General features: G+C 38.2%; 53 protein-coding genes, 1 tRNA gene and 2 pseudogenes (1 of these 56 running past the window's edge). 26 read left to right on the top strand and 30 right to left on the bottom strand.

Annotated elements, in window-relative coordinates:
* Positions 1 to 135 precede the first annotated feature (135 nt).
* The 5 genes from sdhC (at position 136) to H3T44_RS07170 (ending at position 4,404) form a co-directional block, all read left to right on the top strand.
* Positions 136 to 588 (top strand): succinate dehydrogenase, cytochrome b556 subunit, encoded by a 453-nt coding sequence (gene sdhC, locus H3T44_RS07190; protein ID WP_230873473.1) that lies wholly within the window; start codon positions 136 to 138, stop codon positions 586 to 588.
* A gap of 64 nt (positions 589 to 652) precedes the next feature.
* A complete protein-coding gene (gene sdhD, locus H3T44_RS07185) occupies positions 653 to 1,066 on the top strand; it encodes a succinate dehydrogenase, hydrophobic membrane anchor protein (RefSeq protein ID WP_230873110.1) in 414 nt (137 codons plus the stop codon).
* A gap of 27 nt (positions 1,067 to 1,093) precedes the next feature.
* Positions 1,094 to 2,905 (top strand): succinate dehydrogenase flavoprotein subunit, encoded by a 1,812-nt coding sequence (sdhA, locus tag H3T44_RS07180; protein ID WP_122124100.1) that lies wholly within the window; start codon positions 1,094 to 1,096, stop codon positions 2,903 to 2,905.
* A gap of 19 nt (positions 2,906 to 2,924) precedes the next feature.
* On the top strand, positions 2,925 to 3,707 hold the full coding sequence (locus tag H3T44_RS07175) for a succinate dehydrogenase iron-sulfur subunit (protein ID WP_110439083.1): 783 nt from the start codon (positions 2,925 to 2,927) through the stop codon (positions 3,705 to 3,707).
* A 34-nt stretch (positions 3,708 to 3,741) separates the two neighbouring features.
* Complete coding sequence (locus H3T44_RS07170) at positions 3,742 to 4,404, top strand: tyrosine-protein phosphatase (RefSeq protein ID WP_370552694.1); 663 nt, start codon at positions 3,742 to 3,744, stop codon at positions 4,402 to 4,404.
* 13 nt (positions 4,405 to 4,417) lie between these two features.
* Here H3T44_RS07170 and H3T44_RS07165 read toward each other — a convergent pair whose 3' ends face one another.
* Complete coding sequence (locus tag H3T44_RS07165; RefSeq protein WP_122124102.1) at positions 4,418 to 4,921, bottom strand: helix-turn-helix domain-containing protein; 504 nt, start codon at positions 4,919 to 4,921, stop codon at positions 4,418 to 4,420.
* Positions 4,922 to 5,402: 481 nt separating this feature from the next.
* Between H3T44_RS07165 and H3T44_RS07160 the strand changes: the two genes are divergently transcribed.
* Positions 5,403 to 6,185 carry an NAD kinase gene (locus H3T44_RS07160; RefSeq protein WP_110439086.1) on the top strand — a complete coding sequence of 261 codons (783 nt, stop codon included), beginning with the start codon at positions 5,403 to 5,405 and terminating at the stop codon, positions 6,183 to 6,185.
* Between the two features lie 26 nt (positions 6,186 to 6,211).
* Here H3T44_RS07160 and H3T44_RS07155 read toward each other — a convergent pair whose 3' ends face one another.
* The 3 genes from H3T44_RS07155 to H3T44_RS07145 form a co-directional block, all read right to left on the bottom strand.
* Positions 6,212 to 6,901: a response regulator transcription factor gene (locus H3T44_RS07155; RefSeq protein ID WP_198193533.1), complete on the bottom strand. Its 690-nt coding sequence runs from the start codon at positions 6,899 to 6,901 to the stop codon at positions 6,212 to 6,214.
* 181 nt (positions 6,902 to 7,082) lie between these two features.
* Positions 7,083 to 7,520: a hypothetical protein gene (locus H3T44_RS07150; protein WP_110439088.1), complete on the bottom strand. Its 438-nt coding sequence runs from the start codon at positions 7,518 to 7,520 to the stop codon at positions 7,083 to 7,085.
* A gap of 30 nt (positions 7,521 to 7,550) precedes the next feature.
* Positions 7,551 to 7,808 carry a hypothetical protein gene (locus tag H3T44_RS07145; RefSeq protein WP_198196740.1) on the bottom strand — a complete coding sequence of 86 codons (258 nt, stop codon included), beginning with the start codon at positions 7,806 to 7,808 and terminating at the stop codon, positions 7,551 to 7,553.
* Between the two features lie 669 nt (positions 7,809 to 8,477).
* Between H3T44_RS07145 and H3T44_RS07140 the strand changes: the two genes are divergently transcribed.
* The 4 genes from H3T44_RS07140 (at position 8,478) to H3T44_RS07125 (ending at position 12,975) form a co-directional block, all read left to right on the top strand.
* On the top strand, positions 8,478 to 8,672 hold the full coding sequence (locus H3T44_RS07140) for a DUF1656 domain-containing protein (protein WP_110439090.1): 195 nt from the start codon (positions 8,478 to 8,480) through the stop codon (positions 8,670 to 8,672).
* A 30-nt stretch (positions 8,673 to 8,702) separates the two neighbouring features.
* Complete coding sequence (locus tag H3T44_RS07135; protein WP_110439091.1) at positions 8,703 to 9,614, top strand: HlyD family secretion protein; 912 nt, start codon at positions 8,703 to 8,705, stop codon at positions 9,612 to 9,614.
* Positions 9,615 to 9,625: 11 nt separating this feature from the next.
* Positions 9,626 to 11,140 (top strand): efflux transporter outer membrane subunit, encoded by a 1,515-nt coding sequence (locus tag H3T44_RS07130; protein ID WP_370552741.1) that lies wholly within the window; start codon positions 9,626 to 9,628, stop codon positions 11,138 to 11,140.
* A gap of 146 nt (positions 11,141 to 11,286) precedes the next feature.
* Complete coding sequence (locus H3T44_RS07125) at positions 11,287 to 12,975, top strand: DUF4435 domain-containing protein (protein WP_198196738.1); 1,689 nt, start codon at positions 11,287 to 11,289, stop codon at positions 12,973 to 12,975.
* A gap of 31 nt (positions 12,976 to 13,006) precedes the next feature.
* Here H3T44_RS07125 and H3T44_RS07120 read toward each other — a convergent pair.
* The 3 genes from H3T44_RS07120 to xseA form a co-directional block, all read right to left on the bottom strand.
* Positions 13,007 to 13,093, bottom strand: a tRNA-Leu gene (locus H3T44_RS07120).
* A 163-nt stretch (positions 13,094 to 13,256) separates the two neighbouring features.
* Positions 13,257 to 13,694, bottom strand: coding sequence for a YcgN family cysteine cluster protein (locus H3T44_RS07115; protein WP_155566031.1), 438 nt, complete (start codon positions 13,692 to 13,694; stop codon positions 13,257 to 13,259).
* A gap of 157 nt (positions 13,695 to 13,851) precedes the next feature.
* Entirely contained in the window at positions 13,852 to 15,303 is a 1,452-nt protein-coding gene (xseA, locus tag H3T44_RS07110) for an exodeoxyribonuclease VII large subunit (RefSeq protein ID WP_198196737.1), read from the bottom strand.
* A gap of 53 nt (positions 15,304 to 15,356) precedes the next feature.
* On the opposite strand from xseA, the gene purD reads away from it, so the two are divergent.
* Positions 15,357 to 16,631, top strand: coding sequence for a phosphoribosylamine--glycine ligase (gene purD / locus H3T44_RS07105; protein WP_198196736.1), 1,275 nt, complete (start codon positions 15,357 to 15,359; stop codon positions 16,629 to 16,631).
* A 164-nt stretch (positions 16,632 to 16,795) separates the two neighbouring features.
* Here purD and H3T44_RS07100 read toward each other — a convergent pair whose 3' ends face one another.
* Complete coding sequence (locus H3T44_RS07100) at positions 16,796 to 17,830, bottom strand: nitronate monooxygenase family protein (protein ID WP_198196735.1); 1,035 nt, start codon at positions 17,828 to 17,830, stop codon at positions 16,796 to 16,798.
* 183 nt (positions 17,831 to 18,013) lie between these two features.
* Here H3T44_RS07100 and H3T44_RS07095 point away from each other — a divergent pair, with 183 nt between their 5' ends.
* Positions 18,014 to 19,804, top strand: coding sequence for an FAD/NAD(P)-binding protein (locus tag H3T44_RS07095; RefSeq protein ID WP_198196734.1), 1,791 nt, complete (start codon positions 18,014 to 18,016; stop codon positions 19,802 to 19,804).
* A gap of 110 nt (positions 19,805 to 19,914) precedes the next feature.
* Here the strand turns inward: H3T44_RS07095 and H3T44_RS07090 are convergent, their stop codons facing one another.
* The 4 genes from H3T44_RS07090 to truB all read right to left on the bottom strand — a co-directional run bounded on the left by H3T44_RS07090 (position 19,915) and on the right by truB (position 25,088).
* On the bottom strand, positions 19,915 to 21,333 hold the full coding sequence (locus H3T44_RS07090) for a nitronate monooxygenase family protein (protein WP_198196733.1): 1,419 nt from the start codon (positions 21,331 to 21,333) through the stop codon (positions 19,915 to 19,917).
* Between the two features lie 132 nt (positions 21,334 to 21,465).
* Positions 21,466 to 23,634: a polyribonucleotide nucleotidyltransferase gene (pnp, locus tag H3T44_RS07085; protein WP_198185035.1), complete on the bottom strand. Its 2,169-nt coding sequence runs from the start codon at positions 23,632 to 23,634 to the stop codon at positions 21,466 to 21,468.
* A 238-nt stretch (positions 23,635 to 23,872) separates the two neighbouring features.
* Entirely contained in the window at positions 23,873 to 24,142 is a 270-nt protein-coding gene (gene rpsO, locus H3T44_RS07080) for a 30S ribosomal protein S15 (RefSeq protein ID WP_110439101.1), read from the bottom strand.
* 19 nt (positions 24,143 to 24,161) lie between these two features.
* Complete coding sequence (gene truB / locus H3T44_RS07075) at positions 24,162 to 25,088, bottom strand: tRNA pseudouridine(55) synthase TruB (RefSeq protein WP_198196732.1); 927 nt, start codon at positions 25,086 to 25,088, stop codon at positions 24,162 to 24,164.
* 219 nt (positions 25,089 to 25,307) lie between these two features.
* Here truB and H3T44_RS07070 point away from each other — a divergent pair, with 219 nt between their 5' ends.
* The 4 genes from H3T44_RS07070 to H3T44_RS07055 are packed head-to-tail and all read left to right on the top strand — an operon-like array spanning position 25,308 to position 28,779.
* Positions 25,308 to 26,447: an ABC transporter permease gene (locus H3T44_RS07070; protein ID WP_110439103.1), complete on the top strand. Its 1,140-nt coding sequence runs from the start codon at positions 25,308 to 25,310 to the stop codon at positions 26,445 to 26,447.
* A gap of 3 nt (positions 26,448 to 26,450) precedes the next feature.
* Complete coding sequence (locus H3T44_RS07065; protein WP_122124115.1) at positions 26,451 to 27,242, top strand: ABC transporter ATP-binding protein; 792 nt, start codon at positions 26,451 to 26,453, stop codon at positions 27,240 to 27,242.
* A complete protein-coding gene (locus H3T44_RS07060) occupies positions 27,239 to 28,189 on the top strand; it encodes an MlaD family protein (protein ID WP_198196731.1) in 951 nt (316 codons plus the stop codon). The genes H3T44_RS07065 and H3T44_RS07060 overlap by 4 nt, the downstream gene beginning before the upstream one ends.
* Positions 28,186 to 28,779, top strand: coding sequence for a membrane integrity-associated transporter subunit PqiC (locus H3T44_RS07055; protein ID WP_198196730.1), 594 nt, complete (start codon positions 28,186 to 28,188; stop codon positions 28,777 to 28,779). Before H3T44_RS07060 ends, H3T44_RS07055 begins: the two co-directional genes overlap by 4 nt.
* Positions 28,780 to 28,784: 5 nt before the next feature.
* On the opposite strand, the gene rbfA is transcribed toward H3T44_RS07055, so the two are convergent.
* From rbfA to acnA, 7 genes and pseudogenes are all read right to left on the bottom strand, one after another.
* Positions 28,785 to 29,210, bottom strand: a complete 426-nt coding sequence (gene rbfA / locus H3T44_RS07050) for a 30S ribosome-binding factor RbfA (RefSeq protein ID WP_155568581.1) — start codon at positions 29,208 to 29,210, stop codon at positions 28,785 to 28,787.
* Positions 29,210 to 31,186, bottom strand: a pseudogene (gene infB, locus H3T44_RS07045) (translation initiation factor IF-2); the annotation flags it as partial. The pseudogene infB and the gene rbfA, both read right to left, overlap by 1 nt.
* Before the next feature lie 185 nt (positions 31,187 to 31,371).
* Positions 31,372 to 32,029 (bottom strand): annotated as a pseudogene (locus tag H3T44_RS09235) (translation initiation factor IF-2 associated domain-containing protein); the annotation flags it as partial.
* Between the two features lie 59 nt (positions 32,030 to 32,088).
* The gene (locus H3T44_RS07040; RefSeq protein ID WP_155568583.1) at positions 32,089 to 32,673 is read right to left on the bottom strand and encodes an RNA-binding protein; all 585 of its coding nucleotides are present in this window, start codon (positions 32,671 to 32,673) and stop codon (positions 32,089 to 32,091) included.
* Positions 32,674 to 32,765: 92 nt separating this feature from the next.
* On the bottom strand, positions 32,766 to 34,295 hold the full coding sequence (gene nusA / locus H3T44_RS07035; protein ID WP_155572340.1) for a transcription termination factor NusA: 1,530 nt from the start codon (positions 34,293 to 34,295) through the stop codon (positions 32,766 to 32,768).
* A gap of 61 nt (positions 34,296 to 34,356) precedes the next feature.
* Positions 34,357 to 34,821, bottom strand: a complete 465-nt coding sequence (rimP, locus tag H3T44_RS07030; protein WP_370552740.1) for a ribosome maturation factor RimP — start codon at positions 34,819 to 34,821, stop codon at positions 34,357 to 34,359.
* Between the two features lie 291 nt (positions 34,822 to 35,112).
* Positions 35,113 to 37,797 (bottom strand): aconitate hydratase AcnA, encoded by a 2,685-nt coding sequence (gene acnA, locus H3T44_RS07025; RefSeq protein WP_198196729.1) that lies wholly within the window; start codon positions 37,795 to 37,797, stop codon positions 35,113 to 35,115.
* Between the two features lie 183 nt (positions 37,798 to 37,980).
* Here acnA and ccmA point away from each other — a divergent pair, with 183 nt between their 5' ends.
* Both ccmA and ccmB read left to right on the top strand, forming a co-directional pair.
* Positions 37,981 to 38,601, top strand: coding sequence for a heme ABC exporter ATP-binding protein CcmA (ccmA, locus tag H3T44_RS07020; protein WP_155566047.1), 621 nt, complete (start codon positions 37,981 to 37,983; stop codon positions 38,599 to 38,601).
* A 12-nt stretch (positions 38,602 to 38,613) separates the two neighbouring features.
* Complete coding sequence (gene ccmB, locus H3T44_RS07015; RefSeq protein ID WP_232347558.1) at positions 38,614 to 39,276, top strand: heme exporter protein CcmB; 663 nt, start codon at positions 38,614 to 38,616, stop codon at positions 39,274 to 39,276.
* Between the two features lie 6 nt (positions 39,277 to 39,282).
* Here the strand turns inward: ccmB and H3T44_RS07010 are convergent, their stop codons facing one another.
* On the bottom strand, positions 39,283 to 39,648 hold the full coding sequence (locus tag H3T44_RS07010; protein WP_198196728.1) for a copper resistance protein CopC: 366 nt from the start codon (positions 39,646 to 39,648) through the stop codon (positions 39,283 to 39,285).
* Between the two features lie 130 nt (positions 39,649 to 39,778).
* On the opposite strand from H3T44_RS07010, the gene H3T44_RS07005 reads away from it, so the two are divergent.
* Positions 39,779 to 40,141 carry a hypothetical protein gene (locus H3T44_RS07005; RefSeq protein ID WP_198196727.1) on the top strand — a complete coding sequence of 121 codons (363 nt, stop codon included), beginning with the start codon at positions 39,779 to 39,781 and terminating at the stop codon, positions 40,139 to 40,141.
* Between the two features lie 115 nt (positions 40,142 to 40,256).
* Here the strand turns inward: H3T44_RS07005 and H3T44_RS07000 are convergent, their stop codons facing one another.
* On the bottom strand, positions 40,257 to 43,607 hold the full coding sequence (locus H3T44_RS07000) for a S41 family peptidase (protein WP_198196726.1): 3,351 nt from the start codon (positions 43,605 to 43,607) through the stop codon (positions 40,257 to 40,259).
* A 148-nt stretch (positions 43,608 to 43,755) separates the two neighbouring features.
* Here H3T44_RS07000 and H3T44_RS06995 point away from each other — a divergent pair, with 148 nt between their 5' ends.
* A complete protein-coding gene (locus H3T44_RS06995; RefSeq protein WP_122124127.1) occupies positions 43,756 to 43,998 on the top strand; it encodes a DUF3297 family protein in 243 nt (80 codons plus the stop codon).
* 64 nt (positions 43,999 to 44,062) lie between these two features.
* Here the strand turns inward: H3T44_RS06995 and H3T44_RS06990 are convergent, their stop codons facing one another.
* The 4 genes from H3T44_RS06990 to H3T44_RS06975 all read right to left on the bottom strand — a co-directional run bounded on the left by H3T44_RS06990 (position 44,063) and on the right by H3T44_RS06975 (position 47,153).
* Entirely contained in the window at positions 44,063 to 44,800 is a 738-nt protein-coding gene (locus tag H3T44_RS06990; protein ID WP_198196724.1) for a dienelactone hydrolase family protein, read from the bottom strand.
* Positions 44,801 to 44,821: 21 nt separating this feature from the next.
* The gene (locus H3T44_RS06985) at positions 44,822 to 45,268 is read right to left on the bottom strand and encodes an META domain-containing protein (RefSeq protein ID WP_122124129.1); all 447 of its coding nucleotides are present in this window, start codon (positions 45,266 to 45,268) and stop codon (positions 44,822 to 44,824) included.
* A gap of 91 nt (positions 45,269 to 45,359) precedes the next feature.
* The gene (gene crcB / locus H3T44_RS06980; RefSeq protein WP_198196722.1) at positions 45,360 to 45,746 is read right to left on the bottom strand and encodes a fluoride efflux transporter CrcB; all 387 of its coding nucleotides are present in this window, start codon (positions 45,744 to 45,746) and stop codon (positions 45,360 to 45,362) included.
* A 111-nt stretch (positions 45,747 to 45,857) separates the two neighbouring features.
* Positions 45,858 to 47,153, bottom strand: a complete 1,296-nt coding sequence (locus H3T44_RS06975; protein ID WP_198196720.1) for a radical SAM protein — start codon at positions 47,151 to 47,153, stop codon at positions 45,858 to 45,860.
* A gap of 331 nt (positions 47,154 to 47,484) precedes the next feature.
* Between H3T44_RS06975 and H3T44_RS06970 the strand changes: the two genes are divergently transcribed.
* Complete coding sequence (locus H3T44_RS06970) at positions 47,485 to 47,793, top strand: TRL-like family protein (RefSeq protein ID WP_110439123.1); 309 nt, start codon at positions 47,485 to 47,487, stop codon at positions 47,791 to 47,793.
* A 142-nt stretch (positions 47,794 to 47,935) separates the two neighbouring features.
* Here the strand turns inward: H3T44_RS06970 and H3T44_RS06965 are convergent, their stop codons facing one another.
* Entirely contained in the window at positions 47,936 to 49,489 is a 1,554-nt protein-coding gene (locus H3T44_RS06965; RefSeq protein WP_122124132.1) for a trypsin-like peptidase domain-containing protein, read from the bottom strand.
* Positions 49,490 to 49,578: 89 nt separating this feature from the next.
* Entirely contained in the window at positions 49,579 to 50,010 is a 432-nt protein-coding gene (locus tag H3T44_RS06960) for a nucleoside deaminase (RefSeq protein ID WP_198196718.1), read from the bottom strand.
* 233 nt (positions 50,011 to 50,243) lie between these two features.
* Between H3T44_RS06960 and H3T44_RS06955 the strand changes: the two genes are divergently transcribed.
* From H3T44_RS06955 to H3T44_RS06935, 5 genes are all read left to right on the top strand, one after another.
* Positions 50,244 to 50,945 carry a gamma-glutamyl-gamma-aminobutyrate hydrolase family protein gene (locus H3T44_RS06955; RefSeq protein ID WP_155566057.1) on the top strand — a complete coding sequence of 234 codons (702 nt, stop codon included), beginning with the start codon at positions 50,244 to 50,246 and terminating at the stop codon, positions 50,943 to 50,945.
* Positions 50,926 to 51,702, top strand: coding sequence for a pseudouridine synthase (locus H3T44_RS06950; protein ID WP_198196716.1), 777 nt, complete (start codon positions 50,926 to 50,928; stop codon positions 51,700 to 51,702). The genes H3T44_RS06955 and H3T44_RS06950 overlap by 20 nt, the downstream gene beginning before the upstream one ends.
* A 4-nt stretch (positions 51,703 to 51,706) precedes the next feature.
* Complete coding sequence (gene rsmD / locus H3T44_RS06945) at positions 51,707 to 52,264, top strand: 16S rRNA (guanine(966)-N(2))-methyltransferase RsmD (protein ID WP_198196714.1); 558 nt, start codon at positions 51,707 to 51,709, stop codon at positions 52,262 to 52,264.
* A gap of 70 nt (positions 52,265 to 52,334) precedes the next feature.
* On the top strand, positions 52,335 to 55,019 hold the full coding sequence (locus H3T44_RS06940) for a DNA translocase FtsK (RefSeq protein ID WP_198196712.1): 2,685 nt from the start codon (positions 52,335 to 52,337) through the stop codon (positions 55,017 to 55,019).
* 17 nt (positions 55,020 to 55,036) lie between these two features.
* The gene (locus tag H3T44_RS06935; RefSeq protein WP_230873474.1) at positions 55,037 to 55,702 is read left to right on the top strand and encodes an RluA family pseudouridine synthase; all 666 of its coding nucleotides are present in this window, start codon (positions 55,037 to 55,039) and stop codon (positions 55,700 to 55,702) included.
* A 31-nt stretch (positions 55,703 to 55,733) separates the two neighbouring features.
* Here the strand turns inward: H3T44_RS06935 and rfbD are convergent, their stop codons facing one another.
* The 3 genes in view from rfbD to rfbA are tightly spaced (at most 29 nt apart) and all read right to left on the bottom strand, a layout consistent with a single transcriptional unit that may run on beyond the window.
* Positions 55,734 to 56,612: a dTDP-4-dehydrorhamnose reductase gene (gene rfbD, locus H3T44_RS06930; RefSeq protein ID WP_198196710.1), complete on the bottom strand. Its 879-nt coding sequence runs from the start codon at positions 56,610 to 56,612 to the stop codon at positions 55,734 to 55,736.
* Positions 56,613 to 56,624: 12 nt separating this feature from the next.
* Positions 56,625 to 57,185: a dTDP-4-dehydrorhamnose 3,5-epimerase gene (gene rfbC / locus H3T44_RS06925; RefSeq protein ID WP_122124137.1), complete on the bottom strand. Its 561-nt coding sequence runs from the start codon at positions 57,183 to 57,185 to the stop codon at positions 56,625 to 56,627.
* A 29-nt stretch (positions 57,186 to 57,214) separates the two neighbouring features.
* Positions 57,215 to 57,671, bottom strand: partial view of a glucose-1-phosphate thymidylyltransferase RfbA gene (gene rfbA / locus H3T44_RS06920; protein ID WP_110439131.1) — the 3' portion only. 449 nt of this gene lie beyond the right edge of the window; 457 of the gene's 906 nt are visible here — the last part of the coding sequence; its start codon lies beyond the right edge, outside the window; it ends in the stop codon at positions 57,215 to 57,217.

Here is a 57,671-nt window from a genome sequence, read left to right as displayed (position 1 = left end):
AAAGACCCCGAATACTTCATACACAATCAATTGAATGTCCAAAAATTGACTGGATCAATCTTTTAGTGGGGTATAAAGTGCAATTAACTTAAATCGGTATCAGCCGTGTTATAAGGATTAATTAGGAAATCAAGAATGTCGGATATACGCAAAACTTTTTATGTAGGTTACAAAAGTGACGGATCATATCGAAACCGACCAATGTCGCCCCATTTACAAGTTTACAAACCCATTTTATCAATGGTCTTGTCAATCAGTAACCGCATTACAGGCGGTGCACTTTCCGCAGGAAGTGCATTAATGGTTGCTTGGCTAGTTTCAGCCGCAAAAGGACCAAAATCTTTTCAAAAAACTCAAAAATTTACAGGAAGTTTTCTAGGACAAATTATTTTATTTGGTTTTTCATCAGCATTCTTTCTCCATTTTATTGGCGGTATTCGTCATTTTATTTGGGATTTAAGTGGCAAACGTCTTGAAAAACCTGAAATTAATCAAGACAGTAAATCAGAGGTTATCAGTGTCGCTGCTTTAACTTTAGCTTTATGGACTATTATTCTTGGTAAAAAAATCAAAAAAAGAAAAAAATAGACAACCTTCGTATTGATTAAAAAATATCAAAATAATTTTCTATAAACAATTAGGAGAAACTCCAATGAATACCTCTGTAGAACGCCCCACCATTCTACGCTCTTATCTTGGACGTATGCGTGGATTGGGGACAGGACACAATATTTTCGAACATTGGTGGACCGAACGCATAACCGCGGCAGGCAGTGCCCCTTTATCAATCTGGTTTATTATCCAAATGCTAAGATTGGGTGATGCAGATCATAAGGATGTTGTAAAATGGGCTGGAAAACCTACGAATACAATTTTATTACTCACACTTGTCTTGCTAACATTCCGTCATATGCAACTCGGCTTGGAAGTCATTACATCAGATTACGCACGTGAAAGAAAAAGATTGGCTCTTAATTACTGTATTAAAGGTGGGGCCTTATTTTTAGGAATTCTATCCGTAATTTCTATATTAAAATTATTTTTTACTGCATCCGCCAGTAAATAATTCAGCATTTAAAGGATATATATCGTAATGACTGATACTACTTTATCATTAAAAGATACGTATCGTATCGTGGATCATGCCTATGATGTCATTGTCATAGGGGCTGGCGGTTCTGGCTTGCGGGCAACATTGGGAATGGGTGCGGCCGGTTTTCATACAGCCTGTATCACAAAAGTATTTCCAACCCGCAGTCATACAACAGCAGCCCAGGGGGGAATTGCGGCTTCACTTGGAAATATGGGAGAGGATCACTGGCAATGGCACATGTACGATACCGTAAAGGGCTCTGACTGGCTTGGTGATCAGGACGCAATTGAATATTTATGCCGTGAAGCGGTTCCTGCCGTTTATGAACTGGAACATATGGGAGTTCCCTTTACCAGGAATAAAGATGGTAAAATCTATCAACGTCCATTTGGTGGACACATGCGCGACTTCGGAAAGGAACCCGTTCAACGCGCTTGTGCTGCGGCAGACAGAACTGGTCACGCTATATTGCATACACTTTATCAACAATGCTTGAAACATAATGTTGAATTCTTTGTTGAATATTTTGCTATTGATCTTATCATGGATGAAAATGGCACATGTCGCGGTGTTACGGCATGGTGTCTGGAGGATGGCAGTATACACCGTTTCCGTGCAAATCTGGTTGTTCTGGCGACAGGAGGATATGGACGTGCTTTTCAATCCTGTACTTCTGCCCATACTTGTACAGGTGATGGAAATGCCATGGTCATGCGAGCCGGAATCCCAACACAGGATATGGAATTCGTTCAATTCCATCCAACCGGTATTTTCCCAGCCGGCTGTTTGTTAACAGAAGGATGTCGCGGAGAAGGCGGCTATCTGACAAACAGTGAAGGTGAACGTTTCATGGAACGTTATGCGCCACATGCAAAGGACCTTGCTTCTCGTGACGTTGTCTCTCGTGCCATGATTGTGGAAATCAATGAAGGACGCGGATGTGGTCCCAATAAAGATCACATCATGTTACATCTTGAACATCTGGGGGCAGACCTTTTACACGAACGTTTACCTAGTATTGTTGAAACATCGCGCATTTTCTCCGGAATTGATGTAACCAAGGAACCCGTTCCTGTATTACCAACTGTCCATTATAATATGGGTGGTATCCCAACAAATCTTCAGGCCGAAGTTATTCGACCTACCAAAGACAATCCAGATGCAACCGTTCCGGGATTAATGGCAATCGGTGAATGTGCCTGTGTTTCCGTTCATGGTGCAAACCGCCTTGGCACGAATTCATTACTTGACTTGATTGTATTTGGTCGTGCAGCTGCCTTACGTGCAAAAGATATTCTTAAACCTGGCGCTCCTGTTGCTCCATTCCCTAAAAATGCCGGGGAAAATGCACTTGGCCGTTTAGATAAACTAAGATTTGCCAAAGGTGGAACCCGTGTGGCTCAAATGCGTGACACCCTGCAAAGAACCATGCAACGTCATGCAGCCGTTTTCCGGAATACTAAAAACATGGAAGCGGGCGTTGAAAAGATTAAGGATATCTGGTCTGGTCTGGGGGACATCTCTGTTTCCGATCAATCCCTGATTTGGAATACAGATTTAATGGAAGCCTTGGAATTCGAGAATCTATTGGCAAATGGTACCGTAACCATGGTAAGTGCAACCGCACGTCATGAAAGTCGTGGCGCACATGCCCATGATGATTATCCTGAACGTGACGATAAAAACTGGTTGAAACATACTGTTTCATATCTTAATGACAAGGGAGAGGTTTCACTTGATTATCGCCCAGTCCATATGAGAACTTTAACCGATGAAGTTCAGGTTTTCCCTCCTAAAAAACGGGTATATTAATCAGAGAAGGTGATGACTAATGGTTGAATTAAGACTACCCAAAAACAGTAAAATTGGAATTGGAAAAGTATTTTATGCCTCTTCACAGGCAAAAAATATTAAGAAATTTAGAATCTATCGTTGGAGCCCTGATGATAACAAAAATCCAGTTATCGACACTTACGAGGTGGATCTGGACAAAATCGGCCCAATGGTTTTAGACGCGTTAATTCATATTAAGAATGAAATTGATCCGACTTTATCATTCCGTCGTTCTTGCCGTGAAGGGGTTTGCGGATCTTGTGCCATGAACATTAACGGATTAAATACCTTAGCCTGTTCAAAACACATTAATGAATATGAGGGGGATATTGCAATTTATCCTCTCCCCCATATGCCCGTCATTAAGGATTTGATACCTGATCTTAATGGTCCATATGCACAATTAAGGGAAATTGATCCATGGCTTAAAGCTGATACCCCTCCCCCCCCCGATAAAGAACGGTTACAATCCATTGAGGAGCGTAAAAAACTGGATGGTTTATATGAATGTATCCTGTGTTTTTGCTGTTCAACCTCTTGCCCTTCATATTGGTGGAACGGGGACCAATATTTAGGCCCATCCGTCTTATTGGCTGCCATGCGTTGGGTTGCTGATAGCCGTGATGAGTATAAAGGCGAACGCCTTGATGAATTAGAGGATTCAATGCGTTTGTATGCATGCCGTACTATCATGAACTGTACACAGACATGTCCAAAAGGTCTTAATCCAGCTCATGCAATTGCTGAATTGAAAAGATTACAAATTGAACGTAAACTTTAAATAAGCTAAAAGATGAGTCATGAAAAAGAAATATATTTTTGACTCATCTTTTCCAAATCGTCGGGACTATCATATCGCATGGCTCAACAGCCTATTTGTTGACCATGCGATTTTTCGTTTATTATGGTCAAATTTTCAGACGGTTATTCCCGGTAAAGTGTATCGCAGCAACCATCCCACTCCAACCAGATTATTGAATTTAACAAAAAAATATCATCTTAAAACAATTATCAATTTACGGGGGAAAAGAAATTGTGGTTCTGATGCGCTATCCCGCCATATCAGTCATAAATTAAATTTAAAACATTACGACCTCCCTTTTGAAAGCCGTGGAGCACCACATATTGATCGAATTCTAAATCTTGCAAATATTTACAAAACTATTGAATTCCCTCTTTTAATCCACTGTAAATCTGGAGCTGATCGTGCAGGTTTAGTTTCCGCATTAATTCTTCTATTTGAAAACTACGATATTCATTCTGCAATGCGACAGCTTTCATGGAAATACGGTCATTTTAAATATTCCAGAACAGGAATTCTTGATGCTTTTTTTACCCAATATCTTCAGCAAACGCATGGAAAAGTGAAATTTTTATATTGGCTTCAATCCCAATATAATGAAAAGCAATTAAAAGACTCTTTCAAATCGAAAAAAATCTCCTCTTTTATTACAGATAACGTTTTACATAGAGAATGAAATATTTTTTAAATCATTCTGCCATAACCTTAATAAGATGTAGCAACTTTTTCCTGATTTCCTTATCTTTAATATGATAATACGCCTTTAACAAATCAACCGTTTCCTTATTATTCATAACATTCAAATCTGTAATTTTAATTTCCTCCTTAATGGCATTTTCCTTATCCTTGGTAATTAATATTTTTTTAACATCTAATGCCGTTGAAAATGATGGAGGAACCTGACTTTTATTTTCTTCGTTTCCGGTCAAAAACTCATCAAAGAAAAAATTAATCGGAACTTGCAAAAACTGTGCTATATAATAAAGTCTCGAAGCACCAACACGATTAAATCCCTTTTCATATTTTTGAATCTGTTGAAATGATAAACCTAAAGCTATAGCAAGTTTTTCTTGGGAAAAGCCTAATAACTTTCTTCTTAACCGGATACGGCTTCCTACTCGTTTATCTATAGGATTGGGAGGAATTTTTTTTTCTTTTGAAATACAGTTTGATAGCAATTCATTTGCTTTCATCAAATAATAAACTTTCACAATAAAATACTTGTAAAATCATATCCACAATAAATATTTATATTAAATAACTCTTTCAAAACATTATATATTACTAGACAAATATGATTGTTTACATTATTCTAAACTAATAAATATATATATATTTACATTCAGCCATAAAATATAATTTTAATTCAACACCATTATCTCTAATTGCATAATTTTTACCTAATTTATAAATATTAATAAATAATTAAATTGTTTACCTAAAATTAGCAAATAAATTTTAAATTTTGGTATATCAATCCTTTTTTAAGTATTATTCAGCTTACAAATCTATCTATTCAATCCAGTAGTTCTAGTAAAATTTTAATAATAAATTATATTTGATTTAATAATTTTGATTGATTAAAAAAGAAATTAATTAAACTAAAACAATATTGTTTATATGTTGCGTAATGTTTATAATTAATGAAATCTGTATAATTGCCGAGAACTATTTATGAGGTTTTTTGATAATCCACCCACAAAGTTTCATTTTTTATCCATGGATAAACCCGAGGCAATTCAATATAAAAATGACCTGGTAAAACAATATGGAAACGCAAGTATCGACCAAGCCGAAGTCATTATCTGTATTGGTGGTGATGGTTTTGTTCTAGAAACACTTCATACTTATATTAATTATCAGATTCCAATTTATTGTATCAATTTCGGTTCTGTTGGTTTCCTTACAAATCCCAAGATCAAGAAGGATCTTCCATCACTACTTCAAAAAACCCAACCAACTTGTCTTCATCCTTTGGCCATGTCAGCTAAAACAGTTGATGGTAAAACACACACAGCCCTAGCTTTTAATGATATATTTTTATACCGGCAAACCAGACAGGCAGCCAAAATAAAGGTGATAATTAATCATAAGATCAGGTTATCCGAACTGATTTGCGACGGTATCATTCTTTCAACACCCGCAGGATCGACAGCCTATAATTTATCAGCACATGGACCAATCGTTCCCTTAAATTCTGATTTGTTACCCTTAACTCCTATTTGTCCTTTTCGGCCACGCCGATGGAGAGGCGCATTACTTCCTTCAACAACTCTTTTTCAATTCTTGACCCTGGAAGAAAATAAACGCCCTATAGCAGCTGTAGCCGATTTCACAGAAATACGTGACGTTGTCGAGATTACTGTCAAAGAAAACAAATCTATAAAATCTTGTTTACTATTCAATCCAAATCAAAGTTTGTCAGAACGGATTATTTCAGAACAATTTTCCGAATAAAAATTGGTGAAACGTAATATCTATTTTCATTCACTATCCATTGTTGATTTACGGAAGATATAACCTTGTCCCCATATTGTTGAAATAAAATCTTCCGCACCAGCATCTTGTAATTTTTTTCTTAATTTACATACAAAGACATCAATAATTTTAATATCGGGTTCTACATTGCATTTGTATAAATGGTTTAAAAGTGCCGTCTTTGTAATTAAAGTGCCCCGTTGTAAAATAAGCAATTCCAAAATAAGATATTCCTTGCCTGTCAAATGAACCAATGCTTTATTAACGAATACTTCATGTGTTTCCAAATTGATACTTAATGCATCAATATGAATAATTTTTTTGGAAAATACTTTTTGGACACGTCTCAAAACCGCCTTGCATCTTGCAATCAGCTCATCCTCATAAAATGGAATTAACACATAATCATCCACACCTGCCTGAAAAGCTTTTATCTTACTTTCCAGATTATTTTGTCTGGAAACAACAATAATAGAAATCTTTTCATTTAATGCGCGCAATTCTCTAATGGTCGAAAAAAACAATTTATCCAAATTATTTCCTTCAACTATAATAAGATCATATTCATACAGATGAGCCGTTGATAATACCTCAATATCAAACGATACCCTATCGATAGAAAAGTCTGTTACTTTAAGTTTTTGGTAGAATTCATGCTCTAAAAAAAAGATTTCTCCCATAAGAAGAACGTGCATACTTCTACTCCAGGTTATAAAATGAATTTAAAATACTACTATAAAGTGCATAAGTTTATAAAAAAAATCAACAAAAACTTAATAATGATAATGATAAATTTGGAAAAACAATTTTTTTTCAACAACTTCGTAAATAATGTTGAAGTATTTATTATAAAAACCTCAACATTATAAATAAAATCTATTCAGATTTTTTTCTAAATTTCTTTTTAATAAACTGCCATATAAAACTTCGTAAATATCCACCCAACGGCCCTGTAAGGGCAGTAATTAAAGTTGTCAGGGCAATTGAATCACGCAATTGCTTTAAATTATGGTTCCGAATCACCTTGGCTTCTATCTCTTCTTCACCAATTTTTGCCTGCAAGGCCAGATAGAAAAAGATACCAGCACACAAAATATCAAAAATTAGGATAATTAATGATGATCCCAAAAAACCAATATGAAACAACCAGCAACACAGCGCCGCCAAAACAGCATGCAAGGAAATTAAAACAAATAATCCAAATACTGCCCCTATACAGCATAACAGGATTTGCTTGCTTACTCTAATTGACTTTTTTTTCAAAAGCAGGAGCTCTGCATCCGCTGCTGCTTTGCCAAATTCAACAATCTTCATGTATATAGACCATTTCTACAACAAATATTACTAGCGCGTCATCCGACCCAGTACAAAACCTATAATCGTGGAGATCAAAACCGCTTTGACCGGTTTGGATTGAACTTTTTTAGAAAGCTGCTCTACTTGTTCTTCTGCAACATCCTTCATATCATCCTTAATCTTATCTGTTTTATCTGCCATTTCAGCCTGAGCAGGATTAAGCTGTTCTTTTGAAGCCATGACATTATTTTGAACCTGATTTTTATTTTGCTTTAAATTTGTTTTTTTTTTCTTGCAAAAAAACATTTTAATTCCTTCTACATATCCGATAAAACCTGTTTCCAAGTTTAATATATATTTAAATTAATAATAATAAAAAAAGACAAGAAATATTATTTATTTTACTTTGAATAATGTAATAAGACTTAATGACAAGATCTAAACATACAATTAGATTTATTACTAATAAATGATATAACTCATAAAATGCTTTTTTTATCTAAAATTGCATATTAAAATTACTTGATTTTAATATGCAATTTAATTTTTTCTATTCAAATTTTCCAATTATGGACCAAATATTTCCTTTCTATTTTAACCTAAATTTTATTTACTGCAAAACGCATTGTAAAATAAAATTAATGTACATATACAATGAAAATATCTTGACTTGAAAATAATTTAGGCATAATCCGCACGGAGAGCATTTAATAATTCTTGATTTATTCCCTTACTTAAATATGTTTTAAATGCTACCCATATCATTATCCGTTTCTATCATAAATGGATTATATTATAAACAATATTAGAGTTAATTTTTTAAGATCAAATTGATTGATTCATGTTTTGTGCTTTAAAGAAAATTTTGTCCATAAAAAAAACAAATTTATATTACTCTTTTTTATTTTTCTGGGAATTTACAAACTATCCATTAAAAATTAGTAAAAATGTTTCCTTTTTTCTGAGTGCAACAAGATGATCGCTGAATTTGATTTTTTTGGTGTCTATATCGCCCCTTTTGTTGTTTATGCTTTATTTGCATTCGCCTTAACTGTTATTATCCGTTCTTTCCTGTGGAAAACAGGTTTAATAAAATTATTTTGGCATCTTGCTTTATTTGAAGTAGCTTTATATTTCAGTATCCTATGTTTGCTTATCTTATATGTATAACTTCTGACTTTAAGAATTTGTTTTTCAATCATGGCACCCATTAGTAATATCATCCGCATCATCTTGACCCTAATCATTGTAGCCATGGCTATAATTCTAGGGGTAGCCTTGTGGGACACCTACATGATTGCCCCATGGACCCGTGATGGTCGTGTCAGAGTATACGTCGTTAAAATCGCCCCGGAAATTTCGGGCACCATTGTACAGGTTCCTGTCAGGGACAACCAGTTTGTTCGCAAGGGTGATCCCCTTTTCGTAATTGACCCTTTACGTTTTAAAATCGCCATTCAACAGGCAGAGGCAAATTTGGAAAATGCGGAGGCCAATCTTGCCTTACAACGTCGTAATGCAATGCGTCGCAAAGGATTGGAAGGCATTGTTTCAACAGAAGAAAAAGAAGATTTCAATACAAAGGTTAGAACCGCACAGGCAAGTGTAGATACAGCAAAAGCAGCCCTGACAGAAGCCAAGTTAAATTTGCAGCGTTCCATACTTTATTCACCTGTCAATGGCTATATTACAAATCTTAATTTACGGGTTGGTGATTACGTCAATACAGGCAATTCATATTTATCCGTTATTGATGCCGATTCTTTCTGGGTCTATGGCTATTTTGAAGAAACCAAAATGTGGGGCATTCATGTCGGCGATGTCGCCCGGATCAAGTTAATGGGATATAAACAGATACTGCCCGGACATGTTGTCAGTATTGCCCGTGGTATCAATGACTCTAATGCCAACGCTGATAATTTTGGTTTGCAAAATGTTAATCCCATTTTTACCTGGGTTCGTTTGGCTCAACGTATTCCCGTAAGAATTCATATTGATCATATTCCAGACACGATCCATCTTTCCGCCGGCATGACCGCCACAATCAGTGTCGGCCCACAAACAAGTGGCAGAAAAGGAAAACTGGCCACCTGGTTACAAGATCATCTATGAGTATTTCAAACATGTTCCGTCTAAAATCTATCTGGCAGAAAGCAATTACATTTTCCTTGATTGGATTGAATGCCTGCACGGTTGGCCCCAATTTTCATCGGGATCACATGAAAATTCCGGAACAATGGACTGAAAAAGTATGGAAAAGACCAGCCACAGCCCAAGAGATTGTCCAGGCAGCGAACAACATGCGTCGTTGGTGGGAACAGTTTCATGATCCATTGTTAAATCAACTTGTTGAAAAGGCCATCCAGAACAATTATGACCTTCAGATGGCGGGACAACGGATTTTGGCCGCTCAATCCTTGCGTGATCAGCAGGCGTCTAAATGGTATCCCCAACTGGATGGTTCTGGCGGATTTGGATATCAGACATCTTCCAATACCTTATCCAGCAATATCTCGATATCAAAAGGAAATCCAAATAATGCCGTTATACGTCGTTATGGCGCGACATTCAGCTGGCAACTGGATGCATTCGGTTTGATCAGACGCATGGTTCAATCCCAAGAAGAGGCTGTAAAGGCCTCGATCGAGGATAGAAGAGCCGTCCTTTTAGCCATGCTTTCTCAACTGGCCAATAACTATGTAACCCTCCGCACCATGCAGCTACGGTTACGCATAGCGGATGAAAATGTTGCGATCGCCCAGTATATCTATAATCTGGCACAAAAACAGTATATTGAGGGTACAGGCACGACTCTAAGCACTGCCCAGGCAGAAGCCGAGCTTGAAACCCAGCGAGCAAGTCGAGAGCCCTTGAAAACCAGCATTACCCAGATTACCCATACAATTGATGTTTTGCTGGGACAAACGCCGGGAACCACGGAAACACTTCTTAAGATAGAACAGCCTTTACCAGACTTACCCCCATTTCCACCCTCCATTCCTTCCATTGCCCTGGCCAATCGTCCAGACATACGTATGGCCGAAAGGCAATACGCCATGGCAACGGCAAATATCGGTGTTGCGGTTGCAGAACTCTATCCACAATTCACCATTGACATGAGTGCGATGCCAACGACTTCTTTTACCAGTCAAATGGCCAATATTGCCAGTCTGGTATCCAGCAGCTTTATCAATCTTTCCATTCCAGGTCTGCATGGTGGCCGCCTTAGTGCCGCGGTTAAGCAAGCGCAGGCTCAGGCAGAAGAGGCACGGTTAAATTACCGTCAAACAATCCTGACATCCCTGAAAGAAATCGAGGATGTTATCGCGGCCTGGGGTGATGATTCAGAACATGTTGATCTGTTGCACAAATCCAAAGTAAGCAGCCAGACCGCCCTTATCCGTGCCCAAAAACTCTATAAGGCAGGACTTACAGGATATCTGGATGTCCTGACCGCGCAACGTACAGCCACAAATGCCGCCAATGAAGAGGCTGTGGCCATTTTGGAACGTTTCCAGGATTCCATCAATTTGTTCACGGCCCTTGGGGCCGGCTGGCAGGGTGTGGATATAACAAAAACGGAACTTCCCATGACCATCGAACAACAAAATCTGTTAGCGAAACTGGTCAAACAATAGATCTTCCTTTTTTCTCCATTATCCAGCAACTGTCTGAATCTATAAAAGAAAAATAAGATCAAACAATTTTCATTTTTATTATTCAACAATATGTTTAATATACCAAAGATATTTTAACCATCTTTGATATAAATCCATGTTCAATTATGACAAGTGAAAATTTATTTGAAATCCCTGTACCTCTTATTATTGACGAGACCAACAAGAATGATTCCACTAAAATCACTTTAGATAAAGGGGAGGCAATTTATATTGTTGGAGCGAATGGTTCCGGTAAAACCCATCTGGCACGATATATTGAACAATATATTATCCAAAACTACGGTGAATATAAAACATATCGTATCAATGCACACCGTGCAATATTTTTAAAGATTCCCCAAATTCAAATGAAAGAAGCACAAGCAAAACAAGCTTTGTTACCTAATCCAAGAAGCTCATTAATAAAAAATCAAGCTAGTAGATTAACTAGTCAATTTGGTCAATTAGAATTTTACAATGATAGTGACGAGTTATTACAATACCTATTTTCACAATCACAGAGTATTGCCACGAATTTTTATAATGATTACAACCCTAATCGTCCTCCTGTACAAAAACCGACAAGCAAACTTGAGCAACTACAATCCATATTTGAAAAGATCCTCCCTAATAAACAATTAAAATACACCGTAGATACAATTCGAATTAAGGACACCGATAAAGAAGATTATTACCCCATTATAGAAGCAAGTGAGGGAGAACGTTCTGTTTTTTATTTAATCGGTCAAATCCTTTTTCCGGATCCTGGTACCCTGATTATTTTTGATGAACCTGAACAACATTTACATCCTTCCATCTTAACACCACTATGGAATGAACTGAAAAAAATACGTCCAGATTGTGCTTTTATAACCATTTCACACGATTTAAATTTTATCGCCAATCAGGCAGGAAAAAAATATATTCTCAAAAAATACCAAAGAAATTTTCCTGAATCTGATAAATGGGATATAAAACCGCTTCCAGATAATATGCCGTTATCAGAGGAAATTGTTACTTTGATTTTGGGTAGTCGTCGTCCCATCCTATTTGTTGAGGGACAAGAAAACAGTTTAGATCAAGCTGTTTACCGCGCATGTTATCCAGAATGGACAATTATTCCAAGCAATTCATGTACAGAAGTTATTCATGCGGTTAATTCGCTTAACAACCATCCATCTTTAACTCGTATTAATTGTGCGGGTATCGTGGATGCTGATTATCGTGGTACAGATGAAATACAAAAACTGAATAATCAAAATATTTATGTACTCACCGTCCTTGAAATTGAAAATCTTTTTCTATTAGATGATGTTCTCGAGATTATTGCTGAACTAGAGCAATATAACGATAAAACGGAAAAAGAAAATCTGATTCAAGAGATAACCTCTCAACTTCTCGATACTATCAATAAAAATAGAAATTCGTATATCGTGGAATATGGAAAATTACAATTAAGCAGATCATTTTCTAGACTTTCACCTTCTGATGATAAAATCAAGAAGCAGGAATCTTTAATTGAATTTTTTAACAAAAGCCTTGATGAATTAAAAAATTCTTTTCAAGAAGATCTACAAAAAACTGAATACAATATTAACAAAGCAATTGAGGAAAAAAATATAAAAGAGCTATTAAAATGGTATAATGGCAAAGGTGAAGGATTATCAATTATCAGCAAAATCTTGAAGAAACAAAAAAAGGAAGATTTTCTTAAATGGATAAAACGCTTACTAGAAAATAGTAATGAAAATTTGATTGATGTATTAAAAAAACATTTACCAGAAATAAAAAATAATGCCAGAAATAAAAAATAATGTCTGACAGATCATTCAAATATGATTCAGGTGGTGCGAACTGTGGGACTTGAACCCACACGTCCAAAACGGACACAAGATTTTAAGTCTTGAGCGTCTACCATTCCGCCAAGCTCGCCCATATTTTGTAAAAGGATTAATAGCATGAAGAACGAAAAGGTCAAAGAGTAAATTTAAAAAAAATTAATTATTTGATAAAAGATTTCAAATCCATGTAAAATTCTCCAATGCAAGTAAATATACAGCCTACAATGAAGAAAGAAAACCGCTCATTATGTTTTTCAATCAATCCATTCCACTATATAATCCTCCAATTCCCCTGCATCATGTTCACTCACAACCTTTCCCCGCACGGAAATACCGGCTTTATGCATGGCTTCAAAATTGCCGGCAATCAAATAATGCCAAGGATAAAGTGTCTTGCCTTCCGCTATTAAACGATATGCACAGGTGGAGGGCAGCCAGTCAATCCTTGATAAATTCTTTCGAGTCAATTGGATACAGTCCGGAATCCTGATTTTACGATGACAGTAATCCGAACATTGCCCTGTTTTTATATCCAGCAACCAACAGGCAACATTTGTATAATAAATTTCATTCGTATCATCATCCCGCAATTTATGCAGGCAACACCGACCGCAACGGTCACATAAAGCCTCCCATTGCTCCTTGTTCATTTCTTGAAGTGACAAGTTTTCCCAATAACGATCCGTAACCATAACAACCAATATAATATTCTGATCAAAAAAATGATTTACGATATTTCAAAATTCAATTTTTCAATAAATCAACTTTCATCTCAATTTATATAATTCAGGTTGCGATTTAATTAAATTGAATAATTCAACAGGATTGATTATAAACCGTTTAATCAATTTACAGATCAAAACTTTCCTGACAGTTTTCCTGCCGCTTCAAAACACGTACGTCTTTCTGCCCATCATAAAAAGTTAAGATCAAATCAGATCCAGCCCTCAATCCTCTTGCTTCAGTTACAGCCTGACCTTTCTTATTCTGTACCAAGACATATCCCCGCGCCAATACAGCCTTGGGGGAAAGAGCTTCCAATCTTGCCGTGACACTTTCCAATTTCAGCTGCCTTTCTCTCAATAAATTACGTACATTCGATATGGAGAACAGGGGTAAATTATTTTCCAGCTGACGCATGTAATGCAGCCAAGAAATTGCATATTGTTTTTCATTAAAGGCCAGTTGTCTCTTGAAACGATCAATCAGTCCCAAAAGATATTGATCAACAGCCTGAATGGAAGAAAGCTGATGTCTCCTTTTCAGAACCAATGCTGGAAGCGCCAAATCCAGACGATAGGAACGGTCATCCAGGCGCATACGGTTTTGCGCCAATAGAGTGGGAACGTCCGGCAGTCTGGTAATGGCCTTGTTCAAACGCAGTTGATAAGATTGAATAATCTGTATTAATGCTTTATTCAAACGCGTAACCAGCTGCATTATTCCAGCAGCAAGATCAACCTGCGAAGGAACTGCCATTTCCGCAGCTGCAGTTGGAGTCGGGGCCCGACGGTCAGATGCGAAATCAATCAAGGTTGTATCTGTTTCATGTCCAACTGCTGAGATCAGGGGAATTTTCGACTCTGCTGCGGCCCTTACAACAGCCTCATCATTAAAGGCCATCAAGTCTTCCAGTGATCCACCCCCTCGTGCAACAATCAAGATATCAGGACGTGGAATTTTACCATTAACAGAAAGGGTGTTAAATCCAATAATAGCCCTGACAATCTGTTCACTTGCCCCCTCTCCCTGAACCGCCACTGGCCAGACCAGGATATCCCTGGGAAAACGTCGTTGAATTGTTGTGCGAATATCGTGCAAAACCGCGCCTTTAGAGGATGTAATCACACCTATTACTTTTGGCAATAGAGGAAAAGGACGCTTTTTTTCCTGGTCAAATAAACCTTCAGCTTCCAATTTCTTTCTTAATTTTTCGATACGGGCCAATAAAGCCCCTTCGCCTGCATAATCAATCTGATCGACAATAAGCTGATATGATGAACGTTCCCCATAAGAAGAAATCTTGCCTGTTGCAATAACCTCAATACCGTTTTCGAGTTTTATAGTAAGTTTTGCCGCCTTGAACCGCCAGATAATTGCTGTCAGTTTTCCATTTTCATCTTTTAGGGAAAAATAAATATGTCCAGACGGATACTGTTTTAACTCGGTAATTTCCCCCCTCACTTTAATCCGAGAAAAATTTCCTTCCAAAACTCGCTTAATCGCTGTAGAAATATCCCCTACACTAAATTCTGGTATATTATCCGTCATTCGATCAGAAAGTTGCTCATCTATCGACATAAATATGATACAGCCTTATCCCAAAAAAAGAAACATCAGTAAAGGAAATCTCTATGCGCGTTTTACTCGTCGGTTCTGGAGGAAGAGAACACGCCCTTGCCATGGCTCTTGCTTGCTCACCCAATCTTACCGAGCTTTTTATCGCACCAGGAAACCCAGGTACTGCACAATATGGTAAAAATATAAACATTAAGGTAGATAATATTACCGATTTAGTAAAATTTGCACAAGACAATCATATTGATCTTGTTATTCCCGGACCAGAATTACCTTTGGTTAAAGGATTGACCGATGCTTGCCAGCACGCCGGGATCCTCTGTGCAGGTCCCAGCCAAGCGGCTGCACAGCTGGAGGGAAGCAAGAGTTTCACAAAAATGATCAGCGATGCCGCCCGGATCCCAACTGCAGCATGGAAAGAGTTTTCAGATAGTGAACAAGCGGTTGCTTATTTGAAAACCCAATCTTTTCCAATTGTCATCAAGGCAGATGGTTTGGCGGCAGGAAAAGGCGTTATTATCGCCTATACCTTTAAGGAAGCTGAAGAAGCGATCGAAACAATCCTGCAAGATAACCGTTTTGGCGAAGCAGGCAATAAAATCGTTATCGAGGAATTTCTGACAGGAGAGGAAATTTCCCTATTTGCCTTTTGCGATGGAGAACATGCGGTTTTAATCGGAGCGGCTCAGGATCACAAACGCATTGGCGATAATGATACGGGGCCCAATACTGGCGGAATGGGAGCAATATCCCCACCACCTTTTTTTGATCACGCAGCCCAAGAGAAAGCGTTGGATATAACAGTCAGACCCATGCTGCGCGAAATGGTAAAACGTGGAATTCCTTTCCGTGGCATCATTTTTGCCGGACTGATGATTACAAATGATGGGCCTTATCTAATTGAATATAATGTTCGTTTTGGAGACCCGGAAGCGGAAGTTCTGCTTCCTCGACTGGAAACAGATTTGTTAGATATTCTCTATAATCTCAGTCAGGGAAAATTAAAAAAATCAGAAATCAAATTCTCTGATCAAGCAGGGATTTGTATTGTTATGGCGGCAAAAGGATATCCGGGAACACCAGTTGTAGGCGGAATTATCCAAAATATTGACCAAGCTGAATCCCTACCCCATGTAAAAGTCTTTCATGCTGGAACCAATTATAACGCTCAACAAGAACTTTGTGCAGCAGGAGGTCGTGTCTTATGCGTTGCCGCTTTTGATAAAACACTCAAACAAGCACAGACAACCGCATATAATGCCGTTAACAAAATTAACTGGAAAGATGGTATCTGGCGCACGGATATCGGTAATAAAGCTTTAAAACAGTAGAATAATATAAAAACGATATTTCAAAACAGGTTAAATTGAATGTATCTTAAAATACGTTCAATTTTTACAATTCAGCAAATATGCATTTTATTTTCTAAAAATTATAGTAAAAAATATTGCTATTTAATTTAACTCTATCTTCATACTCCAAATAATGATTAAGATCAAAAATCAACATTTTCAATAAAAGACTTCATTAGATCTGGCGCTTCCATTTTTTTAATTTTTGAAACCTTTGATCCTGCCCAAAATGCGGCATATTGAGGCTGTCTAGTATATTCGTAAATTTTCTTGGCAAAATAATAAGTATAAGGATAAGGTGGTGTTAAAGGCCGATCTGGTGAATCAATTTTTAAATGCCAATCATTGACCAACCCCCTGGCAGGTCGACCAGAAATGGTCGCGGTAATTTGCGTAACTTTAGAATTAAATAATGATTGTCTATAGGTTTCACTCGCTTTTGACGAACTGCATTGGACGAATGCCGTTCCTAACTGAACACCATTTGCCCCCACTCTAAGACAATCATGAATATCTCGTGCATCCATAATACCACCGGCAGCCACAACTGGTATTGATAAATTATTTTTAATCAGAAAAACCAGTTCTAGTGTTGGTATCGCCGAATCAATATTTGGATTAAAAACACCCCGATGACCACCCGCTTCTATACCCTGCGCTATTATTATATCTATACCAGACCTTGCTATGTATGAAGCCTCTATCAAATTTGTCGCAGAAGCCATCGTAACAATATTGGCTTGTTTCAATCTGTGAATTTGACTTTTGCTTGGGATTCCAAAATGAAAACTAACAGCGGGAACTTTTTCTTGAATTACTAAATCCAGAAAATTGTCATTCTCTAAAAAACTGGAATAAAGACAGGAAAAAGCCTGACTAAAATTATTCATCAGATCTATCCTGCCAAATTTTGAACAGCAATATTGAACCCACTGATTTTCAAGTGTAGCATCTGATTTCTCTGGTTGATGACAGAAAAAATTGACCTGAAAAGGTAAGGAGGTCAGCTGTTTCAGCTGTTCAATTTGCTTTTTCGCCTCTTCATGATTGCAGGATCCCAGTCCCAATGATCCCAATCCACCAGAATTTGAAACCTCAGCTGCCAGTTTTGGTGTTGATACACCCGCCATTGGTGCAAGAAAAATAGGATATTGAATATTCAAAAATTTTCGTAACATTTTTTATACACTTAAATACTAATAATATACTTCTTAATAAAACCAATTAAATTATAACTTTATTAGTTATTTTAATTTGTATTATATTTCGTTTCAATGTGTTATTTATTATATAATAATAATTATATTAATAATGCATTAATTTTATTTAAAAATATTAATATATTAATAGAAGAAAAAATTATGAATAATGATTATAATAAGATTAAAATATCTATAATAGGATTGGGATCAAGAGGCCTCAACGTACTTGAAAGAATTATATCCCATTGTATTTGGGATGAGAAACTAAAAGATAAGCAGATTATTTTACAACTATTTAACGAAAATAAAGATTATGGTGCCGGTTGTCATGATATCAATCAATCAGAAAATTTATTAGTTAACACTATTTGCAGTCAGATTACTGTTTTCCCTGATGATACGGTTAAAAACTACAAATATGCAATCCGGGGACCAACCTTTTATGAATGGTTAAAAATCAAATATAAATCACAAAATAAAACAATCAACCCTTTAAACTATTATTCACGAAAGGATCTTGGCGAATACCTATGCTGGGTCTTTAATTATTTATGTTCTATCAAGGTACAAAACCTTCAGATCATCAAAATACAGGAAAAAGTTATAAACATTTTCGGCAGTGATAAAAAAAAATGGAGTATCGTTACGAAAAATAATACTTACTCATCTGATATTATTTGTATAACCACCGGTCACGATACCCAAAATTGCGAATTTCCAAATAAGAAAAAAATATATGCTTATCCTTTGGAAAAATTAGACCATATCATTACGAATAAAGAAACCGTTGCAATACAGGGACTTGGCTTGACCACATTTGACGTTATTTCCAAATTGACTGAAGACAGAGGAGGGAAATTCATTAAGGAAAAAGATCACCTAATCTATCAACCCTCTGGAAAAGAACCTAAAATTATAGCTTTTTCCAGATCAGGATTACCCTTGAATGCACGGGGGATAACGCAAAAAGAATTAAGAGAACAATACAAGCCCCAAATTTTTACCAAAGAAAAAATAATTGAGTTAAAAAACAATAAAAAAAATGATTTTGAAAAAGATTATCTACCGTTATTGATTGAAGAAATGGAATGTGTTTACAGTTTTACCTACCTCAAAAATCAGGACATAATCAAGGCTTATAATTTCCTTAATGACTATCTAAGAAACAAATCACAAAGAAACGCGATTGTAAAAGCCTATATCCCTGATGAAAAAGAAAGATTCTCATGGGAAAAAATTAGCGATCCGCTTGCCCATACTTCCTTCAAAAGTCAGGAAGAATTTCATAACTGGCTTTTAAACTATTTACAGGAAGATATACATAACGCTTTACAGGGCAATATAGACAATCCCACCAAGGCAAGCACTGATATTTTAAGGGATGTACGTGATTGGATCAGATTAACCGTTGACCATTGTGGCCTGTCGGAAAAAAGTGCTATCTGGTTCAATGAAGTATTTAAACCTATCATGATCCGAATTTGTGTTGGTCCACCTCTTGAGAGGATTCAACAAATGATCGCTTTAATCAAGGCCAACATATTGCGCATAGATTTGGGACCGAATGTTAAAGTAGAAGAAAAAAAGGAAAGCTTTTACCTAACAACACAATTTAACGAAGTCATTCGTGCTGATTATTATATTGTTGCCATGGTCAATGCACCCATTGCAAAAGAAAGCAAAGACATTCTTTTTCAAAATATCCTGAAAAACAATATAGGCTGTCAATTCCATATTGGCAATTATGCTCTAGGAGAATTTAATGTCAATGCAAACTTCAATTTGATCAATCAAAACAATCAGATAATCAAGTCTATTTATGCTCTAGGAGTTCCCACTGAAGGCAGTAAATTTTATACTTATATTTTACCAAGACCTTTTGTTAATTCGACAGCTTTATTTGATGCAGAAGTCTGTACCAATAATTTGTTATCGCAAATTGCCAGATAATATTTTAACAAATATTCAATAGTTTTTTAAAAACTAGTTTAATCCAAAAAATTCTAAATTATTTGAACAGTAATTTAGAATTTAACATTCGATACTGGATAATTTTATCATTAATATCCGGTTATAATTCGATCAACCAACTGTTTAACTGTTGGAATAAACCCATTATCATAAAATGGGTCAGATCCAAATCGCCACCCTGTGGTTCCACTAAACATCAAATTATGATCAACCACCTCCTTTGCGTCAGGACCATTTGCATGAGCTATTGCCTGTAATGTTTTCTGGATACAAAAAGAGCGGGGATCGGGTCGATTTCCTGTCGTATAACTGGGACCAACCTGTGACCAATTTGAAAACTGGCACATTGACAGGCATCCCATGCAGTTATTCTGATCCTGTTGTATCTCTCCTGCTTTTTCAGGAGTTACAAAAATGAATGTATGATCTGGAGTTCGGAGAGGCTGAGTAAATCCCTCGCTTTCCCATTTCTTAATATTTTCAAAACTCGTCTGGGTAACATAAATCAAACGTTTTCTAGCCCCATATTCATATGGAACATTCATCATTTCTGTAGCTTCCCTTGAAAAAGGAACTTGCCTTTGAGACCGTTCCTTCAATTCATTAAGAAAACTATTTTGAACTGCCGATGAATAAAAACCTGTAGGAGAGAAATGATTAAGATATACATCACCTTTTTTCAATGTCCGCAAACGATCTTTCCAAGCTTGAGGGATTTGGCTTTCCCTCGTTAACAAAGGTCTTGTACCGAACTGAAATGCAATCATACCCAAACCTGGATTATCAATCCAATCTTCCCATTCAGAAAGCCACCAGACATTACCTGCCATAATGATTGGAACATGATCCAGTCCATATTGGCGCATGACTCTTCTCAACTCTACAACGCGTGGAAAAGGATCCTGCGGTTCTAATGGATTTTCACTATTTGATAACCCATTATGCCCCCCAGCCCTCCATGGATCTTCATAAACCACCCCACCAAGCCATTCTGGCGTTTTTCTATAAGATCGACGCCATAACGCATTGAAAGCACGTCCAGAGGAAACAATGGGATAGTAATATAATGCATGTTTTGCAGCAATTTCTGATAAACGATAGGGCATTCCCGCTCCACAGGTAACACCATTAATCAAACCTTTTGATTGTTCCAAAACCTGAGATGCAATCAGTTCACTTGCTGCCATTTCCCACATAATATTGACATGAAGAGGCACTTTTGGCCCCGCAATATCACGGGCAACCCTTATTTGGGTTATTCCGCCCTTAATTGCATATTGAATGAGTTCTTCATGTCGTTCACGCCGTGTTTTTGCATGATAGATCTGGGGAATAACATTGCCATTTTCATCATAACTATCAGCATTTACAATGGAAATGGTTCCAATTCCACCCGCAGCAGACCAATGACCAGCAGATACTCCTGTAGAAACAGAAACCCCTTTACCCCCTTCAATCAAAGGGAGGACTTCTTTATTTCCCATACGAATTGAATTAACTGCTTTCATTATTACTCCTGCTCTATATGCAGTGGACTAAACAATCTAAACCAAAAAAAACTTTGAATAGCCCACTTATATTTATTCCAATAAAAAAATCAAGAATCATCTTTTTATTGAAAAAATGATACACATAAAAACCTATGAGCGTTTGGACTGGTTATCATTGCGATTACGAGATGACGAGCTGTTTTTGACTCCAACGACTTCACTGATGTCAGCACCTGTTTCCTGATCTACCTCACGCATGGAAAGCTTGATTTTTCCTCGATCATCAAAACCTACAACCTTTACCTTGACAGTATCCCCCATTTTGACAACGTCACTTGTACGACCGACACGCCCGGCTGATAATTCAGAAATATGAACCAGCCCGTCACGAGCCCCCATAAAATTGACAAATGCTCCGAAATCGGCAACCTTTACAACTTTTCCTGTATAAATGCGGCCAACTTCTGGTTCAGCAATGATTGCATTGATACGCTCCTTGGCTTTTTCCGCCTGTTCATTCGATGTAACAGCAATTTGTATTGTACCATCATCATCAATATCAATTTTACAACCTGCATATTCAACAATTTCACGAATTGTTTTACCGCCAGATCCAATAATATCCCTGATCTTTTCCTTGGGCACATTCATAATGATGACATGTGGTGCATTCTCTGCAATGTCATTACGGCTTTCTGTCAAGGCTTTTGCCATTTCACCCAAAATATGAATTCTTCCTTCACGAGCCTGTTCCAAGGCCTGTTCCATAATTGCTGGTGTAATGGATGTAATTTTAATATCCATTTGTAAAGCGGTGACACCAACTTCAGTACCAGCAACTTTAAAATCCATATCTCCCAGATGATCTTCATCACCAAGGATATCACTCAATACAGCAACACCCTTTTTCTCCTTGATCAATCCCATGGCAATTCCCGCTACAGGACGTTCCAGTGGCACACCTGCATCCATCAGGGATAAAGAGGTTCCACAAACCGTAGCCATAGAGGACGAACCGTTACTTTCCGTAATTTCAGAAACTACACGCATGGTATATGGAAATTTTTCCTTGCTTGGCAACAGAGGATGAATAGCTCTCCATGCCAGTTTTCCATGACCAATTTCACGACGCCCAGGTGAACCCAACCGTCCACATTCCCCCACAGAATAAGGAGGAAAATTATAATGCAACATGAAATTAGAACGATATTCCCCTTCTAACGCATCCACAACCTGTTCATCTTGAGTTGTACCTAAAGTTGTCACAACCAGAGCTTGCGTTTCACCCCGGGTAAAAAGAGCGGATCCGTGTGTTCTAGGTAAAACACCAACCTCACTGATAATGGGTCGAATCGTGGTTAAATCACGTCCGTCAATCCGCAATCCTGTCTTTAACACTGAATTACGAACAATATCGGCTTCCAATTTATCAATCAAGGAACCCGCCTTGGCTGTATCAAATTCTTCCTCAACAAGCTTATCAATAATTTTGGTACGTGCCGCATCCAGTAAAGTGTAACGTTTTTGCTTTTCCTTTTCCTTATAAGCTTCCGCCAAAGGTTTGCGTCCAATCTTGTCAATACGAGTTTTTAATTTCTTCTCTTCTGCAGTAGGTTCAGACAATTCCCAAGGTTGACGGGCAGCATGCTCGGCCAAAGCGATAATTGCATCAATAACAGGCTGACAGGCCTCGTGACCAAAATTAACAGCCCCCAACATTACTTCTTCACTTAATTCCTGGGCTTCGGATTCAACCATCAGAACCCCTTCGGAAGTACCCGCCACAACCAAGTCCAATTTGGTTTGATCCATCTCCGCCAAAACCGGATTTAGAACATATTCATTATCAATATATCCAACCCGGCAACCCGCAATCGGTCCAAAGAAAGGAATACCGGACAGGGTCAGCGCTGCAGAACAGCCAATCATGGCAACAATGGCAGGATCATTTTCCATATCATGACTTAAAACAGTCGCTATAACCTGCACTTCATTACAAAAATTATCAGGAAATAATGGACGAATAGGCCGATCAATAAGTCGAGAGATCAATGTTTCGATTTCAGAAGCGCGCCCCTCACGTTTGAAAAAACCGCCAGGAATTTTTCCAACTGCAAAAGCCTTTTCCTGATAATGCACGGTTAATGGAAAGAAATCCTGATCTGGATTGGCTTTCTTATTTCCAACAGCTGTACATAATACTGTAGTCCCGCCATAAGTGGCCATCACTGCACCATCTGCCTGACGCGCTATTTTACCTGTTTCCAGAATAAGAGGACGTCCCCCCCATTCAATTTCCTTACGATAATATTTAAACATTTTTTATCCTATGAAGTTATACGCAAGAAAATTTTTTTAACCATCATTACATTCAATGCTGTAAATAACAGCGTTTCGGACGGCATGGAGCATTTATATTTTGTTATTTTCACACCATGTGGCCTGAAACGCTGTAAAGCTGGATTTCAAAAAACTTTCCTGTTTTGATTATAATATACTCAATATTCTTAATTTATAAAATAAAGACTGGTTTAATAGATAAACCAGTCTTTATTTTTTAACGACGCAAACCTAAACGCTTGATCAGGTTTTCATAACGGCTTTTATTAACCCGACTGATGTAGGCCAGCAAACGACGACGTTGACCAACCAATTTCAATAACCCACGCCGGGAATGAAAATCCTTGGCGTGTTCTTTCATATGTTCAGTTAAATTATTAATTCTTTCTGTTAACAAAGCAATCTGAACCTCAGGAGACCCTGTATCATTTTCTTTGGTTTGGTATTCTTTAATTAGCTGGGTACGACGATCCGGTGTAATCGACATCGTATATCCTTTCATCAATTTAAATATTAAAAATACGAACAGGACGCAGCCATTTATTGTTTAAATGGCACAATCCTATAAAATGCTCCTTTTTCATTGCACGAACAATACCATCATATGAATTCACATCCAGTGCAAAACGATTCCGTATCTCGGTCAGATCAATAGATTTGCCAAGATTCAGGGATTCAGCCTCCTCTTCAGTCACAGCTAGAGCCGGGATGTCGTCCAGCGCAGTTTGAACGGGAAGAAGCATATCTAAAGAAACAACTCCTTTTTTGCCATTTTCAACGATTTTGTCCAGTAAAAAAGCATTTGCAATATCAAATGGACCCACGCGAAGGCGGCGTAATTCAGAAACATAACCAATTGTATTACAGGCAACCGCCAAATCCCTGGCTAAAGAACGCATATAAACGCCTTTACCAGAAACAACTTCAAACTTTGCACGATCTTTATCAATCCGTTCTATCATTCGAAAAGAATCAATACGTGCCAACCGTTCTTTTAGTTGAGGTTTTTCCCCTTGACGTGCTAAGTCATAAGAACGTCTACCTTGCACCTTTACCGCTGAGTAGATAGGAGGTACCTGATATATTTCTCCTTGAAAGGACTGTAAAGCCTTATTGATTTGTTCATCACCCGGTCTGAACTCTGAATGGTCAAGAACCTCACCTTCAGCATCATCCGTTGTACGAGATTCTCCAAAAGTAAGTTCAAAATGATAAACTTTTGTCTTATCCATAATGTAAGGGATTGTTTTGGTTGCCTGGCCAAAAGCGATGGGTAACAACCCTGTCGCCAATGGATCCAAGGTACCACTATGCCCTACCTTACAGGCATTAAAAGCATATTTCACCCTATTTACAACGTAAGCAGATGTCACATTTAATGGTTTATCAACAAGAAGCCATCCATCCAACTTCTGTTTACGTTTTGTATGCATCAATCAATCAAAAATCCTACTTCTCTGAAAAGTAACTTTTATATTACCAATACTTCTCTTTTTTACATAGTTACTTTTTACAAAAAAAACCATATTATATAAAAAATTAAAATGATAATAAATTCACCTACATTTCATATAAGTATATAATGTTTTATATATTTACCTTTTTAGTATAATTTTATGAAATAAAATTATTCAACATTATTCAGACAAAGCATGAGCGATATAAATTCAGATCAGCAGCCTCAGTGGAAACTAGAGCAGCAAGAAAATCATTATGTTATTTCCTTAAGTGGGCAATGGTTAGCAAAAAACAATAACATTCCCCGATTTTCTCCAAAAAATCTAGAAAGGATCCCTGCTCATCAAACGCTTTATTTTGATGCTAGAAATCTTAAAAACTGGGATAGTGGATTGATTGTCTTTCTTTGGGATATCAAATGTCAGGCCACCAAACATTCCATAAAATTCTCTGACAAGGATCTGCCTGCTTCCGCACAAGAACTTCTTTCCCTCTTGCATGAAAGCAAAGATGAGGCACCTGTTAAACATTCATCTCCCTTTCGTCCGTTATATATGATTGGTGAATGGACTATCAACGGACTGACCAATCTTGGCATAACTGTCCAGATGCTTAAGGAAGTTATTATTGGTATTTTAAAATCCCTCACCGGCCGTTCTTACATGCGAATTGTGGATTTGATTTCTGATGTCCAGAACGCTGGTCCGTCTGCCCTCTTAATCATCAGTGTTGTTAATTTTCTAGTCGGGGCAATTCTTGGTTTTGTCGGTGCGGTACAATTACGCAGGTTTGCAGCTGACGCTTATGTGGCAAACTTGGTCAGCATTGCAACTGTTCGGGAAATGGCTGCCGTCATGAGTGCTATTGTTATTTCAGGCCGAACAGGTGGGGCCTATGCAGCCCGTATTTCAACAATGCAGGGCAATGAGGAAATCGATGCGTTAAAAGTCATGGGTGTTTCCATTATGGAATATCTTATTCTTCCATCAATGCTCTCACTTGTAATCACCATGCCGATTTTATATCTTTATGGCTGTTTTATGGGAATTCTTGGCGGATTGATTGTTTCCATTTTCATGTTAAAAGTTTCAATCATAGGATTTTTACAACAAAGTTTCGGAGCGGTTGCTTTCAACCAATTTGTGTTTGGTGGTCTCAAAACCATTTCATTTGCAATATTTATAGGGGTAAGCAGCTGTTACATCGGGTTAAAATCAGGACGAAGTGCGGTTGATGTCGGCTTGGCTGCGACCAAAGCTGTGGTTACTGGCATTGTAGGGGTGATCGCTATTGATGCCATATTTGCCGTTATTGCTGATATGATTGGAATATAAATAATGAGTAACCAATCCAGCAATATACTTCTATCCGTTAAAAATCTCACCATTGGTTACGGTACAAAGGTTATCCAGAAAAACATTAATTTTGACGTTAAGCAAGGCAGCATTTTTGCCCTAATGGGTGGTAGTGGATGTGGAAAAAGTACACTTCTTAAATCCATGATAGGGCTTTTAGAACCAATAGCGGGTGATTATCTTGTCAAGAATGAAAATTACTGGAGAGTTTCGAGAAAACATCGCATAAAAATCGCGCATAATTTTGGTATTTTGTTTCAAAATGCTGCTCTATGGAGCTCTATGACAGTAGGTGAAAATGTTGCGCTTCCATTGCAACTTTTTACCAACCTTTCTCCAGAAATGATTCATCGATTGGTAGAATTAAAACTGGGGCTGGTTGGAATGGAATATGCCATTAACCTGTATCCCTCTGAATTAAGCGGAGGAATGAGAAAACGGTGTGGCTTGGCTAGAGCTCTTGCCCTTGATCCAGAAATCCTATTTTTTGATGAACCCTCAGCCGGACTTGATCCCATCACTTCTAAGAGACTTGATGATTTAATTCTCACCTTACGAAATGGATTGGGAACCACAATCATCATAGTCAGTCACGAATTATCAAGTTTATTTACAATTGCAGATGATGGTATATTCCTTGACGCGGAATCAAAGACACCCCTTGCCCATGGTTCACCACAAGAAATGCACGATCATCCATCCTGTCAATTGGTATACGATTTTATGCATAGACAACGTTATGAAAATGCAGAAGAGAAAGAAGAACAAAGATGACCATTAATAAACAAACCACAATCGGGGCTTTTGTATTGGGAGGAATAATTCTTGCTCTTTGTGCTGTTATTTTTTTCAGTAATTTTAATCTTTTTTCAAAAAAAGAGCATGCCATAATCGTTTTTCCAAGCTCAATATCAGGATTATCCATTGGAGCGCCTGTTACGTTCAGAGGAGTACAGGTAGGAACCGTTGATTCCATTAATCTCCAATTCGATCAAGGCAGTCACAAAGCCTATATCCCTGTAGTAATCAATATTGATCCCAGAAAAATCCGCATAGGATATAAATATAATAATTTTAAAAAACTATTGGAAAAAATGATAGAAAATGGACTTTGTGCAGAAATTAGCACAGAAAGTTTCGTTACCGGTACGTCCAATATTTTTCTTGATTTTGATTTGCAGAATATCCCTCACTTTCATCCTGTGATTGCAAAAAATCTTACAGAAATACCTTCCCGTCCCTCTACGTTTCAAAAAATCAAATCCGAATTAATGAATCTACAACTTGAACAACTTTCCAGAAACCTAAATGACACTGCACAAAAAATAGGACAACTTGCCGAAACTTTAAACAAACAAACTCCTGATCTTATTAATAGCGTCAAGAAAACATCAGATAGTACAAATATTCTGGTGACTCATATCAACAAAAACATAGATGGTTTATTGAAGAACTTTAATAAATTGCTTGTTGATGGAGATGTCCAACTTCGTTCACGCGGAAAAGAGCTTCACATTCTATTAAACAATTCAAACAAAGCCGTGTCATCAGCATCAGAAATGATTGATAATGTGAAAACGCTTACCTCATCCCGTTCACCTTCACGAAACAATCTTGAAATTATCCTGAAGAACCTTGCTGATGCTTCCACTTCACTTCGAGGATTTTCGCGGGAAATAGAACGTAATCCTAAATTATTACTGATTGGTCGAAAACAATGAATAAATTCATCGCTTTATCCTCATTAAGTACCTTATTTATTCTCGGGGGATGCAGTGCTCCCCCTCTTAAATATTACACTTTCAATGAAAATATTATAAATCAGTCGACAAACAAAATTACACAATATTCTGAAACTTCCCCCACTATTATCATTACACCGATCACAGTACCGGATTACCTTGACACAACCGATATTGTTACCCGAGAAAACAGCAGTCTTCATCATAGTGTCAACGGAAGAATGAGTAGCGTTTTATCCATTGCCGTAACCGATTATGTTACACATTTGCTATCCGTAAAAAATCCAACTCTATTCATAACCAATCAAAGACAGGTTGGTATGCCAACAAGTCAGATCCTGATCAATATCAGCCACTTGGATGTACAAAATCTGGGGAATCAAAATGGCTCAGCAATCTTGGAAGCTGATTGGTCCATTATTCCCAGAAATGAACATCTACCCATCAACAAACAAAAAGGAACCTTTTTTGCATCGGGTTCCATTGCTTCTGACAGTGATGTAATCAAAATAGAACAGGCTCTATTAATCCAACTGGTTAATCAAATCAGTAAAAATCCTTTATACTAACTTGATTATTGATTTTCTTTTTCAAGGTCTCTCAAAACTTCCGGACTATTCAGCACTGCATCAATCTTAGCTGCATAGTCCAAAGTTGTATCAGGCTGAAATCTCAAATCAGGTAAAAATTTAAGTCTAATTTTTTGTGACAACTGATTTCTCAAATAAGGTGCAACTCGTTTTAACGCAGGTAAAAAATCCCCTACATCACTTTTCCCTAAGTGAGAAATATATACAATTGCATGACGCAAATCAGGTGTCATGCGCACTTCCGTTACTGTAAATTTCTGTCCCTGAAGTTCAGGCACACGAAATTCTATCCGGATGAATAAATCTGCCAAAATATGCCTGATTTCTTCAGCAACGCGCAATCGCCGTTGAGAAGGGCCTTTTGAATCCTTTTTCAAAAAATCCTTCCCAGTTACTATAAATTTATCCATCAAGCCTGTACTGTTTCAATTTCATAACATTCAACAACGTCTCCCTCTCGCAAGTCATTGTATCCTGCAAAAGAAAGTCCACATTCATAATCATGTGCCACTTCTTTGACATCATCCTTGAAACGTTTAAGCTGGCTTAAATTACCCTGATGAATAACAACATTGTCACGCAACAACCGAACACCGCAGCCTCGACGAACCACGCCCTGTGTTACGTAACATCCTGCAACCTTACCAGTTTTACTAATGGTAAAGACTTTACGAATTTCTGCATAACCCAAGAATTTCTCACGCTGTTTTGGTGCAATACGTCCTTTAATAATCTGTTCAATATCATCAACCACCTGATAAATAATTGAATAGTAATGAATATCAACACCTTCATGCTGTGCAAGTTCTCTAGCCTGCGTTGTTGCTCTTACATTAAAGGCAATAATGATAGCCTGTGATGCTTTGGCAAGTTGAACATCACTTTCCGTAATCTGACCAACTGTTGCGGATAAAACGCGAACTTTAATTTCCTCATGTTCAAGTTTCTGAACTGTTGCCTGAATAGCCTCAGCAGATCCCTGAACATCAGCCTTGATTAAGACAGCAATTTCTTTTTGCTCATTTGCTTGAATACGCGCAAGCATCTGATCCAAGGTTCCACGTGCAGCCATTCTAACCGCTGCCTGTTTTTCACGAGCCTTACGTTGCCTAAATTCAGAAATTTCACGAGCTTTACTTTCATTATCCACAACAACAAAAGGCTCACCAGCACGAGGTACACCCGTTAAACCCAAAAGCTCTACGGGTGTGGAAGGTCCAGCTTTTTTCATATTCTTGCTTTTATCATCCAGCATCGCACGAACACGACCCCATTCAGAACCAGCGACAATAACATCTCCTTTATTCAAGGTTCCTTTCTGAACCAATAAAGTCGCAACAGGTCCACGTCCCTTGTCCAAACGGCTTTCAATAACAGCACCCTCTGCCACTCTATTCGGGTTTGCTTTTAATTCCAACAATTCAGCCAGCAAAATGATTGCTTCTTCCAGTTTGTCCAAACCGATATGTTTTTTAGCCGAAACTTCAACATCCTGAGTATCACCCCCCATTTTCTCAACGACAATTTCATGATTCAAAAGCTCCTGTCTTACACGGTCAGGATTGGCTCCAGGCAAATCACATTTATTAATAGCGACAATAATTGGAACATTTGCAGCTTTAGCATGTTTAATTGCCTCAATTGTCTGAGGCATGACCCCATCATCCGCAGCAACAACAAGCACCACGATATCCGTCACTGACGCTCCCCTGGAACGCATCGCTGTGAATGCCTCATGACCAGGCGTATCTAAAAAGGTGATTTTAGCACCTGACTGCATTCTAACCTGATAGGCGCCAATATGCTGGGTAATCCCACCAGCCTCCTTATGCGCAATATCCGTTGTCCGCAGAGCATCCAGCAAAGAGGTTTTACCATGATCAACATGTCCCATCACCGCTACAACAGGTGGACGGGGCAATTTATCCTCATCCTTATCCTCTACACCTTCAATACCAAGTTCAACATCACTATCGGCAACCCTATGCACACGATGACCAAATTCCTCGATAATCAATTCGGCCGTGTCTGCATCCAATGACTGATTAACTGTTGCCATCACACCCATTTTCATCAGAGCTTTAATAACGACTCCTTGACGTGCCGCCATACGATTGGCAAGTTCTTGTACGGTAATTGTTTCTGGAAGAGTGACATCACGAACAACCTTTACCTGATCCGTACGTAATTTCTCCAACTCTGCTTGACGGCGTTCACGTTCTCTTTGACGACGTACCGAAGCCAACGAACGAACTTTATTATCATCCTCGCCCTCAATCGCTGCCTGAATATCTATTTTACCAGAACGACGACCATCCCCCTTGCCTCGACTACTGCTTTTACGATTTACACCGCTTCCACGACGGGATGAACCACGACGACCATCCCCTTCATCAGAATCGATATCATCCTGAACATTAATCCTGCGTGAAGATTCAACAGATTTCTTATTTATTTTTCCGTCTTTTTCAGATGTTTTGACATTAAGAACAGATTCACCTGAATTTTTTACTGAGGTTTTACCAGAAACGGATTCTCCATTCTTAACAGACTCACTCACCACAGGTTTTTCAGGCAAAATAGCCCTTTTTGCCAAAGGTTCCACAGGAACAGGTTCTGGTGCCAAGGTAATTTCACCAGGAATAGGAACTTTGGAAACCTTGACCCGACGTAATGGAGGTTCAGATGCAGTTTTCGTTTTTTTGGATTTTATAGTTTTTCTAGATTCTTCTTCTGTCTCAGATACAGCAATTTTTCCCTGCTCAACAGTTTCCTTGCCTTCTTCCTGCGCAGCCTTTTCAGCCTCTGCCTGAGCCTTGGCTAGAACTTTCTCTTCTTCCTGTTTTTTACGTAATCTCTCCGCTTCTGAAAGAATAGATATTTTTTCCTGTTCTTGACGTTCAAGATTTTTACGCTGCTGTTCAAGCTTTTGTTCTTCCAGAACACGCTGTCTGATGGCTAATTCTGCAGCTGTCAAGGAGCGTTTACTCGAACCAGCAGATGCTTTTTTTGCCGCAGGTTTACGGACACTATTAACCTGTTTTTCCTTACTGCCAGGCGCACTACGCTTTTTACGTACTTCAACCTGGACAACCTTGCTGCGTCCATGGCTAAAACTTTGCCTAATAGATCCGGCATCGACAGTCTGCCCCACGTCCCTTTTTACTGATGAACGTAAAGATAAACGTTTTTTACCCTGTCCTTGTTCTTGATCGTTGCCTTCGCTCATATACCTGCCTGTTCTTAAATCCATTTTCGATGGGTTGACTTATTCCATCGATTTATACCCTAATTTATTATTCCTGATAACCGTTTATTATCAAAAAGAATTTGTTTTACAAACGGTCCCCTGTAAATTGCTGCATGAACTATATATTCTCGACCAAAAATCATTCCCAATTCTTTTGCCGTAAAAACTGCCATGACAGGTAAAAGACCCGTTCCTGATAATATACGCTTTTTTTCTTCTTCACTACCATCTATAGCCTGTATAATCAATCCAGCAATATTCTGAGAAATCTTTTCTCTTACTTTTACAAAACCATACGTAATCTGTCCAGCACGTCTCGCAAAACCAAATGTATCCTTAATTTTATTCCGCAAACCATCCCTAATTATTGACACCAAATTTTCCGGAACCGTAACCTGACATTGCATTGCACGTGAGAACGAACGCATTTCTATCGCCTTATGTATGATATTTTTATCGGCTTTCAACCACATCCCTCTTCCAGGAAGCCGTTCTGTCAAATCTGGAACAATATATCCATCTGGCGACAAAACAAAACGAATTAAATTTTCAGGATCATCTCTTTCCCTTGTAACCACACAGAAACGTTGACGATTCGCCGAGCTATCAGGCCTTTTATTCATTAGCGTAAACTATTCAAAATTAAAAGAAAATAATAAATCAAAATGATTAGGCCTCCCATGAAGCCTAATCATTTAAATATCATTATCAAATTTTATTCTTTATCTTGACTTTCCTCGCTTCCCTCTTCTTCAAACCAATGTTCTCTGGCCTGCATAATAATTGCATTGGCTGTTTCTTCATCAATTGCATCTGCACCAAGAATCTCGATCAGTTCATCACTGGCAAGGTCAGCTAAATCATCGAGCGTTTTCACCCCTTTTTCACCCAATAAGATCAACATTTGTTGTGTAAAGCAATCAAGTTCCACAAGCTCATCCGAAACCCCAAGAGCCTGCCTTTTCTCATCCAGAGAACGATGTTGTTTTTCCAAACATTCTTCTGCCCTCTGGACAAGCTCTTGCGCGATATTTGCATCAAAACCTTCAATTTCAGCCAATTCCTGGGGATCGGCAAAAGCAAGCTCCTCAATAGTATGAAAACCTTCTGTAACCAACAGGCCGGCAATCACATCATCAACATCCAGCTCTTCGGCAAAAATAGCGGATCTGCGACGGAATTCTTCTTGTCTACGATCTGATTCTTCTGTTTCGGTCAGAATATCAATGTCCCATCGTGTCAATTGACTGGCCAAACGAACATTTTGTCCACGACGTCCAATAGCTAAACTCAATTGATCATCTGGAACCACAACCTCCACACGCCCAGCTTCCTCATCCATGACAACTTTTGTAACTTCCGCCGGTGCCAAGGCATTCACGACAAAGGTGGCCGCCTGACCGCTCCAAGGAATGATATCAATTTTTTCCCCTTGCAATTCCTGTACTACAGCTTGTACGCGAGACCCCCTGACCCCAACACAAGCACCAACAGGATCAATGGTACTGTCTTTTGAAATAACAGCCATTTTCGCTCGGGAACCCGGATCTCTGGCGACTGCCTTAATCTCGATAATACCATCATAGATTTCAGGCACTTCCTGTGCAAACAATTTCGCCAAAAATGCGGGGTGCGTCCTAGATAAAAAGATCTGTGGACCACGTGGCTCCTTACGGACATCACAAATATAGGCTCTTACACGCTCTGAATTCCGAAAGTTTTCTCTTGGAATCAATTCATCACGCCTTAACAAAGCTTCGACACTGCCAATTTCCACCAACAGATTGCCATATTCAGTTCGTTTCACTGTTCCGTTCACAATTTCACCAATACGATCCTTGAAATCCTCATATTGACGATTCCGTTCACATTCACGAACACGTTGCACGATAACCTGCTTTGCAGTCTGTGCAGCGATACGGCCAAAATCTATGGGTGGCAATGGATCAATAAGATATTCACCAATCTTAATATCAGGCTGTATCTTGAGCGCAATTTTATATGGAATTTGTGAAGCCTCATTTTCAACTTCCTCCACGACTTCTGTCCATCGGGAAAGGCGCACCTCTCCCGTCTTACGATCAATTATAGCACGAATGTCTTTTTCATGACCATATTTAGCGCGTCCAGCCTTTTGAATGGCCTGTTCCATCGCTTCGAGAATCTCTTCCCGGCTAATGGCTTTTTCACGAGCAACAGCATCAGCAACCAATAACAATTCAGGACGAGCAACAGACGTATCCATTTTAACCTCACAATCTATTGTACCGGATTAAACCGGTTTTGATTTTATTTTCACTTATGCTTTATTCGGTTTCCGACCCAGATAAAACATTGACCATATGACTGCATGCATCAATTAAAGAATCAGTCAGCACCAATTTAGCCTTGCGTATTTCTGACAAAGGCAATTCAACTTCAGAACCTGTATCTAAACGCATACGCGCATTCTGTTCATCCGCTCCCAGGGCAATCCCGGAAAAGCGTCTTCTGCCTTCAATTGGAATCATCATTTCCACTTTGGCAAGATGACCCGCAAAACGGTTCCAATCTTTTACGCGCACCAAGGGACGATCGATTCCGGCGGAGGAAACCTCCAATGTCCAGGCACCTTCCATAGGATCATGAACATCCATTACAGCACTTACAGCATGACTGATCTGTTCACAATCCTCAACATTAATCAGACTACCATCAGCCCGATCCACCATAATCTGTAAGGTCAAAGCTTGTTTGCCCAACAAAGCCACTCTAACCAACTCATATCCCATATCAATCAAAATGGGTTCAACCAAAGCGATAACACGTTGTTCAATACGTAAATCAGAAATATTTTCTACGGATTCCAAAATAAAAAAGGCGGCCGACTAAGGCCACCCCCCACATCAAACGGAAGACAATTTTGTATTAATTTAACAATCTTATAAATGCTTTACAAGTAACAAATCCAAATATTTATAATTCCATGATAATGACACGTTATGTTTGGACATATTACAAATGAAAAGTGACCTGTTTAACAAATAAACAGGTCACTTACACTTTAAAACGGATTTTAAGACTTAGGCCATTAGTCTGAGAACATAAGGTAAAATGCCACCATTACGATAATATTCTACCTCTTCTTGTGTATCAACACGACAGATTACAGGAATATCCTGATGTGAACCATCACTGCGAGTTATTCTCATAATCATTTTTTGACGCGGTTTTAAAGTTTCTATACCCAAAATATCGATTTTTTCATCACCCTTCAATCCCAACGTTTTACGTGTTGTACCCTCTTCAAATAAGAGTGGCAATACACCCATTCCAACAAGATTAGAACGATGAATACGTTCAAAACTTTCAGCAATAACGGCTTTTACACCCAACAACGTCGTACCTTTTGCCGCCCAGTCACGGGAGGAACCCATTCCGTATTCTTTACCGCCAAAAACAACCAATGGTGTATTTTCTTTTTGGTATTCCATGGCAACATCATAGATTGCCCCTTCCTTACCATCAGGATAATGCTTACTATATCCACCTTCAACTCCTGGAACCATTTCATTACGAATACGGATATTGGCAAAAGTGCCACGCATCATGACCTCATGATTACCACGACGTGAACCATACGAGTTAAAGTCCTCCACCCTAACTCCATGTTCAGTCAAATATCTGCCGGCAGGGGAATCTTTACGAATGGAACCAGCTGGAGATATATGATCTGTTGTAACATTATCCCCTAATAACGCCAATATTCTTGCCCCTTTAATATCATGACGGGCTTCAGGATGCCGCTTCATTCCTTCAAAATAGGGAGGATTACGAACATAGGTTGATTTTGAATCCCAATCATAAGTCTGAGATCCAGTTGCCACAGCCAATCTCTGCCATTCAACCGTACCTTTACTGATATTATCATATCCCTTACGGAATTCTTCACGCGTAATCGCTGCTGCCATTACCTCTTTGATTTCCTCTGTTGAAGGCCAAATATCATGTAGATAAATTTCCTTACCATCCTTGGAAACACCAATAGGATCCTTTGTAATATCCTTACGCAAGGTTCCCAATAAAGCATAAGCGACTACCAACGGTGGACTTGCCAGATAGTTTGCGCGAACGTTTGGAGAAATACGTCCCTCAAAGTTACGGTTTCCCGAAAGAACCGCTGTTGCCACCAAATTGTTATTTTCGATAGTGTCAACAATTTCTGGTGCCAAGGGACCAGAATTTCCGATACAGGTTGTACAACCATATCCAACAATATTGAATCCAAGCGCATCAAGAGATGGAATTAACCCGGCCTTTTCCAAATATTCAGTAACAACTTTTGAACCAGGCGCAAGAGACGTTTTAACCCAAGGCTTCCGCTTCAATCCCAAAGCATGTGCTTTTTTTGCCAATAAACCAGCAGCAATCATCACTTCCGTATTAGAGGTATTGGTGCATGAAGTAATTGCCGCAATTACAACTGAACCATGTTCGAGTTTGAAATCTTTACCGGCAACGGCACAAGCGACATCTTGATCTTTACCTTCAACATGGAATCCTGAAGACAGCTCTTTGACGAATGCAGAGGTTGCATCGCTGAGGCTGATACGATCTTGTGGACGACGAGGACCTGAAATAGAGGGAACAACATTACCAATATCCAGTTCCAAAGTATCAGTAAATTCTGGTTCTTCCGCATTCGCTTCACGGAACATACCCTGTGCTTTAAGGTAAGCTTCCACCAACTTAATCTGATGATCGTCACGACCGGTTAATTTGAGGTAATCCAAAGCTTGCTGGTCAACCGGGAAGAACCCACATGTTGCGCCATATTCAGGTGCCATGTTTGCAATTGTAGCCCGTGTATAAAGTGGTAAATGATCCAAAGCCGGACCATAAAATTCAACAAACTTGCCAACAACACCCTTCTTACGTAACATCTGTGTAATCGTCAGAACAAGATCTGTTGCAGTTACACCTTTTGCCAATTTTCCTGTTAACCGGAAGCCGATAACATCCGGTATTAACATTGTAATCGGTTGCCCCAACATGGCTGCCTCAGCTTCGATACCTCCAACACCCCAGCCAAGGACACCCAATCCGTTGACCATTGTTGTATGAGAATCTGTTCCAAAAAGAGTGTCTGGATAGGCATAGGTTTTTCCATCTTCATCACGAAGCCAAACAACCTTGGCAATATGTTCCAAATTAACCTGATGACAAATTCCAGTATCAGGTGGAACAACGGAAAACCCTTTGAACGCTTCTTGTCCCCAACGAAGAAAAGCATACCGCTCAGCGTTTCGTTCAAATTCAAGTGTTATATTTTCTTTCAGTGCCGCATCAGATCCAAATTTATCGACCATTACAGAATGATCAATCACCAGATTTACCGGAATTAATGGATTAACCTTTTGCGGATCACCTTTTAACTGGGTCATTCCTTCACGCATGGCAGCCAAATCGACAACAGCTGGAACCCCTGTAAAATCCTGCATCAAAATACGGGAAGGACGAAAAGGCACTTCGGACTGGCTATGATGATTCTTTTGCCATCCTATAATTGCCTTGGCATTGTCTACCGTAAAAGATTGACCATTTTCAAAGCGTAAAACATTTTCCAGCAATACTTTTAAGGTATTTGGTAAACGACGAAAATTACCCAATTTTTTCTCTGCTTCAACCAGTGAAAAATAATGATAGGTTTTTCCATCGACTTCCAACGTTTTACATGTTTTTAAATTATCCTGACCAATCAGTTTCATAATGATATCCTTAAATTATGTCGTTAGATAATCGTGTATAAACAACATTTTATATTTGTTATCTCGCCAATTACACTATACTTATTATATCTTGAATATCATAAAAGCAATTATTCATGGGCTTTTACAATTTCACTAAACAGTGTACTTTTGTAACTTAAAATCATTTTTGAAACCCTTTTCATGACCGTATCTATTGTCAATCTAACCACATTTCGAAATGAAAAACTGGTCCTGAACAATATCAATTTTTCTCTATCTGCAGGGGAAAGTCTCTGTATCCATGGTCCAAATGGCGTTGGCAAAAGTACGTTATTAAGAATTCTCGCAGGGTTCAGAAAACCAGATTCAGGTAATGTTTTATGGAACTCCAGAAACATCTTTGAACATCATGAAACTTATGAAAATTATCTTCAAACTATTGCCTGGTTGGGTCATTCAAACGCCTTAAAACCGATTATGACTGTGAGAGAGAACCTGCAGTTATATTCAAAATTTTACAAAACCAATCTTCACGATTGTTTGAAAAAATTTAATTTATACCATTTAATTGATACTCCCGTTCGATTATTATCCGCTGGTCAAAAACGTCGCACAGCCCTGGCTCGCATTTTGCTTAAACCTGCAACAATTTGGTTGCTAGATGAACCAACCGTTGGGTTGGATAGAGAAAACATGATCAATCTTGCTGAAATATTTGCCTCCTTTCAAAAAAACGGTGGCATGATTTTAGTCAGTACACATACAGATCTTCCGTTGATCAACGCAAGATCTCTTAATCTTTCACTCCCTTCCTTACATTAAGAGATCATTCCCATGCCTTTCATTCTTCTTTTACAACGAGAAATATTACTTTCTTTCCGGCATGCCAGTGATACCGTTGGAACAATCCTGTTTTTTATTTTGACATCGACTCTTTTCCCGCTTGCGCTTGGACCAGAACCTCAAAGACTTCAGCAAATAGCCCCCGCCATTTTGTGGGTTTGCGCCCTATTGGCCGCTTTGTTGCCTATGGAACGCATATTCCAGCAAGATTATGAGGATGGATCCCTGGATCAATTTTTTTTGCTTGGAATATCTCCCTCTACCTTGGCTTTCACCAAAATGACAGGCCACTGGTTATGTACAGGGATCCCTCTTCTCTGCGCCAGTATCCCCTTAACAGTTTTATATAACTTACCCATATCAATCCTGCCCATTTTTATTATCAGTCTTTCACTTGGAACCGCCTGTCAATCTCTTGTCGGGGGAATGACAAATTCTATTGCCCTTGGAGCCAAGAAAAACTCTTTTTTGCTCCCTTTATTAACTTTTCCCTTGTTAACCCCCGTCCTTATTTTTGGCACCATGCTTATTGATGCAAAATTAAATAATCTCGCATTCCTACCCAATCTTCAATTACTCGGGGCATGTTTTGCTATTGCTCTACCTTTTTGCCCACTTGCTGCTGGGGCAGGTTTACGATTGGCAATAGAATAAACAAAATCAGGGATTAACAGCCTCAAAAGGAATTTCACCTGTACTTTCCTCCCCTTTCCAATTCCAAACATGCCATTGCAAGATATATTGCCCCGCTTTTAACGGATATGATGTTTTAACTTCCCTGTGATTTAAAGCAGTTGTTGCGGGAATCAAATCAGGTTGTCCAGATTGATTTATCAACAACAAACGACTGCGGAAAGGATCAAATTCATGGTCATAAACCAAATGAATTTCTTGATTCCCAGCCTTAATTTTCTGATGTGGCTGAGGATTGGAAAACTTTAAACCGATTGCTTTAGCTGTACCAATCGATAATAACAAGGCAGTGCAGCAGGCCATAAAAATTAATTTATTTTGTTTTATACTCATTTTGAAAGCCCTTTTAAATTTATTCTTTCAAATCTTTCAAAAAAAACTATAGCCCTATAAAATGGTTAAAACCAGTCCTTACAATAATGACTGCGATCACTTACCTATTAATACTCAACTGGAAAGATAAATGATCTTTCATCTGCGCTCTTTGGCTGTAACCATAATTGCTGGAATTAGCCTAAATATCCTGTTTACCTGTAAAGCTGTCGCCCAATATAAACGATGCTGGCTGGAAAATGGTGTTGTTACTATCAACTGCGCCCCTGCTGATGGTTATTTTTTCATAAATAAACAAAATATATATAAAAAATGTCCAATAGTTGCAGGTAGTTTAGAAAAATCCTGTAATATAGAAGATGGTTATGGGTTATTTTATAAAAATTATCATTGGTATCAATGTCCCGTACAACAAGGTAAAAAATTGGATCATTGCACTTTGGCTTCCGGATACCAGATTGTTAAACTGCATCAAACTTTTTTAAAAGACTAACACATTTTGAATGTTCAAAAATCAATGTGACAGCTGTTATCTCTTCTTACTGCTTATATAAACTCTAAAAATGATAACTGTATGGCTTATATTAAGATACCATACAGTTTGAACCCTATTTCCTGTTAAAGGGGATACCGTTCTCAGGATAAGCGGTTTTCCAGGAAGGAGACTGAGGCATAGATACAGGATGATCCCTTAACTCTTTTAGCAAATAATCTATTGCCGTTTCCAATTGTCTATCATGCCCATGCTGTAATTCATCTGGAGTATTCTCAATTTCAATATCTGGATCGACCCCGTGATTTTCAATAATCCATTCTGATTGTAATCCATACAAGCTTTCTTCTGGAACAGTAATATATCCTCCATCCCTTAGAGGCCAAAAACCGCGAATACCACGTACGCCACCCCAGGTTCGCTTGCCAATCAGTTTACCCAAACCATATTTACGAAAATAATAAGGAAAGATATCACCATCAGATGCAGAATACTGGTTGATTAACGTGACCTTAGGTCCAACAATCAACTGTTCAGGCAAGGAATGAGCCATTTTTTCACGGTTTGTGGTCATTCCCACCAAAATTCTCCTTAAACGCTCAAGAAGAATTTCATCGATAAAACCACCACCGTTCCAGCGATCATCAATAATAACTGCCTGTCTATCCAGCTGGGCATAAAACTGACGGATAAACTGCTGCAATCCAAGCTCTTCCATATCTGAAAGATAGATATAGGCTATTTTCCCACCTGATAAACGATCAACCAGTCGACGATTATGTTCAATCCAGTCTTTCTCTCTTAATGACAGTTCACTTTTAATCGTATTGACTGTTACATTTTTCACGGCTTTTGTTTGCCGATCCTCAAAAGAGAGTTGGACAGGATTTTCGAGCCCGACAAAAAACCGGTAAGGGTTGATATCACTCTTTACCTCTTGACCATTTACCGTTAACAGATAATCACCTGCATGAATATTAAATCCGGGTTCCGATAAAGGACTGCGATAGGCTTTGCGACTATTATCCCCGGAATATATTTTTGCCAAATAATAACGCTGCTTCTGTGCATCATAGGCAAAGTCAACCCCCAATAAGGCTGTAGGAACTATTTTTATCAAATTCTGTTGATCTCCACCTCCAACATATGTATGTGAATTGCCGATTTCTCCAACCATCTGACCAATAAGATAATTGATATCCGATCTTGATCCAGCCAATGGCAATAATTTGGCATAACGATCATGAATTTCATGCCAGTTCTGTCCATTCATTTGGGGATTAACGAAAAGATCACGCTGTAGACGCCAGGCATTATCAAACATTTCCCGCCACTCTTCAGATGGAATGACAAAACTTGTTAATGATTCAAGCTTTAATGATTTATCTTCCGTATGTTTTTCCTTGGCATCACTAATAACCCACTGGTTATTCTTGTTATATAAAAATTTCTGACCGTCATACGAAAGACTATAATTCTGAATACCCTGTTCAATTATGGTATCTTTTCTCTGTTTAATGTCATAAACATGCAACGCAGGTTTTTCACCCGGAAATTCACTAGAAATCGTTTGTGGAGGACTCATCAAGTAATAAACCTTATCCCCTGCAATCTGCATATCTGTAATCATGCCACCTTCAATTGGTAGGGGAACAATTCGATCTTCCAATCCTTTTTCATCGATCTGAATTGAAGAGATCGTTTTTCCATTCTTCTCTCTTATAACCCTATCTTTATCTGTAATTCCCTCATCAGAACGAGGGGCGAATAAGGATGGGGTTGCAACCTGTAGGGTTGCCACATATATTCCCGCGCTTTTAACCGTCAGGGCGTTCATCTCATTGTCAGCAAAAACAGTATTTTCATGACGATTGGAAACAAAATATAAATATTTTCCATCAGCAGAAAATAATGGCAAATAATCATTATTGTTTCCGGATGTTAGCTGAACAATCTTATTCGTAGCAAAGTTATAAGCCCAAATTGCCCGTTGCTGATTGGATTGCGTTAAACTATAAACCAACCAATGACTGTCAGGAGAAAAACTAAAATCATGTATTTCCGCATGAATATCGGTAGCAATTTTTTTTACGGATTTACCCTCAAAATCAACTGTCCATAAATTATGGTTGCCATCTGAAAAGGCAAGCTGTTTTCCATCCGGAGAAAAATGCGGAGCATAATAATAACCTGACTTGAAATGGGTTAAAAGCCGTTCTGCACCTCCCAGAGATGGACGAACAGCAATATTCTGTTCACCATCACTATCTGTTGTATAGGCGATCCATTTCCCATCCGGTGACCAGACGGGATGATCTGCATCTACATTACTTGCATTAATCAAATTTCGGATAGCTCCATTTTCAACAGGAACGGTGAATATATTTCCCCTTGCGGCAAAAGCGGCCCGTTTTCCATTTGGAGCAATCGAGAAATCAGGTTGTTGGGCAGAATCAGTTTTACGTACATCATCAGTCAAAGACACATAACGACGCATGATTTTTATACCATCATCCGGTACAATAACATGGATTTCATGCAGGTGCTCCGATGGAAGATCAAGCACGTATAAATGACCGCCCTGTTGAAATACAATGCCTTGATCACCCAATGACGGAAAATCAATATCATAATCGGTGAAATGCGTTACCTGGCGTTTTTTTCCTGTCGTCTTGTCATAAACCCATAAATTAACGCGTCGATTTGCATCCCTGTCAGATAAAAAATAAATTTTGTCCTGATACCACATCGGAATGGTATCTGTGCCTTTCCAATGAGTTATTTGTTCCAGTTTTTTTGTATCAAAATCATAAATATAAATATCCTGTGCCAGACCACCATCATAACGTTTCCAGGTTCGAAAATCACGATAGATACGGGTATAAGCAATTTTTTTTCCATCAGAATCATAACTTAAAAATCCAGAACGATCCAGGGGAAGCGCTTTTGGCAATCCACCTTTTATGGATACGGAAAACGGCAAACTCATCCAGCTGTTCCACGCATTGCGACGAGATAAAAATACGATTGATTTCGAATCCGGTGTCCAGGTGACAACCATATTATCAGGTCCCCAACGTTCCGGTGCAGAAGCAACAATGTCAGAATGATAGGTTAATCGTTTGACCTCTCCACCCGCAGCGGGCATAAGATAGACGTCTCTATTGCCTTGATAGCTTCCTGTAAAAGCTAGCCATTGACCATCCGGTGAAAATCTCGGCATCAAATCCTCCCCCTGTTCGGAAGTCAACCGAACGGCCATTCCACCTGATTTTGAAACCTGCCAAAGATTACCCCGTGCCGAAAAAACAATTTTATTCCCATGTAAAGTTGGATAACGCATGAGAACTTGATTGTTTAAAGTTTGACTTTCCTGGGCAAGACCTGGAAAAAAAGTTCCTGCACAACCGATCATTCCGACATGAAACAATATCGTATTTACTATTAACCTATTCCATCTGTTCATGCCAAATCCACACACTTTATTATCTCCATCTGTTCATGCCCTTTTCAGCCATTAAAATCTTCAATAGCAAAATTGCTTGTCAGGCCGAATCCTTTTTTTGTAATAAGTTAAAAACTTATCGCTAAAATCACAACAAGGAAACCTAAAAATGACAGACGCACTTCCCGATCGCCTTTCTGCCGATCCGCAAAGCCCATACTATAATGAAGAGCTTTTAAACCGTGGAGTTGGTATTCGCTTTAAAGGAGTGGAAAAAGATAATGTTATTGAATATTGTCTGAGCGAACAATGGGTCAAGGTATCCATCGGCAATACATTGACACGCAGTGGCAAGCCCATGAGCATGAAACTCAACGGTCCTGTTGAAGCATACCTCAAAGAGGAAAAATAATATTAAAAATTAAAGTAACGTAAATTTAAATATCATTCATACGTTACTTTATATCGACATCAATCTAAAAAGAATCCCTTAAAAACCGAATGACAAGCCCCATACAGGTTTGAAACAGGGCGGGATCATAGCGTGGCCCTTCATCCCTTAAAAAAGCGTGCTGGGCATTGAATTCATGCCATTCGTACTGAACCTCTGCTTTTTCCAGGGCTTCACGAATCAATTGCCGACCCGCAAAAGGGATATGGGGATCCTGTTTTCCCCATGTAAACATAACCTTTCCCTTGATATCCTTAAATCGTTTCAAGGTATCATCCCTTTGCCCCTTACCAAGGGTGGCATCATGCACATTGGTGGCATAAAAACAGACAGCTGCTGATATTTCAGGGTTCAGGGCAGCTCTTAACGCTAAATGCCCTCCTAGACATACCCCCATTGATCCAATCTTGCCATTAGAATAAGGATAGATTTTTAACCATTCAATAACTGACGTCGTATCGGAATCATAAGCGGAAACAGGTTTTTCAAATTTCAAACAGTTACCCCGATCCGTCCCTTCCTTATCATATTCAAAGGCAACACCTGGATTTTCATATTCATGATAGACTTCTGGAACAATAACAATATAACCCTGCCCTGCTATATAAGATGCCAAACGACGAATTGGCTGAGTTACCTGATAAATTTCGGAGTAAAATATGATCGCCGTATATTTTCCCTCTTTGACAGGTCGGAAAATATGACAACGCATCAAGCCTGTTGGCGTGTTAAGATCCTCTGCCTCATTCGAATAAATAATCACCCATTCATCCTTTTGTTATCATTATTTAAAATATTTTGCGGTTATTAATATCTTATTATTTTCATCAAGCAACCTTAGATATTTTCCACCAATGGAAACTGATTTAACCAATTTTAACTTGTCAAAGAAAAATTCATCCTGCGCATTAACCTGGGGATCCAAACAGGTATTTTGCTGACGTTCAATTTTACTGATTGTAATCTGGTTTCCATTGTTTTGAAAAAATCCAAGAAACTTATTACATAAACCACTTCCATTAATTCGATGTGTATAAGGATTAAAACTTAAATATGTGAATTTCTGATCATTTTGATAGGATTTAATAAATGTTTTTTGATGACTTAAATGTTCAACACGCCATATTGATTCATCAAAAGGAGCTTTACTTTTTGAATCTTGGGCAAAAGCTGAATTTATTCCTGCCCCCAATAACCCCATACCGAAAATCATTACAATAATTTTTTTCATTTAAATTTATCCTTCTATTGCGCTTTCCCATTCAAGTAAATCTACCTAATCATACGAATAAGTTGAAGTAAACAAAATGAATGCAAAATAATCAATGAAAACAAGATCTCATCATATAAACCGTTGCAATTCCGAGAATGGTCAACCCTATTGAACAAATAAGATGCGTAAACACTATAATTCCTGCCCACATAAAACGCCCTTCTTGCATGGAAAGAACAACTTCTGCAGAAAAAGATGAAAAGGTTGATAAACCACCCAAAAAACCCGTAATAATGAAGAGGCGCCATGGTAGCAGGACTGGAATTACCACAAAAATTGCCACGGCAATACCAATAAAATAACCAGCAAGACAATTGGCAGCCAAAGTTCCAAGGGGCAAATAAGGAAAAAAAGCGTTCAAGGCAATCCCCAAACACCAGCGCAACAGACAGCCCAAAGCCCCACCTATACTAACCATCATAATTGAATTGATCATTCATTTACCTTGTTCATACAATTTATTGAATCAATCCTATAAATAAATCATTCAAAATATTAATAATAATTTGATAATCATAAATAAAACTATTCATCAAATTGATATAATTTATTTTTTTATTATCATATTATTACTTATTTCAATTAACTGATCATAAAAATCATGAATATTAATAATATCTTTTATATTAGTTTCAAAGATATTTCTCTCCACTTTTTTTCCCTGTATATTTGAATAGGCCTCAACAAATACCTTTAGATGACCATCCCATGATAATCTAAGCATAAATTGACCGACAAATCTATTTACTGATATTCTCCTTTGATCTGCCTCTTCAACCTGAAGATCCTGTAAAAAAAATAACTTGTCATTATTTGGCAAAGTCTTACACAACCTTCTTAAATTCACCCAATCACTATCATTTAAAAATTCTCTCTCTTTGAAATCTTTTGAAAGATAAGGGGTATCGAATGTATTGCGAATTTCCACTTTAGAAGCATTATAATCATTAACAAGCCTATTAAATAAATCTGGCAATTCTTTCACGTTGGACTGATATGCCATGATTATAAATTGTATTCTAATTGGATGAACAGATGTCAGGACCGCTTTTTTCAACTTCTCCATATTTTCCAAAAAAACATATTGTTTGGCACCTTTTCTCAATTGTTCATAAATTACAGAATCAAAGGATTCAAGGGAAATATTGATATGATCTATCCCGGAATTAACAAGCCAATTAAAAAACTGATCTGACATTCTCTTGGCCAGATTAGTTGTAAAAAAAATTTTATTTCTATAAATTTCAGGAACCTTCTCTATATAATCCTTTAATTTGGGATGAAGAGTAGGTTCATGCAGACATGAAAACCAAAATTCACTGTTCCGAATATAAGGCAAAAAACGTAAAGCTGACTCTATAACCTCTTCACTCATAAAATATGTTTTATTTGTCGAGGTATAATCATACAAACAGAATGGGCAGCGTAAGTTACAATTATTAACAATATCCATTGCCATATGTACAAATGGTTGAAATTCCAATCTAATATTTGATGCAAAAGGTATTTTATAATTTGAATTTTTTACTCGAATAACAACATTTTCATGCTCTTTCACACTGAGTACACGTGGGAATTTCATATAGAATGCATAATAACAGCTCCCATCTCCAATTTCTTTAATCGTTTCATAATGCAATTTATCAGCTACAGAAGAGACCAGTATTTCATTTGTCTTCTGCAAAATTGCTTCACAAATCAAACGCTGATTAGGAAAATCCTGATTGCATACCCAACCATATGCATATGAATCACTCAATTCATCTACAAATCCTATAAAAGGCTCAGGAACTGTAAATAAGGATTTTAATTTCTTTAATAGTATTTTAGAAATATTGTACATTATGCAGATTCATAAAAATGAAGGCTGGCTTTATATAATACATATTCGAAAAAATTACGATAAATAAAATATATTTGTACAGAAATAAAATTGGTAAGCCATAAAAAACAATAAATTATTTATAAAATTTCATGAACGGTTATATATGATCTTCAATTTGATTGATCAATCCTGTACAAAACCAGTAATAATTTCATAATGTTTATATTTATAATATGCAATATTTATGATTGAAATTCAATAAAAGAACCGCTATTAAAAACCCGTAATTAATTTATTAATAAATAATTACATATTTTAGTACTTATTTTAATATATTATTGGATTTATAATGAAAAAACTGTTTTTTTTACTAGCAACCACGGGATTACTAGCCGGATGTGCGGGTGGTAAATCACCCGTGGGACTAGCTTTAATCAGTAATGTAAAAGGCCCTATTTCAGCAACTGATCACACTGTCACCTCAAAAAAAGGCGCAAGTTGTGCCCACAATCTACTAGGTATTGTTGCAAGCGGGGATGCATCAATTGATTCTGCCAAAAAGAAGGCAGGCATAACAAAAGTTTCTTCTGTTGATTATAAAACCACAGGTATTTTCCCTTTTTATGGAAAAACCTGTGTCAATGTAAAAGGGGAATAACTTCCTTTATATAAATAATTAACTTTTTTGGAAGTTGTTTATGAATTATTAATATAAACAATTTCTAAAAAGTGTTTTTTTCGCTTTATAAATAAGAAACAACACTTTGCGATTGCTTTTAACTTACTGATAATCATGCGGTTTAATCATTATCTCCGAGTGTGACAGCGATAAATATGGACTGGCCATCTCTTAAAATCCTCAATAAAACAGTTTTGTCTGTTTTTAGAGATGAACTAATCAACCGGTTCGCCATTTCCGGTTTATCAACATCTTGGTTATTAACGGATACAATGACATCACCGTTCTGCAATCCGGCATGATCAGCTGGGGAATCGTTTTTAATCGAGGTAACAATTACCCCCTTGATTTTTTCATCAATACCAGCCTGTTGCCTTATTTCAGGGGTTAATAATGATAAGGAGACACCCAAACTGCCAGGAGCAGGAGCTGGTGTTTTTTTACTCTTGGTATCCTCGTTTAGATTACCTACCTGAACCTTTACAACTTTCCGCGTGCCATTTCGCAAAATATTCAGATCAATCATTGTATTTGGAGTAATAGCCGCAACCTGGTTGGCAAGATCCCTCGGATTTTCAACCTTTTTATCATTCAAAGAAAGAATGACGTCCCCAACCTTCAGTTGGGCCTTTTCAGCAGGACTATTGTTTGCAACAGATGCAATCAAAACCCCTTTTGGTGGAATACCATGCTCAGAGGGAGGCAATTTTAACATTTTCACCATTGAAGGTGTGATCATCTGGCCCATAACCCCTAAATAACCACGGGTAACATGTCCTGTCTTTTCCAATTGAGTAACGACATTTTTCACCGTATTTGATGGAATGGCAAACCCGATACCGATTGATCCTCCTGATGGAGATAAAATTGCTGTATTAACACCGATAACCTTACCATCTTGAGAAAAAAGAGGCCCTCCCGAATTTCCACGATTGATTGGAGCATCAACCTGGATAAAGGAATCGTAAGGAGTATCACCGATATCCCTTCCCCGGGCAGATACAATCCCTGCGGTAACGGTACCCCCCAAACCATATGGATCTCCAACTGCAATTACCCATTCACCAGGTTCAATACCATTTGAATCTCCAAGCTGGATAAATGGCAAAGGTTTTTCAGACTGGATTTTTAACAACGCCAAATCTGTTTTTGAATCCCTTCCAATAATTTTTGCCTGATATTTCGCACCAGTCTCCAGGGCAATCGTTATTTTCTTCGCCCCTTTAACAACATGATTATTGGTTACGATATAACCATCAGGCGAAATGATAAATCCTGATCCACGTGCCTCAGCCACCTGCTTGGGCATTTGTTGTGGAAACATGGGAAAGGGAAAAGGAAACGGAAACGGATTCATATTATCATCGCCATTTGGAAATCCATTTCCCATCATTGAATCATCATTGTCTCCGACAACAACCCGTGAAGTAATAGATACAACGGCAGGTTTGACCTGTTTAACCAAATTTACAAAATTAGGCAGATTTTGCGTTGAGGTTACCGGCTTGATCGCATCAGAATGATCCTTTAACAAATCTGTTGCCTGGGCTGAATTATAACCTGTGACTGCACTGCCCAACACTAAAGAAGCCAATAAACCCTGTTTAATTTTTTTTCCACAAACATGATTTATAAGCTCTAGAACCGTTTGCTTTTTTTTAGAATATTTATCCATAAAATTCCTCGTAATTTCTTTATTTTTACATAAAATTAATTATTTAAGAAATAATATGATGATCAATTATGGCAAAAATTAAAAATTTTTTACCGTAAATTCATAAAAAAATTTCTTAATAATTTTTGACAGGCATGCTCCCGAACACCTCCAATTATTTCGGGATGATACATCGTTTGCTGGTGTGAAAATATACGCGCCCCATGCTCTATTCCCCCACCTTTTGAATCATATGCTCCAAATACAATTCTTGCGATCCGAGCATGCATTGCAGCAGCGGCACACATAGGACAGGGTTCTAATGTAACGACCAGACTATATCCCATAAGCCGTTTACTCTTGACTTTTAGACAAGCTTTTTTCAAAACGATCATTTCGGCATGCGCCAAAGGATTTTGATGAACCTCTACCTGATTAAAAGCCTGCGCAACAATCTTGTTTTCCGGTGATAAAACAAGCGCTCCAACCGGAATCTCTCCCTGCTGATATGCTTTCCTCGCAAGATGCAGAGCCTGATCCATTCTCCAGTAAGATTGTTTAGGATACAATGATATCATACCTTAAAGTTAATACATGTTATAATTCTATAGTAAATTTTGAATATAGAATATGTCATCTAAATCACCAATTCTTTCAATTAGAAGAACTATTTTCATCTTTAGTTAAAAGATACTTTGACAAAAATATCTTTTTCTTATTAAAAACGTCTATCCAATATATTCCCCTTAATATTCACCGTCTCCATGATTCTTGTATGACAAATTCTTCTTTACCCTTGATTGGCATCACGCTGGATAGTAGTACAATTCCCTTTACAGATAATCACAACATTTGTTCCTATATTCTGGACAGAAACTTAAAAACAAGTGTTCTTGAGGCAGGTGGAATTCCGTTGGGTATTTTTCCAGTCAATCAAAAGAATTTATCAATGATTCTTGACAAAATGGATGGGCTTGTCCTTTATAAAAATAAATTTTCCGACTCTTCAAAAAATCATGATCCCTTTGAACAAAATCTTCTTCAATATGCTTGGGAAAAAAACATTCCCATTCTGGCCATTGCGGGTGGGGCCTGTCACATGACCTTTTTTCTCCAAGGGGAATTATATAAAAATATTCAAACGGAATTGCCTGAAAGCCTTCCCCATATTCAAATAAATTCTCCCTATCAAGGAAGTCACTGCATTCAACTTCAGCCAAAAAGCTGTTTATATTCTTTAACCAAGCGAACAAAATGGATGGTAAATTCTTTTCATCAATCTGGAATAAAATCTGCAGGAAAAGGGATCCCAAGTGCCCTTGCCGAAGATAACACTATCGAAGCAATTGAAGATCCTTCAAGGTTTTTTTTTGTTGGTGTACAATGGCATCCTGAATTTGCTGTTGATTATACTGATCGCAAATTATTTTCAGCACTAATTGCCAAGGCCAGAACCTATGCCCAAAACAGATCCTGATTCTCCCAATCTCTCATTTTCAAAAGGAGAACGCATTGCCAAATGGCTTGCACGTGCAGGTGTGGCATCCAGAAGAGATGCTGAGAAACTGGTTTCAGAAGGTAAAGTCTTTATTAACCAACAGCAAATCACCCAACCCGCCACTTTCGTCTCGGATAATGACAATGTCTATGTTAATGGAAAACTCATTGCTTGTCCAGAACATTCTCGTTTGTGGCGATATCACAAACCTGTTGGCCTGATAACCACCCACAAAGACCCAGAGGGACGACCCACTGTTTTCGATGCACTCCCGCCTAACATGCCACGTGTTATCAGTGTAGGTAGATTGGATTTAAATAGTGAAGGCCTTCTACTACTCACCAACGATGGCTCCCTGGCAAGGCAGCTGGAACTTCCCTCCAATCACTGGGTGCGTCGATATCGGGTCCGGGTATTTGGTCATATCGTACAAGCAAAACTGGATCAACTAAAAGATGGCATTACAGTTGAAGGAATACACTATTCCCCAATCATTGCCAAAATCGATTCACAAAAAGGAATGAATGCTTGGCTTACAGTCTCATTACAGGAAGGTCGTAACCGGGAAATCAGACGTGTTATGCAACATTTTGATTTACAAGTTAATCGTCTAATCCGAATTGCCTATGGACCTTTCCAGCTGGGTTCATTACCAAAAAATAGCCTTGATGAGGTTTCGGGAAAAGTCATTAGAGAACAAACGGGTAAACACATACCTTTATCCAGAAATAAATAGATACATGCGAATTATTGCCGGTAAATATAAGGGTACACATTTGTACCCCCCTGCTGGTCTGGAAACCCGTCCAACGGCTGATCGTGTAAGACAAACATTATTTGACATGCTTATACATACAGAATGGGGAGGACAATATTTTTTGCAGGACAGCCTTGTTCTCGATGCTTTTGCCGGAACGGGTGCCTTGGGTATTGAAGCTTTGTCCAGGGGGGCAAGAAAAGGTTTTTTTTGTGAAAAAAATAAATCAACTCGTCAGGTTTTAGAAAAAAACTTGACCCGTTGTCATTGCCATTTGAATAGTGTAATTTACAGTGATTATCAGGCCCTGCCAATAACTGAACACCCCTGCAACCTGGTTTTCTTGGATCCCCCATATCGAAAAAACCTTATACCTTATACACTCCAGACGCTAGAAAATAAAAATTGGCTTTCCACCCGATCCATTATCATTACAGAAATTGCACAAGATGAAAATCTTATGCTAAATGATAATTATCATATGTTAGCTGAACGAAATTTCAAAAATACATGCCTAAAATTTTGGGTAAAAAGAAAATAACCAAGGGTATATTTCAGTTTTATAACCCTATAAAAATAAATAAACCCCTGTAAGGATTTGGATAATTACTGTGCCTAACCAGAATAAAATTGAAAAAAACACGACTTCAAAATTTCAATCTTCATTCAGTAAAAGGCTGATACAGGCAAGCGGCTGGATTCTATGGATATTTGCCTTGTTACTTATGCTGGCATTGATCAGTTACAATCCTTATGACCCTTCATTCAATACCTCGTCAAACCAGCCTCCCAGCAACTTGCTCGGTTATATTGGATCCCATTTGTCAGATATTTTAATTCAATGGGTTGGAATAGCCAGTTTTTTCCCAGTGCTCGTTTTTATTGCATGGGGTTGGCGCATCATACGATTTCAATATTTAAAAGGAATAATTATCCGTTTTATAGCCATGATTATTGCCATACCAGTCATGGCTGCGCTAATTGTGGCTACCATCCTGCTATTTTCAGGCAACAAAGTTCCTACGCTTGTTATTCCACCTGGATTGGGGGGATCAATTGGTTACGTGATTGCGAGAACATCTTTGATAGCGGCTCAGGATACACTTGGCATTATGGGAAAAATCTTGATCTGGGTTTTAAGCGCCATATTTTGTTTGCTGTTAATCCCTCTAACAATGGGATTGTCAAAACAGGAATGGAAAAAAATCATAGGTTTTTTCAAAAAGATCTTTCAATTTTTCTATTATACTTTACTCAGGAAATCTAAACCTGCCGAACCAGAAACTGATCATTATATCAATAATTCTTATAATGTTCCTCCACGAACCTACAATCATTCGCCTTTTAAATCCAATCCAGATATCCTGAAGGAAGAACAAACCTATACCCCTCCCGCGTATCAGGATTCTGTCAGGGAAACAACCCATGCCATTCAGCCTTATGCAAAAAAACAGAAACCCTCTTCACTGGCACCAGACAACACACCTATTTTCAACCCGGAGGACGATCAGGAAGATGCCCAGAATAATTATCGGCCGGCATCGCAGTCCTTGATAACAAAGCAAGAAACAACAGTATCCACCACAGTTAATAAAAACGAACAACCTCTGAGAGAATTAACAAAACCCACCGAATCAATAGAATATGGAGATACCCGGCAACCTGACAAACCTTATCAAAAAAGGGAAACTACGCCCATAAAAAATAAAGGTATTTTTTCCCTGCTCCATAAACCTCTTAAGGAACACTTTGTATCTTCCAATAATGCATCTGAATCTCACCCTCCCTCATTTGAAGAACAATCAGGAAACAGTTGGTCTTTTCCTTCCCTTTCCCTGTTAAAACCCAATTTAAATCACGAAAGCAATAAACCTACACCTGAAATGCTTCATGCCAATGCTCGCATGCTGGAAACCATTTTGGATGATTACGGGGTAAAAGGCACTATAGGTAATATTCTACATGGCCCAGTAGTAACTTTATATGAATTGGAACCGGCTCCAGGTATCCGGTCTGCTCGTGTCATTGGCCTGTCCGATGATATCGCCCGCTCTCTTTCCGTTATATCAGTGCGCATTGCCACCGTTCCAGGCAGAAATATTATCGGAATTGAGGTTCCCAATAATATTCGTGAAATTGTATATTTTTCCGAACTACTTAATACAGAAAACTGGTACAGAAATTCTGCACGTTTATGTCTGGCTTTGGGGAAAAACATTTTTGGTGAGCCAATTTATGCAAATCTTGCAAAAATGCCACATCTATTAATTGCTGGAACAACCGGTTCAGGGAAATCAGTGGGCGTTAATGCCATGATTCTATCCTTATTATATCGCCTATCTCCTGATGAATGCCGTTTGATCCTAATTGATCCAAAAATGCTAGAGCTTTCTGTATATGAAGGTATTCCCCATCTTTTGACCCCTGTTGTCACCGATCCGCACAAAGCCTTGTCTGCCTTGAAATGGGCGGTAAGGGAGATGGAAAGACGTTATCGTCTTATGTCCCAGCTTGGAGTCAGGAATATTGATGGTTATAACCAGCGCATAACCAATGCAAAAAATCAAAGCAAGGTCATGACAAGACGCATACAAACAGGCTTTGATCCTGAAACTGGTAAACCAACATTTGAGGAACAGCAAATTCCCCTTGAACATTTTCCCTATATCGTTATCGTCATTGATGAAATGGCTGATCTCATGATGGTGGCCGGCAAAGATATCGAAGCTGCCGTTCAACGTCTTGCACAAATGGCTCGAGCTGCCGGAATACATGTTATCATGGCAACACAGCGTCCTTCCGTTGATGTAATTACCGGGACCATTAAGGCGAATTTCCCCACTCGTATCTCTTTTCAGGTAATCAGCAAATTTGATAGCCGAACTATTCTTGGTGAACAAGGAGCCGAACAATTATTGGGACAGGGAGACATGTTATTCATGCAGGCGGGTGGACGTATTGAACGCATTCATGGTCCCTTTGTTTCTGATGAAGAGGTTGAACGGGTTGTTCAGCATTTACGCACACAGGGTGAGCCGATTTATGTTGAAGATGTTACCGTTGACCCTGTGGAAGATAATAATGGACGTTCAGGCGGCAATAATGATGAATTATATAACCAGGCAATCAATCTTGTTTTAAGGGAGGGAAAGGCTTCCACCTCATTTATTCAACGTCATTTATCCATCGGGTATAATCGAGCAGCCAAAATTATTGAACAAATGGAAAAAGAACGGATTGTCAGTCCTGCCAACCATGTTGGTAAACGTGAAATCCTTATTAAAAGATCAGAATAAGGGGAAGATTCTTTACCTTGCTTCCTTTTAGAATTCTTTATCAAGATAACTATTATATTATCATTGACAAACCTGCTGGAATGCCTGTGTATTCGAGCGATAAAAATGTTTCCATTCCCTCTGTCGAAAATTTTTTTCCCCTGTTATCAAGACGAAAGGAAGGGCCGTGGCTAGTACACCGTTTAGACCAGGATACAGCAGGATGTTTATTAATAGCCCTACGCAAGCAAGCCCTAATCAAGGCCCAAGCCTGTTTTGCGCAACATAAAGTAAATAAAGTCTATTGGGCCATTGTTCAGGGTAGACCGAAAAAATATTCCGGTATCATTACATCCCCCCTTTTAAAAATAACACAAAAGGGCCAATGGAAAATGATACAAGATAATAAGGGTCAGAATGCACTGACAAAATGGAAATTTTTGAAAGGCGATAATACTTGCAGTTTAATTGAACTTAATTTACAAACGGGTAGAACCCATCAGGCCAGAGCCCATTGTTCCATTATGGGACATCCAATTATCGGTGATACAATATATGGTGCCAAGAAATATTCATCCATTCCATTATCATTATTGAGTCGAACCCTAACGCTTCAATTGGAAACAGCCATTTCTGCTACGGCTCAGCCACCACAACATATGCTACATTACATAAATAAATTCAGCATATATAAAAAGTCTTAACCTTCAAGATCAAGACCTTTATATTTAAATTCTATGTCGAGAAAATTTTTTTAATGACATTATCAACACTTTTATGCCAATCCGGTAGCCGTATGGCAAAAGTTTTATAAAGCTTGTCCGTATTCAACCTTGAATCCTGTGGTCTTTTTGCAGGAGTTGGCCAATCTTCAGTTTTTATAGAAGTAATGGAAGGCATTTTTTGCCCATAACGCTCTGCCTGTCTCAATGCATATACAGCCAAATCATACCAGGTCGCATCACCCGTTCCAACAGCATGATAAATACCGCTCCAATTATCCTGCCATTTTTGACCGACAATCCGATCTGCTATTTTCATAATCGCCCAAGCCAAATCATCAGAACAGGTTGGATTTCCCTTCTGATCCCCTACAACACGAAGCGCTGGATTTTTGGCTCCCGCATTAATGATAGTACGAACAAAATTTTTTCCGTGTTCCGAATAAACCCAAGCTGTCCTCAATATAATTGCATGAGGATGAGCCTGTAAAATAGCCTTCTCTCCTGCAACCTTACTTGCCCCATATACTGTTTCGGGAGAAATTGGATCCGTTTCAACATAAGGAGTCCCCTTTTCACCAGAAAATACATAATCTGTTGAAATATGAATCATGGGAATATTACATCCTGCACATAATTCAGCTAAATAGGCAGGCCCATCGCTATTGACCAAATAGGCTTCATCTCGATGATCCTCTGCCGCGTCAACAGCCGTCCATGCTGCCGTATTTACAACAAGGTCAGGTCTATCTTGCTCAAAAACTCCGCAAATCGTATTATGTTGTGTAAAATCAAACTGTGGACGGCCGATGAACTTTAAGCGTTTATCATGCAAATTCCGTAAAGATTCTGCCAATTGTCCATTTTTCCCGCCAATTACTAGAATTGTCACCAGTTTATCCTTTTATGAATATGAAAACCAATTCTTTGCTGCTGAAAATGATGGATTTTGCATATCTTTTTCTGATAAAATCGCATCATTTCCAGCGATTGGCCATTCAATGCCAATTTCTTTACAATTCCATAAAACAGCACGCTCACTGGCTTTATTATATAAATTTGTACATTTATATTGTACCATAACGTTTTCTGTTAACGTACAAAAACCATGTAAAAATCCTGGTGGTATCCACAATTGAGACCAATTGTCAGCTGATAATTCCGCAGCAACCCATTTCCCATATGTCGGAGAACCCGTTCGCGCATCAATAGCCACATCCCAAATCGAACCTTGCGTACATCTTACCAACTTCCCTTGTTCATAAGGGCCCAACTGACAATGCAAACCCCTCACAACACCTTTCTGAACAGAAAGGCTTTGATTATCCTGCACAAAAGGCAAATCAATCCCGACTTCTTTTAATCGCTGCGCATTATAGGTTTCTGAAAAAAATCCACGATTATCCTGAAAGCGAGGAGGTGTTATCAATAATACTTCTGAAATGGCTAATTTTTCTATTTTCATGACAAATATTTCTTACTTTTAATAATTAATTACTTTTGATTAAAACCTTCGTTTGCAACATCCATCAACATTCTCCCAAGGTCTGTTTTATTCAATTTTTTTGCAATTGCACGTAATTGCTCCGCATTAATAAATCCTCTATGGTAGGCCACCTCAGCAGGAGATCCCACCAAAATCCCTTGTCTTGCCTGAATCATTTGCACAAAATTTCCCGCCTGCATCAAACTGGCGGGAATACCGGCATCCAACCAAGCACAACCCCGACCCAGACGCTCTACATGTAAATTGTCATTTTCAAAATAAATTTTATTTAAATCCGTGATTTCATATTCACCACGTGCTGATGGTTTTATTTTTTTTGCATATTCTGTAACCCTTGAATCATAAAAATACAGTCCTGTAACAGCCCAGTTTGAAGGAGGATCTTTCGGTTTCTCTACAATCTGGGTTACCTTGCCATTTTCATCAAATGTCACAACACCGTAC

The organism is Commensalibacter sp. M0355 (assembly GCF_016101365.1).
Classification (GTDB): Bacteria; Pseudomonadota; Alphaproteobacteria; order Acetobacterales; family Acetobacteraceae; genus Commensalibacter; species Commensalibacter melissae.
This window is presented reverse-complemented; position numbering and strand designations above follow the sequence as displayed.

Coding starts and splice junctions, on each gene's coding strand:
- sdhC (WP_230873473.1), top strand. CDS start 136: ATGTCGGATATACGCAAAACTTTTTATGTAGGTTACAAAAGTGACGGA.
- sdhD (WP_230873110.1), top strand. CDS start 653: ATGAATACCTCTGTAGAACGCCCCACCATTCTACGCTCTTATCTTGGA.
- sdhA (WP_122124100.1), top strand. CDS start 1,094: ATGACTGATACTACTTTATCATTAAAAGATACGTATCGTATCGTGGAT.
- H3T44_RS07175 (WP_110439083.1), top strand. CDS start 2,925: ATGGTTGAATTAAGACTACCCAAAAACAGTAAAATTGGAATTGGAAAA.
- H3T44_RS07165 (WP_122124102.1), bottom strand. CDS start 4,921: ATGAAAGCAAATGAATTGCTATCAAACTGTATTTCAAAAGAAAAAAAA.
- H3T44_RS07160 (WP_110439086.1), top strand. CDS start 5,403: ATGAGGTTTTTTGATAATCCACCCACAAAGTTTCATTTTTTATCCATG.
- H3T44_RS07155 (WP_198193533.1), bottom strand. CDS start 6,901: ATGCACGTTCTTCTTATGGGAGAAATCTTTTTTTTAGAGCATGAATTC.
- H3T44_RS07150 (WP_110439088.1), bottom strand. CDS start 7,520: ATGAAGATTGTTGAATTTGGCAAAGCAGCAGCGGATGCAGAGCTCCTG.
- H3T44_RS07145 (WP_198196740.1), bottom strand. CDS start 7,808: ATGTTTTTTTGCAAGAAAAAAAAAACAAATTTAAAGCAAAATAAAAAT.
- H3T44_RS07140 (WP_110439090.1), top strand. CDS start 8,478: ATGATCGCTGAATTTGATTTTTTTGGTGTCTATATCGCCCCTTTTGTT.
- H3T44_RS07135 (WP_110439091.1), top strand. CDS start 8,703: ATGGCACCCATTAGTAATATCATCCGCATCATCTTGACCCTAATCATT.
- H3T44_RS07130 (WP_370552741.1), top strand. CDS start 9,626: ATGTTCCGTCTAAAATCTATCTGGCAGAAAGCAATTACATTTTCCTTG.
- H3T44_RS07125 (WP_198196738.1), top strand. CDS start 11,287: ATGACAAGTGAAAATTTATTTGAAATCCCTGTACCTCTTATTATTGAC.
- H3T44_RS07115 (WP_155566031.1), bottom strand. CDS start 13,694: ATGGTTACGGATCGTTATTGGGAAAACTTGTCACTTCAAGAAATGAAC.
- xseA (WP_198196737.1), bottom strand. CDS start 15,303: ATGTCGATAGATGAGCAACTTTCTGATCGAATGACGGATAATATACCA.
- purD (WP_198196736.1), top strand. CDS start 15,357: ATGCGCGTTTTACTCGTCGGTTCTGGAGGAAGAGAACACGCCCTTGCC.
- H3T44_RS07100 (WP_198196735.1), bottom strand. CDS start 17,830: ATGTTACGAAAATTTTTGAATATTCAATATCCTATTTTTCTTGCACCA.
- H3T44_RS07095 (WP_198196734.1), top strand. CDS start 18,014: ATGAATAATGATTATAATAAGATTAAAATATCTATAATAGGATTGGGA.
- H3T44_RS07090 (WP_198196733.1), bottom strand. CDS start 21,333: ATGAAAGCAGTTAATTCAATTCGTATGGGAAATAAAGAAGTCCTCCCT.
- pnp (WP_198185035.1), bottom strand. CDS start 23,634: ATGTTTAAATATTATCGTAAGGAAATTGAATGGGGGGGACGTCCTCTT.
- rpsO (WP_110439101.1), bottom strand. CDS start 24,142: ATGTCGATTACACCGGATCGTCGTACCCAGCTAATTAAAGAATACCAA.
- truB (WP_198196732.1), bottom strand. CDS start 25,088: ATGCATACAAAACGTAAACAGAAGTTGGATGGATGGCTTCTTGTTGAT.
- H3T44_RS07070 (WP_110439103.1), top strand. CDS start 25,308: ATGAGCGATATAAATTCAGATCAGCAGCCTCAGTGGAAACTAGAGCAG.
- H3T44_RS07065 (WP_122124115.1), top strand. CDS start 26,451: ATGAGTAACCAATCCAGCAATATACTTCTATCCGTTAAAAATCTCACC.
- H3T44_RS07060 (WP_198196731.1), top strand. CDS start 27,239: ATGACCATTAATAAACAAACCACAATCGGGGCTTTTGTATTGGGAGGA.
- H3T44_RS07055 (WP_198196730.1), top strand. CDS start 28,186: ATGAATAAATTCATCGCTTTATCCTCATTAAGTACCTTATTTATTCTC.
- rbfA (WP_155568581.1), bottom strand. CDS start 29,210: ATGGATAAATTTATAGTAACTGGGAAGGATTTTTTGAAAAAGGATTCA.
- H3T44_RS07040 (WP_155568583.1), bottom strand. CDS start 32,673: ATGAATAAAAGGCCTGATAGCTCGGCGAATCGTCAACGTTTCTGTGTG.
- nusA (WP_155572340.1), bottom strand. CDS start 34,295: ATGGATACGTCTGTTGCTCGTCCTGAATTGTTATTGGTTGCTGATGCT.
- rimP (WP_370552740.1), bottom strand. CDS start 34,821: ATGGGATATGAGTTGGTTAGAGTGGCTTTGTTGGGCAAACAAGCTTTG.
- acnA (WP_198196729.1), bottom strand. CDS start 37,797: ATGAAACTGATTGGTCAGGATAATTTAAAAACATGTAAAACGTTGGAA.
- ccmA (WP_155566047.1), top strand. CDS start 37,981: ATGACCGTATCTATTGTCAATCTAACCACATTTCGAAATGAAAAACTG.
- ccmB (WP_232347558.1), top strand. CDS start 38,614: ATGCCTTTCATTCTTCTTTTACAACGAGAAATATTACTTTCTTTCCGG.
- H3T44_RS07010 (WP_198196728.1), bottom strand. CDS start 39,648: ATGAGTATAAAACAAAATAAATTAATTTTTATGGCCTGCTGCACTGCC.
- H3T44_RS07005 (WP_198196727.1), top strand. CDS start 39,779: ATGATCTTTCATCTGCGCTCTTTGGCTGTAACCATAATTGCTGGAATT.
- H3T44_RS07000 (WP_198196726.1), bottom strand. CDS start 43,607: ATGAACAGATGGAATAGGTTAATAGTAAATACGATATTGTTTCATGTC.
- H3T44_RS06995 (WP_122124127.1), top strand. CDS start 43,756: ATGACAGACGCACTTCCCGATCGCCTTTCTGCCGATCCGCAAAGCCCA.
- H3T44_RS06985 (WP_122124129.1), bottom strand. CDS start 45,268: ATGAAAAAAATTATTGTAATGATTTTCGGTATGGGGTTATTGGGGGCA.
- crcB (WP_198196722.1), bottom strand. CDS start 45,746: ATGATCAATTCAATTATGATGGTTAGTATAGGTGGGGCTTTGGGCTGT.
- H3T44_RS06975 (WP_198196720.1), bottom strand. CDS start 47,153: ATGTACAATATTTCTAAAATACTATTAAAGAAATTAAAATCCTTATTT.
- H3T44_RS06970 (WP_110439123.1), top strand. CDS start 47,485: ATGAAAAAACTGTTTTTTTTACTAGCAACCACGGGATTACTAGCCGGA.
- H3T44_RS06965 (WP_122124132.1), bottom strand. CDS start 49,489: ATGGATAAATATTCTAAAAAAAAGCAAACGGTTCTAGAGCTTATAAAT.
- H3T44_RS06960 (WP_198196718.1), bottom strand. CDS start 50,010: ATGGATCAGGCTCTGCATCTTGCGAGGAAAGCATATCAGCAGGGAGAG.
- H3T44_RS06955 (WP_155566057.1), top strand. CDS start 50,244: ATGACAAATTCTTCTTTACCCTTGATTGGCATCACGCTGGATAGTAGT.
- H3T44_RS06950 (WP_198196716.1), top strand. CDS start 50,926: ATGCCCAAAACAGATCCTGATTCTCCCAATCTCTCATTTTCAAAAGGA.
- rsmD (WP_198196714.1), top strand. CDS start 51,707: ATGCGAATTATTGCCGGTAAATATAAGGGTACACATTTGTACCCCCCT.
- rfbC (WP_122124137.1), bottom strand. CDS start 57,185: ATGAAAATAGAAAAATTAGCCATTTCAGAAGTATTATTGATAACACCT.